The following is a 43179-nucleotide window of genomic DNA, read 5'->3' on the forward strand; positions in this document are numbered from 1 at the left end:
GGAGAAGTATCACCCGCAACGGGCCCTGGGGCTCGTGCAGCGCTACATGGAGAAGGATGGGGAGCGGGTTTCGCACTGGTTCGACATGAACGAAGGCTTCGGACTGGAATGCCTGGTGCTGGGCGAGGACGAGAACCGACGGGTCTACGTCGTCACCACCTCGCCGCCTGATGAGTACGCCTGGATTCACGACCGGTGGCCGATGATAGGACGGATTCCCACGCCTATCGTGGGATCAGCTCCCTGACATACGCCTGGCATGCCTTCAGCGCGATCAGCTCGATATTCGTCATAGACGGCGGGAATAGATTGCTATCCCTCGCTACGATAAAATAATATTCCGGAACTAGTTCCGACGAGCCTGGACGCAGATGAATTAATTACTTTTCAAGCACACCACGCACTGCGTCGTAAGAGTCAGTGCACGCGTTGCCAGCGATCGTTGCCCGATCAAGAGCCCCTGCAAGCTCGACGTTCTGTTGTATTGATTTATCAAGTATATCCTGAAGTACCTTAATTGCCTCATCTCCTTTTTTACTAGCTAAATCCTTTTGCCAGCCATCATACTTTCTCATCATTGCCGCACTGCACCCTTCAGCACAGATAGCACCAAGGTCTACCTGTCTGGCGACCTCTGGAAGGGGCGGAATGTATGGCTCTAAGGAAATTGCTGCTCCTAATCGATTTTGTGCTTCTGGCGTGAAAGGCACAGGTGAATATTTAGACACTACTGTCGTAGCCCAAACTTTCAGTGATGGATCAAGTTTGTCTCCTCCTTCCCTGAGCATATTCATCGCCATTGTAAGGTAATCTTTTTTTATGCCATCTTCTGCAATGCTTTGTTGCACCGTATATCCAACTAAGCCCAGCACAGCCGGGATAGCTATCGCGGACAAGATGGTCGCAATGGAGCGCGTTTTCTCAAGAACTGAATTTAAATCTGACACGGTATATCTCCTGAATAGTCAATCCTATTGACATGCTCTCGTTGCTGCTAGGAGCTCACGCTCATAACCTATCCTTTGTCGACGCTCAGCCAACAATGCCCGGATTTTGACTTCAAGAGGATCAGACTTCTGAATCCCTGAAGCAGCCCAAGCAGGGCTTACAACCTCTTCGGTTTTGCATGGAACCAGCATGGGAACTTCAACCCTAACTGTCCGCACCTCAGGCGGATTGCCGGCGCACCCGGCTAAAGCCAGCGTCATGGCCAGCAGTAACCTTTTCATAAGCCAAGCTCCTGATCAATTACTGTTTCGGCAGCAGAGCATTGATCGCCTCCGCTCCGCTCGCGCAGGATTCTGTTCGCCGCGGCGTAGTCTGGCCGGGCTTCATCCCGTGCTTTCTCTTGGGCCAAAGCGGCAGCTCGCTCTCGCAACTCACCAGCCTGGACCAGCTCCCCTAGCTTGCGGCCCTGCTCGGCAGCCAAGCCCTCGAGGTTATCCCGGGCACTAGTGACTTGGGCCAGGTCCCGGTTAGCCGCATCCAACAGAGGTCGATAATGACCGGCGACTAGCCAGCCACCAAACCCCGCCCCCACAGCAGTCAGTAGCAATGCCAGGACGCCAGCCACCTGCGCCTTGAGCGCTGCGGGGCTCACTCCAATACCTCCAGCGCTCGTGCGTACAGCTCCCGACGCTCCTCCGCGCCGTTCTGTCCGCCATTTATCCTGCGGGTGATTTTGTCGAAGGCGCCGGCGTCCGCCAGCGTGTTCAGGCCCTTGGTCGACCAGAACCACGCGGCAGACATCGCCGCATGCTGCGGCAACTCAAGAAGCTCAGGGTTGCCGATGAGGTCCAGGCCCAGCGCCTCGCCACAGGCCGCGTAGTTTGCACGACCGGTGATCTGGATCAGGCCCCGGCCACGGTACTTGAAGCCGTCCCCCTTTACGGTGTTGCCCAGGTCGGCGCGGCCTTCGTACCCGGCCTGCTGCGCCGTGGGGCCCCAGATCTCGCGCACCCAACGCAACTGGCCGGACTCGTGCCCGACCTGGGCAATGAATGCCGCCACGCGCGCTGTACCCACGATGCCGTAGCGGTTCATGGCCGTATTCAGTGCAGAAACAAAAACGCCAGCATTACGGCCGGCGCTCGGAAGGATCTGCAGCAACTGCTGCTCGGTGATCGGCATACTTTTCTCCAGACAAAAAAATCCCGCTCGATGGCGGGTTGCAGTGCGCAGCGCGGGTCAGATCGATTCGGCGGCGGCCAACATCGGCGCAGCGATGATTTCAGGGATGGGCGGCTCCGCCGGCCAGATTGGGGATTCAAACCATCCGGGTTGCGTGGTGACCTTGCCCAAGGCGTACTTGTAGACCTTCCAGGCTTTCAGCGGCGCGGCCAGGGCGGCCTGCTCAGCTTCGTCCTCGGGAGTCGCTTCACCGATGTCGATGCCAAAACCGATGGTGTCGACGCGATCTTGAATTCGTTCGATTTGGGCCAGGGCTTTTGCGTTCCTAGCTGATAGCTCGGTTTTCGCGGCAGACAGTTGTGCGGCCGCTGTCGCTGCATCCTTCATGGCCCTGGTGATCAGCTTGGTCCAGTCGATCACACCGGTCGCGATCGGAGCACTGGGATCGGGTTGCGGTGGGACGTATTCCGCTTGGTCCGGACCAGGGAAAACCACCACTCCATCGGGCACATCCAGCAGTGGCAAAGGAAAAGCCTGCGCCTGACTGTAATTTATAGGGTTGGGAAACAGCAGCGTTAGAATTAACTCACCGTTATTCCGCTCTATGTTGCCAGGAAACCAATGAGATTCGATTGCATTGAATGGCAGTGTGTCACCCTCATCAATTGGAGAAAAGTCAAAACGAACGTTGTTCAGAATCAACACATCACCCGTTTTTACAGCAACCAAATTATCGTCACGTCGCTGAGGACTCAGTATGATTTTCATCAAAACCACCTCCCGATTGCTATCCATTTTATGTTTCTGTCCGCGCTCGCCTGAGATGAGACGGACAAAAAATTGGATGTAAAAATGCTGCCGGTAGCGCTGTATGGAAGCACTCCGAAACACGTGGCGGTCGTAGCTTGAACGACAGGAGCTTCGGAGAACTGGGTAGGGAAGCTAATGTTTATATCTGCGCTTCTGAACCCCCCAAAGAACGCTGTAGAGATGGCAACAGCTGATATCGCCCTGTTGTACTGCCAACAGATCATCGTTCCATCGGCATACTTCACATACTCCCCATTCCCGTTGCTATTACGCTCGATTACCGCGCCGGTTGGAATGCCTCCGGACTGGGAAACCGGTCCAACCAAATTAACGGTGTCGTAGACTTTTCTCCAAGGCGCCCAGGTGCTGATGTCCGTCTTTAGCCGGAATCCCAGAGCCCCCTGAGCGCCCCAACCCAGAACAAGTTGAGACTCGACGATACTGGATCTACGTAGATGCATTCCCATGGGGTAGGTGCCCAGCAGCGGCTGGTTGTGTCCTGGCGGCGTGGCGATGGACGAAGTGAACATCTGATTGGCCGTGAAGAAGGTGTCCATGCTGGTGGCACCGTCGTAACTTGAGCCGGTGGAGCCGAGCCCAAAGTCTGCGACCTTCAACATCCTGCCCGCCGTGGTGTCGTAGGCATTGGCCGTTTTCACCAATCCCAGCGCTGTCTGTGCGTCCGCCTGGGTGGCGCCACCGGTGCCGCCCTTGGTCACTGGCAAAATGTCGTAATTGCCCGTGGTCCCCAGCGCGGCGAGCTTGGCGCCATAGGTGTTCACAATTGCACGCAGTGCGTCAGCAGAATCTTTTACATAGCCCTGCATCGGTGCCAGTGCGTAGGCGCCAGCGGCGGCGGTTGTGCCTTGGTACGCCGGATCGATCGACATAGCCGTATTGCTGGCCACGTTGGTGACTTCATACCACCGGCCATCCGGGCCGCGAAATGCATCACCGACCCGACAATTCACGATGAAGGCCGTGCCTGTACCTGTTACAGCGTTGGAATTCAGGGTGACGGAAACCGTCCCCGTTTTGTACCAGGGCATAGGAAGTTGTCCTTTAGAGTTTTGCGAATACTGCAGTAAGGAAGAAAGCGAATGGGTTGCCAGAGCCAACTGTCAGCGCGTATAGATTCCCGCCTGAGAAATCCCACCAACAATAAAGAGCCCGATTAAATGGTGCATCGTTTAACATCGGCATGCTGAATGTATTTATCAGCATGTACTCACCGGCTGGAAAATTGAAATTCACTCGATAATAGTTTCGGGGCTGGCCCTGGCCCGCGGTATCTGTTTTTACGTACGTCCAATTTTGGTATGATCGGGTGAACCTCGCATAGGGGGTATCGCTGTCGAATAACAGCTTTGAGTTACCATCCCATATGCGCATTCCGTAATCGGCAAGCGCCGTAGCAGCGAAGCCACAAGCAAAGTAAGCCCCGTTGGGCTGCAGTGTGTTTTCGTCATATGCACGGACGTAGAACCCGGTCCACGCCCCTGGCGACCCGATAACGCGCATCAGGCACAGGCCGGCAATGCCAGTGCTGCCAGCAGGCCTGATAAAAACAAGCGGTGGTTCCTGGCTCGTGATTGTTCGAGGAAAGGAAGTGACCGACCCAAGTCCAGATTCTTGCGTTGGCTGGTATGTTCCTTTTGCCAGAACAACAAGACGAGTGAACTCTGAATCAACCGTCACGACGTTGCTGTCGTTTGTGAACTCTAATCCAAATGCCATCAGGAGAACCTTATTACAATTAGGCGCATCGTTGAGCTGGTCGTGCTGCTGTATTGCTCCCTCCCTCGAATGTAGCTATAGACACGTACTGCACCGGCTACAACTTCGGTCTCCAGTTGCATATCGGTACTTACGTTATAGTTGCCAATCGGAACAACAAACGCCGCGCAGTTGCTTGTAGTTATCCCGGGGATGGATATGGTCTGGAAGTTAGCGGAGTTGGTTCCTGTAACAACTCCGCTATAGACAACCCGCATGGTGAACGACGACGGATCAAGGGTGACGTTGCCATTCTCATCTCGAATTTCCAGCCCATAACTCATGCTGCGAGATCTCCGAGCTGTACCCGCTTGACACCGTTCTGGTCGTAGACCTTGATGGCGCGGTTGGTCATGGTCAGGCGACCACCGCCCGGGGCCGGTCCGTTGAACTCAAGATTGCCGGCTTTATCCAGGCGCCAGCCCTGCGAGCCCGCGACGTAGTTGTCGGATTGAAGGGCTTGGCCGATCTTCAGCATCGTGATGCTGCCGTCCTGGATGAAGGCCGAGTTCATGAACACCTGTCCTCCCTGGACCGCGAACGGAACCGAGATTGCGCCGCCGGCAATGGTATTGACGATGGCGAAACGGTCGGCACTCACCAGGAACTGGCTTTGCAGGCCGGCGGCGGTGTTCTCGATGCCAAGGCCAATGCCTGCGGCAACGTACTGCCCGCTGGCAGTCAGCTGCATCTTCACAGACCACATCGTATTCAGCTTGCCGCTGGTATCCGCGTAGGCCGTGGCCGTCTGCTGAATGGCTGCGGTGTTCGAGCCGACCGTTGCAGTAAGCTGGTCGATCTTCGTCGAGGTCGCCGACTCGTTCGTGGCTACCACCTGCTCGAGCGTGGTCAGGTTCGCCGCGTTCTGGCCGATCTGGGCATCAAAGGTTGTCAGCCTGGTGGCCGTCGCCTCATTCTCAGAAGCCCGAACGCTGGTTTCCTGAGCGATTGCCGCAGTGCTGGTCCAGCCCTTGAGGGCATCGGCCAGCTCCCCTTCCCCGTTGTCATCGCGGTACGACGCCCGCAACGCTTCAAAGGCTGTGGCCTGGGCCGTGACAACACCGTCGATCTCGGTGATATCAGCGGTATTGGTTGCAACCTGCTGTGCCAGCCCGTTGGCCGTTTCTACCGACTGACCTACATCCAGCCAGTAGGTGGTGTTCGGCGGTGCCGTGTTGATCGGCACCGGCCCCAGCGCCTGGTACAAGCGCTGACCCTGGCGAACAATGTCGTTTTTCACATAGGTCTTGGCGGGATCGTAGAGCAGGATGTCATCGAGCGCATCGATCTGGGCCTGGAGGCCTGGGATCTTCTCGATTTCACCCCTCAGCTCTTCGCTGAGTTCGGTCTCGCCAATCTGCCCGGCGATCAGGTCGAGGATTGGTCCAGCCTCCGAACTGGCCTGGCCCAGCACACCGTTGCCGACTGGGTACCAAGGGCCAATGTTCCCGGTGCGATCCACAAGGCGCGCCCAGAAGAAGAACAACGCACCCGCCAGCAAGCTCTGCATGCTGTAGTCGCTCTGGGGATAAGCCAGATCTGCCAGCTTGGTGGCGTTCTCCAGGGCGTTGGTTGGGCCGTACCAGATCTCTGTCCGCTGGGTATCCTCGGCGCCAGCAGGGAAGCCCCACTTGAGGCCGATGCCGAACAGCAGCGAAGTTGCCGTCAGGTGGGTGACCGCCGGCGGCAGCCCGGTCTTCCCAGTCAGCACGACCTCGGCGCTGGTGCCCCAGATCGAAGCCACATCCATGGCATTGACCGAACTAACCCGGGCCAGATATCGCCCGCTGTAGATTCCCTCTACCTCTGCACCCAGGCTGCCCGTGCGAGGTAGGCGAATCCAATTCCCGCTGTCCTTGCGCCACTCGACGTTGTAGGCGATGGCGCCGGGCACCGCGTCCCAGGTGATGCGCATCGTGCTGACTGCAATCCCCTGCGACACTACGCTGCGAGACTCCAGCGTGATGTTGGACGGCGGGTTCATCACGCCCGGCGGGATAACGCTGGTCGGCTGCGGATCGATCCGAGCGCCGGTGTCAATGGCCGCGTATTTCTGGGGCTCATGCTGGGTCGCGGAAATTTTGAACTGATGCAGGCCCTGCGGCTCGATGGTCTGCACTCGATAGCGCATCACTGCAAGATCCGCGCTTTCGACCGACCAACTGCACTCCGGCTGCGGCAGTTCCGAGTAATCGGCCATGACGGTAACCAGGCGCCCTGATACAGATTTGACGATACGTCCTTCTGACTTGCCGCTGGGCAGGTTCAGAATCAGCCGGTCCTCCTCGTGAATTTCCGCATCAATGTCGAGTGTTATAACCCGCTTCGTTGCCGCCGCTATGCGCCCTCCGTTTGGCCGACCAGAAAACAACTCGTCGGCCACGCAGATGATCTGACCGGGCTCGACGTTCCGCCCTTCCATGCCGGTGGTGAAGCTGACAGACCACTCCTCATACTGTTCGGATTTCAGCGCCCAAATGCCGTGGCGGATCGCCTCGCCCTCAACGGTGCACCCGAAACGCGAGATATCCAGCATCCGGTGGCCAAGAGCACCGATCAGCTCATCGTTGGTTACAGGAGCGGGCTGGGTCTTGAATTCGTTCTCGGGATTGTCCCAGGCGACCTTCGCCCGGGTGTGACGATCAGGAAAGGCGGCCGCCACATATTCGAACTCACCGATGATGTTCGAGCGCGTGAAGACGTAGCCGTCCTCGTTACCCGGTATGTCGGCAACCATGGTTACCTGCGAACCGTTCCAGCAGCTGCTGCCCCGGAACACGCTGGCCAGGTCCGACAGGAGTGCATACCCCTCGACGGAGTCCTGGATGTAGACGTTGGTGGTCATTCGTGGCTGGAGCCCACCCTTCCCGTCGGGCACCATCACATCGCAATAGCGGCCGATCTCATAAAGCGTCCAGTGGTCGACCATATCTGCGGTGATACGGCGTCCCAGGCCGTAGCGCCGATGGAGCAGCAAGTCGCGCCACACCCACACCGGATTGTTGGAGTAGGCCAGCTTAAACGTGCCATTCCAGTCGCCGGCGTAGGTGCGCGTCTGGGGATCGTAATTGGTGGGAACTTGAACGATCCGACCGCGCATCAAGAAACTGGCTTTCGGCGTGTCCTGAAACTGCTTGGCGTCGAACCGCAAGCCGCCCAGCGCCAAGTTGGGATAGCGCAGCTTTTTGTCGATGACCTCGGTGAGGCCTTTGATCCTCATCAGATCCGCGTAGTTCGAGTCGTTGCGGTTCGGGGTAAGGCGACGAACGCGCACCAGGGCGCTGGAAAAACCCTCAGGGAGGTCAATCCGGTGGGTGCGCTCGTACTCGGTGGTCCCTTTGTCATCCAGCGTGGCGGACAGAACGGTTTGGTAACTGCCACCATCCACCGACAGATCGATTGCATAGTCGATCCGATAGCCGACTTGGTCCCCATTGGTCTTCAGTTGCCAAATTTGTGGCCAGGATAGGCGCACACGCACCGCCGACAACTGCTGGTCAGTGATGGCATGAGTCCAGGCGTTGTCAGATTTGAGCTCTACCGGCAACCCCTGAGAAGCTTCGTTTTCAATCGACGGGAAGCCCGGGATATGCTCCTGATCCACTGTTCCTGGGCGAAAATCCCAGACCGTGCCTGGAAAGTTTTCGCTGCCGTCAGGCGATAGGAGCGGCGTACCATTGAGTTTTACCGATCGCAAGCCGTCCACTGGACCGACAATGGGACCTTCGCTCAGGGCGTAGAGCAGCTTAACCGTGGCGATCGACAGCGCGGTGTCCGGAGCTTTATAGGGGGTGTGCGGTTTCTGTTCGCCACCCTTCGCGCCAGAAACGCGGGCAGCAGTAAGCCGGCGCCGACGCTTGGTAGCGGGCGCTGTTGCAAGACTGGGCATGGTTTTTCCTTACTGCTGGTCTTCCGAAAAAACGCCGGCGGAAATGAGTGCTCCGCCAATATCTCGCTCGCCGTAGAGCAATGGTTTGCATCGCCCCTGGGCCGTTGTGGTCACAGCACCACCGAATGCGTAAGAGGGTCGGTTGCCGTCGGACTCCTTGTCCAGAATGCCGAGCGGGGACGGCGACATACTCATCGCGATCCCGCCGATCATCAGGCCGGCGCCCGCCGCCGACAGGTAATACTGGCCAGTCACCGCACCCACCACGATCAGTGCCAGTCCCGCTATGGTCGCGAACAAACCACCGCCCTTGCTCCCGATGACGATAGGTGCGATGCGGATCGGCTCCACGGTGTCCTGGCGCATCTGGATCTCGCTTTCACTGAGGTTCCGTTTTCCGCGAAACACCGCATAGGTCAACCCGCGCTCCTCGGAAAATCTGAGGAAACGCTTGAACCCTGGCACCTTCACACACAGGGCGTGGACAGCCTCGGCACCAGACGCGACAGCCAGATGATGGATGCGGCCAAACCTGGCGCCCAACACGCCATAAAGCATCACCAGCACCACCAGGGGCTGGGGGCGAATTACTGTTCTCATGGCCATCAGTCGACCTCTGTTACTCGTTGATGCCGAAGAATCAGCACGGTGTAATCAGCCCACATGCCGCCGTATACATCGCGGGTGGATTTCTTGTTGTACCGGTGATGGAGGAAGGTACCCGGCGCCGGGTGCAGATCAGGGACGCTGGACAGCAGCCCGTCGCCGAGGTAGATACCGGCGTGGTTAGGGGCGGCGGCGTTAATCTGCATAACGATCATGTCGCCTTTCTTGGGCATGGACACCGGGTAGAACCCCGCCGCCTCGTAATATTGCTCGTACAGGCTTTCGCCAGAGTTCCACCAGCCGTCACGGCGCGGGTAGTTCGGCAGTTCAATGCCGTGCTCACGCTTGTAGTAATCGCGGCACAGCGCGTAGCAGTCCAGCAGGCCATGGCCGAAATCTCGGCCAATCAATGGCGCCTGGTAGCCGTCTGGCTTGAATTCGAAGTACTCCCCGGACGGCCAGCTCACAATGCCCCATGGTTTTTCATGGATTTCGCAGCTCACCCGGTCGGCCATGCTCGGTACCGGTGGGACGTCCGGGTGGCTGTGGATAATCATGACCACTTCACCACGATCTTCTGCGTCGCACTTGTCGCTGGGGTTGATGATGAAATGCTCGCTGGGAGTCTTCGCGTCGTTGCCGCACGGCACATACTTGAGCCGCCCCGCTTCGCGAATCACCACGCCACAGCTTTCCTTTGGATACTCCCGGGCGGCATGGGTCTGAATCTGTTTCAGCATCGTCTTGTTCATGGGTTTATCCAATCAGGGCAGCGCCAGGGGCGCCACCGAACGGCAGCGGATTGCCCTTGCCGAAACGTATCTCGCAGTCGCTTGGACGCCCACCGCAGCGATCCAGGGCCGGGTCATCCACGGGGTTGCCGTCGAGGTCAAACATCTTGACGCCGGTGTAATTGCAGTCGGGCCCACGGTATTCACCCCACAGGCACCATTCACACCGGTTCATGATCAGCCCGGCCGGCAACATCTGACCCTTCACCGCCGTCGGCGGCGCCAGCGAGAACACAACCTCTTCGCGGCCCAGGCTGGTCACCTGGTTGATGTAGGAGATATCGATCTTTTCCAGCGGGCTTGCCTCGGGATTGCCGCCCGGGAAGTTCGCTGCATCCAGGTACTTGGCGTAGGTCTGGCGGACCGTCAGCTTCACACCGCTTAACCCCTGGAAAATCCGACATAGAGCCGTGATGGTCCCATCGATGTTGCTGATTTTCAGCATCGGAGTGGAGCTGTTGCCCTCCACACTTCGGCCAAAGCCTCCGGTTTCGTATGGCCTTGGCGCGTAGACATCGCCCTTCCAGATGATGGGCGACGACTGCAAGTGAGCGTGGAACCGGAAAATGCCCATCCCGCGCGCCTCACCGTCCAGCTCTATCAATTGGATCAGCGCTCCGGGCTCGAGCTTCTGGTTGTCCAGTGTGATCATGGGTTGAATACCTGCTGAAAGGTGGTGCTGAGTGTGTATTTCTTGTTGCCGTGAGTCTGTAGTTGCCAGCCACCGGTGGTGATGTATGCGCCCTGCACCTCCAGAGGCGGCGTCCACAGGAAATGATTCGCCCCCTTGTGCCGGATGAAGAACTCCTTGATCGGCAGGATGTAGGCTTCGTTGCCGGTGAACGACACGGTGTAGGTGCCGGCGACGTTGTTGATGCCGACCGACAGGCGCTGGCTATAACCATTCCCGAATTTCGATTCCAGGATGGCGGCCTGGTCATCGCCAGACGAGCCGACCCGTGGCGACCAGGTGAATACCTCTGCCATCAGCCATATCTCCGATTATTGGGATCAAGAAGACCGTTCTGACCCTTTTCCTGAATGATCACCGCTCGGGCGATCTTCGGCATTTCCGAGCGCGCGGTAGCCAGCAGCGCCAGGCCCATCTGCTCGTAACCCTCCGGCGAATTGACGGTGCCACCAGAGCCGTCACCGCTGATGTGCAAATGGATCTCCGGCGCACCTGCTGCCCCGCTGGCGCTGATTGTTGGAGCAGTGAACGCCGGGCGAGCCCCGCTGGGCCAACAAAACCACCGCTGGCATAGCCTGGCTTGCCGGTCCGGTTTAGCCCAATCAGGTAGTCCTTCATACCTGGCTGATCCACGACTTCCTTGCGAATCACCACCTCGCCACCGTGCACCACACCTTTCGGCTCGAACTTACCGCCTGGGCCGGTGTAGCCGCCCCCGGAAAACCCGGCCAGGGCCATGCCGGCGACCATGCCGGCATTGGCGTACCCAGCAGCGAGCAATGCAGCGCCTACCGGGATGCCGCCGAGAATGGTCAGTTCGGCGGGCGCCTTGGCTGCCGCGATCTGCGCGTTCATGATGATCGAGGCGACAGCGAAGGCTTTCTGAGCGACAAACAGCGCCTTATAGGCGCCCGACTGCTCGCCGGCGATCTTCCCGACCATGTCTGCGGCTTGGCCCGATAGCTCACTGAAGGTGCCCATCACCGCGACTTTATAGGCGCCCTGGATATCCGACAGCCGTGCCTGGTTCGTCTGGTTGATTTCCACCACGCGATCCAGGTACTGCTGCTCGGCCGCCAGCTTCTGCTCGTTGGTGCTCTTCTGGTCTGCCAGGATCTGGTCGCGAAGGTCAGCCTGCATGGAGAGCTGCTTGTCGTGCCACTTCTTCAGCGCGGCTTCTGCCTCGGCGATCTTCACCAGTTCCCCAGATGGACCGCCCACCGAGGAGTCGATGCCGGAGAATTCCGGCGCCTCGGTGACCGTGGCCTTGGAGATTGCATCAGCGCCAGCACGATAGTCATCCGAGCTCAGCTTCCCGGCACGGTTGGCTGTCTCTAGGACCTTCATCCGCTCCCTGGTGGTTGCCAGCAGCGACTCTTCCTTGGTTTGCAGGCCAGCCATCAGCCCGTCGTAGGCCTTCCTGGCGTTGAGTGCGTCCAGCTCAATCGCCTTACCCTCAAGGCGTGTTTTGTTCACCTGGCTGAGTTTCGCCAGCTCGCCGTTGGCCAAGTCGTAGCGCAGACGCCCGAGTTCCGTCGTCTCATCAAAGAGCGCGACCTGCTGGGTCAGGTTGGATAAGGTTTGCTTATAGGCGTTGTTGAGCTGCTCGGCCTGGCGCTGGATGTCCTCAGCTGCCTTTTTTGCCTTCTGCTGTGCCTCTTCGGAAGCTTTTGCGGCCGCTTCAGACCCTTTGATCGCGCCCGCCAGGATACGCCAGCCTTCAGCAGTAGATGGGTCGACGCCTTCGCGCTCGATACGACGATTGACCTCACCGACCAAATCCCCACCATCGCGCACGGAGTTGAGCCGCTCGACGAGGGTTTTCGAATAGCTTGTCCAGCCATCAATGGTTTTCTGGTCCGGGCCTTTGATCGTTTTGAGCCCAGCGCCTGCCGCCCCAGCCGCAACAGCCACGTCCTGCAGACGAGCCTGGAGCATGCTGGCGACATCACCATAATCACCGGAAGCCTTGATCGCTTCGCCGTACGCAGCCGACGAGGCGTTGATGGCTTTCGTCATCTCCTCGTTCGGGCCGATCGCGGCAATCAGCTCCTGGCTTGCGGAGTCGATGCTCTGTCCGCTGGCGACACGGCGGTTAAAGTCAGTGACGGCCCGATCCCGCTGGAAGGGATTCGCCGTGAACGTGTCTCCCCACTTATCGTTCGCCTGGGCAGACGCGCGGATGTCCCGAAGCGCCTTTTGTGCAGCGACCTGGGCGTCGGCCTGCTGCTGGATAACTCCGTCGAGCTTATAGCGCGCCTGCTCTGCACCCAGTTTGGCGAACTCTTTGCGCAGCTCCTCGACTGGGCGCTTCAAGTCGACAGTCGCCTGGCGGGCCTTATCGCTATTGTCGCTGAACAGGAGGTAGCTGGCAGCAACCGCGCCAGCAGTTACCGCTAGCCCGACTGGCCCGCCCAGCACACCCAGAAGCGCCGACCCGGCGCGACCGGCCAACGATGTTGCAGCCGTTTGAGCAGCTTGTGCGGCGGTCTGCGCTGCTGTCGCCTGGGCGTCCGCAAGCCTAGCCAGGCGCAAGCGACTCAGCGCGGCAGCATGAGCATCGGTGAACCTCGTAGCAGCAACTTGTGACTCGGCGGCTGCAACTTCGGCAGCCGCACGGCGCACGGCCACTGTTGTAGCGTCAAGCTGCGCGGTGGTGCGTCCGATTTCGGCGGATCGCGCCTCTCTCAGTACGACTACCTGGTCCTTTAACCACTTGAGTGCATCGCCTCCCTTTAGGCCAGCATATGCTGCGCCTGCTGTAAGCGCAGAGGCGGCGAGCGCGTCCATGTTTTTCGCTACAAACTCGATTGCCCCTGAGAGCACTCCTGCACTGCCCGTCGCCGCATCAGCACCGCCGATCCAGGCCTGGAAAGCGTTTGTGAGCGAGGTCGTCGACCTGCTCACCGATGGCGGCATTGCGTTGAACTCCTTGTTCAACACACCCAGTTGGCTAATGAGTGCTGGGACAAGTTTGTCTATCGTAATAAGCCCGTCATCTGCCATGGCCTTGAGATCTTTGCGAGCAACACCCATTCCCGCAGCAAGGGCTCGCAGAACACGGTCACCGCTATCGGCGATGGAATTGAATTCCTCACCCCGGAGCACTCCTTGAGCAAGCGCTTGAGAGAACTGTGTGATGGCTGCGGAAGCGCCCTCCGAACTGGCACCGGATACCTGCAACCCGAGAGACAGGGCCTCTGTCACGCCAAGCACGTCAGATGTGGAATACCCAAACTCACGCATTGAGGAAGCGGAGCGGCTGAAAAGCCCAGCGTTATCGGAAAAGGAAGTCCCTGTCCGCTGACTCAGCTCGAACAACGACTTTTGACTGACCGCGAAATCCTCAGTGCTGGTGGTAGCTTGTTTGAGTCTGGCGTTGACTTGATTCCAGGCATCAGCCTGATGAATAACGTTGCCGACGGCCAAGGCCCCAGCCATAGCTGCCGCGTAGCTTCCCACCGTCGACGTTAGAGCTTGCATGGCGGAGCCCTGCGCCTTTACAGCGGCTTCCTGAGACCTCCAAGACGTGGTGGCATCGCGGTTGCCAGAAGTAATGGTGCGCAGGTAGTTCTGCCCCATTCGGCCAGCCCTGGCCATCTCTCGCTGATAGGCGCTTGTCTCCGCTGAAACACTGACAATGAGGGATCGAAGCGTTTGACCTGCCATGTGTTTCTCCGGGCATTAAAAAACCCGCCGGGGCGGGTTTTGGTTACTGCTGAATTGTTAGCTCAGGCGCTCGCCATATAGCGGATGACCGGTCGTAGGTCATCGTGGCTCTGTAATAGGCCCTGATCTTCGCACCGAATCCATTTTGCGAATCGACGTAGGCAGAGACGTAAAATGTGCATTGATGGTCCGGAACGGACACGACATCAGTACCGTTCAGATATGGAAACTCGGCTGACCCCGGCGACTTTAACTGCTGCTTGACGAAATTTTGGGACATCACGTAGGCCATTGTGGCGTCATCGCACTCCCTCTGCGCTCCCTCCACTTCCCTGGCGGGGTTGCCGGCCCATGATAGATAGGCCCACCACATGAAACCAATTACGACCGCGCCAATCCCGAGGGTCCAGCGAAGCAAACGCTCAGATCCGCGAGTTTTCGCGAACTCCCTGCACAGTCCAACAACGAACACGACGACCAACGCCGTCACAATCCATAAAATCAGTTTCACCGACCACCTCCTTTTTGATCGATGACTTTATCATTCGAAGCTGCCCCCCAGAGAGATGGATCTAACCTTCACCAGCCTTGACCATCAAGAAGGCCTTGAACATCTCAGCGCCCTCCTCGGCCTGGGTGATCTCATCGACGACCAGCGCCGGCTCATCCTTCCACTTCGGCAGTAGATCCACCGCCGATACCTTGGCTCCTTGGGCCTGGAACACGGACGCGGCGATAATTGAAGCCTGGATGTCGCCCCGAGTGTCACTGAGTGGTGACTCCTGATTGTATGCCATCCACAGGAACAGCTCTTCAGCACTCATGCTTTGCCGGAGATCCCGGAGGGTCATGCCCAGCCGGAGGGCCAGAGTCAGCATGAAAGCCAACTCCGGCTCCTCCTTTAGTCGTTTCCCGCTGCGTCCACCGGGTCATCCGCGCCAGCCCCAGCGGCAACGCCGCTCAACTCGAACACCTTCCCAACCAGACGGTCATGGACTGGGCTGAAGGCCTCGGCAACCGCCGGCACGTCATCGTCGGAAAACACGCGGGCGTTGCTCTCATCCAGCAGCGAGCGCACCAGGACGAATGCGTAGAGCGGCGAGGATCTGATCTCTACTCGGGACTCTGCCGTGACGCCCTCGTCGTCCTGATCTTCCGGAGACTGAGCGGGCAGACCCGCCTCCAGGCGGGCCTCTGCAACGGCCTGCGCGGCGCGACGGCGGTATTCCACCCAATCCCCCGCGCTCAACGCCCGAACGACAACCTGCGCGCCGTCCCATTCGTCAATGGTCAGTCGTTCGTGCTTGAAATTGCGCATGGGGTCCAGCGCCATGGCGCGCAGATCCGCGCCGGCGCCAATCTTTGTGCGGGCCATTACGGCACCACCGGAACGTCGAAGGACACGGCGCCGGTGATCCGGACGTTGAACGTACCGTTAACGGTGCCATTCGGCGCAGCATCCCAGGTGAACTGGGTGACCAGACCGAGGAAGCTCGAGGACGACCCGTCCTTGAACACCGTCTTGAAGGCTCGTGGCTCACCGTCATCACGAGCGGTGCGCAGAACGGTCTGGGCCTCGTCGTCAGCTTTCCAGTTTCCGGACATGCTGAAGGTGCCATTGTCCGCCAGGCCCACGGTAAACTCTTTGGCCTCGCTGGCCAGCACCGTTACCTCGATCTCATCCGACTGGCCGCCCTGGAACTGGGGCTGTTTGATCGTCACCGAGAGGTCCGCCCAGGTGTTGGCCGGGTCAGTTGGGTCCAGGGTGGTGAGTTTGGAAACGCTGAGAGCGGTGCCCTGCGTTTTGACGAACTTCGCTTTCGTTGGGGTTTGAACGGCCATGTGGCCTCCTATGGTTGCAGGGTGTATTCCCAGCTCACGCTGTGAAGTTTGGTGTCGCTTTCAAATGAGTCAGGCAGCCGGTCCGCAGCGCCAACCGTGAAGTCTTCACCGTCGGTGGTCATGACGGTGAACGCCTCGTCCGCCAGCGTCAGCGCCTGGAGAAAGCTCTCTCCCCACGCGTCGATCTGGATGGTCAGGTCACTGGAGCCATCCCATCCGGCAAGCGTGAAACCGGTGATGCTGCTGACGGTTTGGATGACCAGGCGGGGCTGTTCGGCGCCCTCAGGGGCAACGCCGAAGTACACGCGCCCGTCGACCAGAGGCGTCAGCCTGTCGATGAGAGATTTCTCGATCATGGGTTTTACCGGGTGATGGCGGCGTCGATGCCTTCGGCCAGCTTCTCCGCGACGGCCTTCTCGATCTGAGGCAAGCTGCCGTCCCAGGCCGGGCGGATGAACGGGTGGCCCCGCATCTGTGACGTGCCCAGCTCCAGAAATTTCCAGTAGAAAGGCGCGTCGTAGTCGGCGCTGGAGGATCGGCCTTTCTTACCTTGGCGCTTGAGAGCCTTGGACTGCTTGCCCGCGGGCTTTTTAACGCGGATCCCCGCCGTTGCACCGCCAGGGGTGTCGGATTGGTTGAGGCGCACAGCGATGATGTTCTTCTTCAGCTTGCCCGTGCGCACCGGAACCTTGCTCTTCGCTTCATCCCTGGCGATACGCGCCCCGGCAAGCACCGCGTCCCGAACGATCTTGTTGCCGACGGACTTCGCCAGCTTTTCGAAGTCTGACTCAAGCTCTCCAAACCCCAGCACAGTCAATGATCCGTTGCTCATTTGAGTTTCACCGTTTTGCACATGAGCTTCAGCATGTCCCGCTGGTTGGTTGGCAGCGGCGCAATGATTTCGTAGGCGATTCCGTCATGCACCAGGTGCTGTCCTGCAACCACATCCTTGCGGTAGCGAATGTTGATTTCAGCACTGACCGTGACCTGCATCTGTGATGCCGCCTCATACATTCGCCCGGAAGGAATGTTGATTTCCGCCCAGAGTTTGCCGAGGTCACTCCATACCTTGGTCGGCTGTCCCAGCGCGTCCTTGCCCTCGATATAGCCACGGCGCATGCAGCGATGACGCATAGGACCGGCTCTCATCAGTAGCGCTTCCTGTACATGAGCAGCCGCTCAACAGCCAGCGGCACAGTGGTTGAGATTGACCCCAGCGCCACGCCTTCGCGGTTGGCAAACCAGTGGCCCACCAGCAGCAGGATGGCCTGTTCAACATCCGGTGTAAGCCCCATTTGCTCGGGCTCCACCGGCATGCCTTCTACCAGTTCTCGGTCGCAGTGCATGGCCACGTGGGACTTGGCCGCCTCAATGTAGCCGCCGATGAGGGAGTCCTCTTCATCGTCGTCCACTCGAAGGTGCAGCTTCACCCGCGCCAGGTCGATCATTATTTATTCTCTTTCGGGGCCGTGGACTTGGATTGCTTGGGCGCGGACACCTTCGCCTTGCCGTCATCGCCCACTTCCTCGGCCAGACCCTTGCCGATCAGGGTGTGGGCATATTCCTCGTCGACACCTTCGAACACCTGGCCGGCCTTCACCGATGACGAGTCGGCGCCCAATAGAGCGGCGCTGCCTACAAAACCCCACAATGCTTTGATTTTCATGTTGCCTCCTGAAAAGAAAATGGCCGGCACACGGCCGGCCATTGCAAGGTGGTGGAATTACGCAGGTACAGCAAAGCGGCCTTTGACCAGGCCTTCACGGCGGCGGACGCCAAGGCCGAGACGCTCTTCCACCAGCAGCGCACGCTCGTTCTTGATGAACTGATCGTTGATCAGGCCCATCTTGAACAGGAACGACATGCGGTCGAACAGCACCGAAGAGCGTGCGAAGTTCGCCACCAGGAACTCGCCGCCCGTGTCGGCATCACCCTCGTCGACACTGTCGGAGGTGACTACCGGCCGCCCCCAGAGGACTGGGGTTACCAGGCCTTGCAGATTCGCAAACAGGTAGCGGTTTTCGCCATCCTTCTGCAGCTCGATGTTCATCCAGTCGAGCTCGGTCATCACAATGCCGTCAGCGGACAGCATCGACTGCTTACGCACCTGGTAGATCGCACGGCGCACGAGATCGATGGCGGTATCGCCTGCCTTCGTCAGTGTTGCGTCGTAAACGGTGGCCTGGGTCATCAGGCCGTTCAGGTTTTCGCCGGTACCGTCACCCTTCAGGATCTGGCGCTCTTCCTCGAGCTTGAGGTCGTAGCGCAGGAGCTCCTGCAGGTAGGCCATCAGTTGTGGTACGTCGTCCAGCGCCTCGTCAGTCACGGGCATCCAGACGGCGATCTTCTTGACCCGATCGGTTTGGGTCGTGAAGGTTACGTTGCTGGTCGGCTTCAAGCCACCTTCCGCCACTGGAGCCGCGCCGCGGGTGTGCAGGTTCTCTTTGAAAAAAGTGTACTGTTGGCCCGTTACCGGAACGGTAGTGAGCAGGTCGCGGATCCGCAGCTCTTGGCGGATACCTGGCTGGATGACCGGGTCATAGTTCGGCGCAACGATACCGGCGCTGGTGACCTTCATTTCCTTCATGCTGGCCATGTCGGACTTGGTCACTTCGATATCGGCCAGGGAAACGCTTTTCGCCTGCAGCGATTTGTAGGCATCGTCGTTTTTGACCAGGTCGATAAAGCTCTTGGCCTCGCCCGGCTGGCTGCGCAGCTTGATGCCCTTTTCTTCCAGCTTCTGGACCTGCTCAATGACGCGCTCGATCTCGCCTTTCTGGTTTTCGATCTGCGTTTTCATCTCGCTGGTGACGGTGTTGCCCTTCTGCAGCTCATCGGCGACAGCGTCGTACTTTTTCTGCAAACCAGCGAAACCTTCCTTCAGCTGGGTTTCGAGCGTGGATTTTACTTCTTGGATTGGATCGGTCATGGCGACACCTTAAAAAAATTGTCAAAAGTGGTGGAGAGTGATTTCAGCCCTTCCACGATCGCCGTGGCCTCGCTGCCGCCGTCACGGCGTAGCGCGGGATAGCCGAGTGAGGCGACTGCTGCCGCCTCTTTCTGAGAAAGCCCCATGCGCTCGCGCAGGGCGTTCTCGAAAAGTCGTATATCGGATTTAACTGTCAGGATCTGAGCCTCGGGGTTCATGCCGAAAGGCACAAACGACGCTTCCCACAGCTCAGCCTCCTTGATGATCCGGACCCGCCGGCCGGCGCGCTCCTCGAAGTCGGCCTTGATGGTGTTGAAACCGATCGACATGCTGTCGAGGATCTCGGCCTTCATTAATTCGTATGCGTCGCGGGCATAGCTCACCGCTAAATTCACACGCCCCTTCAAGAACAGCCCGTGGTCGTCTTGGGTGTAATCAGCAGAACCAACCAACCGGGTGAGGTCGTGGTATAGGGCGAGCTTCAATTTGCCACCCCGGGTTGCCTTCACTCGGGTGAACGCGCCAGGCAGAATTACGTCGTCGCCTAGGTCGACGTTGTTGAACACGGCGGCGTAGCCTTCGAAGTTACCGGCCTCGTCCACCGATTTGAGTTCAAACGGGACTTCAAGCTTTGACATTGGTCTGCATCTCCCACCGGGTGACCCGGTCGTATTCTTCGCCCGGCATCCGGGTTTCGTTTTCCTTCTCGCGGACCTCGTTGATCGTCAACCAACCAGAACCGCCCGAGCCTCCGAGCGCCGCCTGGTAGTAAGCCGCCCGGCCGGCGCTGTCGGCGCGCAGCAGCCCCTCCACGACGAACTCCACGAACTGGGGTTTGTCCCGGAAAAGCTTGTCGTTGATTTCGTCCTCGATCGCGTCGAGGTAGGGTTTAAGGCCGAACGTTACGTAGCCGCTGGTTTGCTGCTCCAGGTTCGATCCCATGATCGAGGTCTTGCCAGCGCGGTTGGCCAGGTACAGGGGCACGCCGTAACAACCGGCAATGGCCTCTTCCTGGAATTGCTGGGACTCTATGAACTGGCTGTCCTTCTGACTCAGCCCTGCGGGTACGATCTTCGGACCACCTTGCAAGATCCCCATCGAGCCGATGTCGTTGATGTCGCCTTTCCGCACATCAGGGAACTTCTCCATGATCTGCGCTTGCTGAACCTTCGTCAGGAACTGGTCGTAGATGACGTAGCCGCCGGTAAAGCCGCCCTTGCGCATGAACATCGCCGACCAGTTTTGTGCGGTCTTGGCGAGCCCCATCGTTTCCGCTTGATACTCAACAGGCGACAGCCCGTTAATGCCGTCCATGCTGAACAGTTTGAAGTGCAGCATGTTCTCCGGCGATACAGGGAAGCGCTTTCCTCCTACCGTGACCCAGTAGATCAAATCATCAGTGGTGTCGACTTGAACGTTGTCAGCGCTCACTGGGATGAAGCCGATCCAGTCCCCGTTATCGGCGCGCTCAATGATGCTGTACGCATTCCCTCGCAGCGCCATGTTCACCACGGCACACTTTAGGAAGTTGAGCTTGGTCATGTACGGGTTTGGCTTTCTCAGAATCCTGGCCTGACGTGACTTGGGGTCAGCCAAGATGCGGCCCGCAGCGGTGTCTTCGAATATCTTGAGCGGCAAACCTGCAGCCGACTCGCTCAGGATCTTCACGCACGCCCAGACGATCGGGATTGTTATCGCCGTCTGCGCAGTAATTTTCACACCGGACTTCGTACGCTTGCCGCCGGCAACCATGTCAACCTCAACATAGTTGCCGGTGGCCGGATCGGTGTAGCCGAACATGCGCCATGACAGCGGGTTATACCAACGAGATGCCATATTCAGCCTATGAGTTCGAGCCAATGAGTCCGAAAAACCCATCAGCCAAGTAATTGTCGAGGCCGCTCTGGGCCTGGGGGTTTAGCGAGAGCAGCGAGATCGCGTTGAAGGCAGCCATCAATGGGTCGATCTTCGCCAAGCCGGACGCCTGCTTGGTGATCAGGATCGCGTTACCGGCCGGCACAACCCGGGCATTGCCGCAGCACCATGCCATCATCGGCTGGCCGCCATGAACCAGACCACCTTCGGCAAGCTTCCGCTCGGTGGTCTTGATTGCTCCGTTCAGTTTCCAGCCCTGGCTGATGCCGATAATCTTCTCCTCGGGGATCCCGGCCTCGGCCAGGGCGTCGAGAATGGCGCCGATCCCTGAAGGGTCGAGCCCAACCTTATCCAGCAGGCCGGCCGCTTCGACTCTGGCCACCAGCTCGGCGACCTCCTGCACGTCGTCGCCGATGGTCTCTACCAAGGTCAAATCGCCATTGCCGGCAAAATCCCGAAAACGCGGCGCCTCGCTTTTGCGGCGCTCCAACACTGAAGGATGAGCCCAGGCGTGCGTCCACAAGAGCCACTGCCGTGTGAGCTTGTCGCGGCCAGCGACAGCAAATCCCAGCAAGTCGTCCAAGCCGCCGCCGTCTACACCGACATCAACAACCTCGCAGCGATCGAGCAGTTGTTCGAAAGTCAGCCCGTCTGATAGGGCCTGGGCTTCCCAAAACTCGGCACCTGCCCAGCGATCAGACTTGAGCGACAGCCCGATCTCGACGTTTAGGTGTTTCGCAAGGAAGCCGCGGAATGACTCCTCGCCGTCCAGCTGTGCCTGCGCGTAGCCGCGCTCGAGGAACGGCTCATCAACCGAAAGCCCCAAGTTCGGGTTGGTGACATAAGCATTCGCGAAGTCGCGGTGCGCGCCAGCGTCTAGCATCGCCTTAGGAAACTCGTACAGCACCGGCAGAAATGACCGATCTTCTATCTCACCGTCGCGGACTTTCCGGGCATAGAGCAGCTTCTGCCGGAAGATGCCCGCGGGCGGGTCGTCCGACTGAGTGGTGGCATAAATCACGAAGCCTTCAGGCCGAGAGGCCAGGCCGCCGGTCGCCTCTCTGAGCATGGCTTCGGCACCATTACGCTTGCCGAACACCCAAAGTTCATCAATGAAAATCCCGATGGCCTTTTTGCCTGACACGGTGTCATTGTCAGCCGCCACGACCTTCAGAGTGGCGCCGGTCTGGCGGTGGGTCACCGTACGGGTGTGGTTCTGTACCTGAATCAGCGCAGAAAGCTCAGGGTCTGCACCGATCATGTCCCTGATTGGCAGGTAGGAGTTGTCGGCAATTTCCTTGGTTGGGGCCAGAATTATGAATTCGCCCGACACCCTCCAATTGAGGATCAGCGCGGTCAGCATGATCCCGGCCGCGATAGTCGACTTGCCGTTTTTTTTGCTGATCAGCAGCATGAACTCGCTGATCAATCGACGCCCCTCGTCTGGGTCGTAGGCACCAAAGATAGCCGCCACAAAGTCGTTAACCCAGGCCCGAACGGTTTCGCACATCAGCGGGCTGCCCGCGGCATCGACCATCCGAAGCGAGCCGAACACCTCGAGAGCCTCGGCGGCCTGATCCACAAACAGGGGCCCCTGGGGGATCAGTGACTCACGCGCGACGATCCGGCGCTCCCAATCGGGGCAGGCAGTAGTCCATTCCATTATTTACCGCCTTTGACTGCTGTGAGTTTGGGCGGCTGACGGACACCGAAGCGGCCGGCCGCCGCCTTATCGGCTGCTTCCTTGGCGGCATCCTTCTTGCCGCCCTCGCCCTTGCGAGAATGAATGAAAGGCATCAACGCCTTTGCGGCATCCACTCTCAGCTTCGCCTCGCTACCTAAGTCATTCATGACCGCAAGAAGAAAGTCCTTCGGGTCGGAATGTCGAAGCGCCTGGGCCAAATCAAAGCCAGCCTCGACCGGGTCCGCAGGCTGCTCGTCCGGCTCTCCAGTCGCCGCAGCCTTCTGCACCGGAGCTTTAACAACTTTGTTAACGCCTGCTTGGGCAAGAGCCGCCACAACATTTGGGTGTTTTGCCAGCCTGGAACCGGCTACCGATGCGCTGGAAGCAGCGTAACCAGCGGCTATCGCTGCGTCTTTGTTCGACGCGCCACCCTGCACGGCAACGACAAAGGCGCGCTGTTTGGGTGTTAACGCCATTAACAAAAAACCTCAAAAGGGGAAAAAATCTGCGCGTGAGAGGGGGAGTGGTCTGGAACAAAATGCCTCCCCACATTTTGACCGCCCCCGGGGTCTCGGCGCGGGGAGTTGGCGTGCTGCAATGGGCGTGTGACGTGCTACAGATCGACTCAGGCGTCATTCCTCAGCCACGGCGCCACTGTCGCTGGATCGACCTTGCGGCTCGGTGGACCTGACCGTCCCTTCCTTGGCGAGAAGACATCGTCAAGTTTCCATCCCGCATCAAGCCTGTACTCAATGGCATTGCGTGACAGGTTGAGGTGTCGGCTCCACTCATTCAGGCACATCGTCTTGCCGTGGGCTGTGTAGCGCCTGCTCGACATCTGCTGATGCGTCTTCGTCATCTTGCGAAAGCCGCGCTTCTGATTGCATGCGGCACAGCTTGCGACCAGGTTTGTTGGACTGTTGTCGTCCTTCTGGTCGTTGAGGTGATCGACGTGCATGTCATCCCAGCACACGACAGCCGAGCACCAGTGGCATGCGAAAGGGCCAGCGCCGTGGTGCGCGTGGTAGACCGCTCGGTGCTCATAGACTCGGTTGCTGGTGCGTCGGAGTGCATGATTGGGGGCGTGTATCAGTTTGTACCCATGGCTATGAGTCAGGGCACCTGGCTTGACCACGTCCAGCTTATTGGTTGTTCCGTTGCGGCGGTGGCGCATGTAGTGCTTCTCGCACATCTGGGCGCCCTTACGGTTGGCCACGCTTGCGCAGCCAGGCACTCGGCAGATCGCCGGCTGGTTGGGTTGAGTGAGCATGGGGTTCCTCTAAGGACGATGGTTGCGCTGTTCTTCTTGTTGCTTGACGGACGAGTGGCAGTGAGTGCAGAGCGAGACCCACTGGCTTTTGTCCCAGAAGATATCCATGTCGCCGCGATGCGGAACGCGGTGGTCGACAACAGATGCTGCAGTGACCCTTCCCTCTCGCTGGCAGTACACGCAGAGCGGGTTGTCGTTGAGGTGGACCAGTCGGGCCTTCTGCCATTCGTAGTTGTAACCACGCTGACTTGATGTGGTCTTGCCTGTACGCCATGAGCCAGGCGCGGCAGTCGCGAGTCTGCTGCCCTGGGTGGTGACTCTGTTGCCCAAGGTCTGGATGCGGGCCATCACTCCTCCAGCGACAGCTTGATCGAGGCCAGGATCACACCGAGCGCGGCAGCTTTGGACGACCTGGCCAGTTCCACCACCAGGGCTTCAACCCGGGCAACTTCTGCCTGCTCGTCCACTGGCATCTCACTGACCATGCCTTTGATCTGGTAGTACTCGGCGCTCACTGCGCTCATTGGATTTTTACGCCTCGCTTGGGCAGTACTTGAAATAGTGGCGGGTTGCCGGTATTGGTTAAGCCTCGATAACAGCAAGGAGCGAACCATGTCCAATCCAAAGGCGACTATTACCATTCATACAACTGTGGGAGACCCAGAGGTGATCTATGGGGCTGAGTACAACCACAATCCTGGAGAGAGAACTTTCTCCCAGGGGGTGAATGACCCTGGCACCCTGATAACGCGGCACGGCTGGCTCGCAGTGAAGACCACGGCCTTCCCTGGATGGAATGCCGCATACAGCGTCGATGTTTCGGATGAGCAAACAGGGGAAGACCTTACATTCGAAATAACCCGCTCCTTCAGCTATCCGGTCGAGAAAGAAGAATGGTTGTGGTTCCCCGTTAAGTCTCCACATTAAAACGTTTGCCCGCGACACAATTTGCTGCTGCGTGAAACGTGTCGCGGATTACTGACTTACCCGGTCCACGGCTTCGATAGCCTTGTCCGCTGCCTGAGTGGCGGTTGTTGCTGCCTTGGTGGCCTTTTCGGCTGCCGTGCTGGTCTTGCGGGTCAGCTCATCCAGACGCTTGTCTCGCTCTACCATTGCAGTGGCATAGGCGCTGCGGATGTCTTCGACCTGCTTGGACTGGCTCTCAGCGAGCGACCAGTAGCAGGCTTGATACCCGAGCACCGCCCCACCACCAACCAGGACAATCGCAATCGCCCAGACCTCGGCCCGGCGCCACCAGCGGCGAGCGATAAATTCCATCGCGCATCTCTCCATCACACGACTCCTCCAAGCTTGGTGCGCAGGCGGTTGATTTCATCGCTCTGCAGAGTCACCCGTTCTGTAAGCTGGGCAACCTGACTGGTCAGCGCTTCGATCTTCCCTTCCATGCGGCCCACAGCGGCGGCCAGGTCGTTTCGCTCCTTCGCAAATTGATCGGCGCGGGCTTCGGCTTCCTTTCGGGCGGTGCGCTCGGAGTCGAGCAGCTCATTCAAACGGCGGACGGTGCCGATGTCGGCGTTATCCATTGCCCGGTCGGCAGCGTCCTTAGAAAGAAACTTGCGCAACCAAAGCAGACCGCCCAGCACGACAGTGGCACTACCGCCAAGCCAGGTGGCTGTGCCTGGGCCGAGGTCGGTAGGATCCATCGCTACTCCAAAATGAAAATGGCCTGAGTTGGCCTTGGCTAATTCCCGGAAACAAAAAAGCCCCAGTATCAACTGAGGCTATTGAAGTTTTTTTTCAGTTTTTTATTCAGCCGCCCTGCTGAGCGTCTACCTACTGATCGATCTCACGATGCCGAAGAAAAAGCCATCTACCGATGAGATTTTTCCTCGCCAAAGCGTGCCGTCTCCTGGGATTGGGACGTTCCCACCGTTGTAAACCTTTGCGTCCTTTAAATGCAGATATTGCGAGGGCACTGAACTGCCTCCTGGGGGCCGTCTGGCGGTCAACAACTGGGTCATGGTATCGACACCAGAGTTAACTCCGCCTTCAGCTGCGCCAGCAAACCCAGCGATTACCTGATCAAAATAGGTGTTTACTGAAATCAGAATACCGGTAACTAAACTTCCGCCAATTGTGAGGCTGATGGATGCTTCGATGCCGAAATCATTAGCAATGTGCACAATACTTTGAAGCGTGTCATCTATACCACGCCCCTCCCAGGATCCTTTTAGAATCACAAGGTCGCTCAGGTCTTCTCTTAACTCTTCAACAGCCTCTAAACCCTCGGCATTCTCACTCATCTTCATGGCTCCCAGCCTTTTATGTCGAGCGCCACCTATACTCCGAGAGTTTTAATTGCGCAACGAAAAAGCCCGACTCAATGGCCGGGTTTTTCTTTGCTTGGTTGTCATCCTGTGATGCACCAAACCGCAGGTTCGAAATCTACGCGGTCACTCGGCCACTGTCAAGCGGCTTGCTGGTGCAGCAGACCACACTCCTCCAGCAGCGCCTCAACCGTCAGGTGGGCAGCGGCAACCTGGTCATCCAGCCACCGCTTGGTGATCGACCGCCAGCGCCGCAAGGTCCTGTCGGGCGTGCCGTCAGCATCCCAGCTGTGCAGCACGTAGAACGAGGCGGGAAGCCCATTGCGCCGCTCAGGAACCATCCATGCCATCACGCACTTGGTCTTGAACAACTGGTGCGCCGGACTGACCACCCTCGGCGTGAGGTAGGCAGCCGCCGCCCTCACCTCGTTCTGATTGATCGAGTACTTGCCCACCAGGGCCTGCCACTGAATCTCTGGCAGCGCCCGCTTGAGGGTTGCCCGGGTCATCGAGTCCTGGGTCAGCCTTTCCTCCGGGGACAAGTCATCGCTCAGCGATTGCCCGGGAAGCTCATCATCGAAGCTCGCCTTGTAATGGCGCTGCCAGGACGCCTTCTTGGTGCCGTCGTGGATCTCGATAGACATCACTCGGCTGATGCAATGCGCAGCATCGCGGTAGACGGTCATCAGGCAGCCCTCCGGATGCGACGCGGCGGCGGGTTGTCATCCAGCCCCAGCAGGTTGCGCAGCAGCTTGTCGGCCGCTGGGTTCTTGCTGTTGTTCTCCTGCACCCAGCGCTTGCAGTAATCCCCGAACTCGATATCAGTCCGGAGCGAGTGCCAACTGGCGACCATGTCCAACAAATCCGACAATGCCGCCGGGCCGCCGATCTTTTCCTGGGCCAGGGCCGCACCGGCGATCTTCAAGAATTTGCGTTCGTGTTCCAGCAGGCTTTTGCGCGGCAGCGCCGCTCTGACGTTACTCATAGGGTGGCACTCCGAACTTGCAGATATTCGTTTGGTTTCATGTCGCTGCGGGCTTGGGATGAAATGGCATGACGCCAGGCGCGATACGCCTCCTCAGGCGATTCGCCTACCCCGGCCCATGGATGCTCCTTGGCGTAGCACCAGAAGGTGCCGCTGCGGCCGGTGATCCGTGCCTTCGGCAGTCGCCCGGTGAAACCAACCTTGCGGTGCCCAAGCCAATCGGCCACTGCCGGCCAGATAATCGCCTGCTCTGGCTTTGAGAAGTCCGTCTTGCCGTTGTTGTCGTGCACTTCGGCAAGGCCGTAGTCATCGTTCGCCACCCAGAGCCGGAAACCGCTGGGAACGTGCTGGATGTCGTACCCCTTCCGCGCCCACTTCCAATCATCCGGATACTCTCGAATCGACTCGGCGATGCGCTCAGCCTCGGGGTGCTTGGACGCCGGAACAAGGACGGCTCCTTTTGGCAAAACGCTGGACTTGCCGGCATCAAGGGAACCTTGCAAGGCGGCCAGGGCTTCCCCAGCAACGAAAGGCGCGGGGGCGGCGCTACGCCCCAGCAGCCGGGCCAGCAGATTAAAACTTCTCATGGGTTTTCCTCCCCTTGAATCGGTCGGCAAGGGGGCGGTTCATTTCCACCTCCTCGTTGCTCGGCTCGCGACCGGCGAAATTGACGAAGCGGGCGAACTTTCCTTGCTGCTGGACCATGCACGAGCCAACCGGCGCGTGCCTGCACTTAGGCATAAGCAGCTCAGTTGCACCGTTCTGCCCCTCCTCGCTGTCCATGTCGCGGTGAACCAAAATGATGCAGTGAGCGTCAGCCTCGATCTGCCCGGAATCCCGCAAGTCGGAGGCGATGGGCTTTTTGCCTGGACGTTTTGTCGAGTCTCGGTTCAGTTGCGCCAGCAGAATCACCGGCACATCAAGCTCCTTGGCAATGTTCACGATGCCAGTGGAAATCTTCCCCAGCTCGGCGGTGCGGTTGAATGCCTTCCCGTCCGACCCGATCAGCCCGATGTAGTCGATCACCACCACGTCAAGCCCGTGCTTGCTCTTGACCTGGCGGCAGATGCTGCGAATGCGCGGCACCGTCAGGCCCGACTTGTCACAGACGTAGAGCGGTTTATCCAAGATTTTTTGGACTGCCGAAGTCAGGCGCGGCCAGTCATCGTCCTGCAACTGCCCATTGTCCAGCACCTGCAGGTCGACACTTCCAAGGGACGCCAGTGCGCGGTTGCCAAGCTCCTCCTCGGGCATCTCCAGAGAGAACACCATGCCGACGCCGAGGCCGGTGCAGGCGATGTGTTGGGCGATCTGCAGGCCAAGCGTCGTTTTGCCGCTGCCCGGGAGGCCTGCAACGATGGTCACGGTCTTCTTGCGCAACCCGCGAATCAGCTTGTCCAGGTCTGCCAGGCCTGTAGAAAGTCCAGTCTTAAGCGTTTTGTTGAACTTGGAGTCGATGATGTCGACGTTTCTGGCCACCACCTCATCCATGCGCTTGTAATCCGGCTCGCCGGTGTCGAGATCGCGTAGGTCAGCCATGGCTTGCTGGGCACTGGCAATGATCTCTGCCACCGGCTTGTTTTCGCTGGCCGATTCGCGCACAGCATCAGCGGCCTCAACCAGCCGGCGCAGCACCGCCCGCTCAGCCACGGTTCTCGCGTATGCACGCCAGTTCGCTGTGCTTGGCGTGTTCTTCGCCAACTCACCCGCATAGGCAATGGTTGACCCGCCACTGGGTAGATATGGCTTGTAATCGTGAAGCGTGACCGGGTCCACAGGCGCCCCAGTCGCGTGCAGATCTACCATCACCTGGAACAGCGCTGCGTTTTCCGGATCATGGAAGTCAGCAACCGTGACGCTGGCGGTGATCGGATCGAACAGATCGCCATCCAACATCAGGGCACCGAGAAGAGCGTGTTCTGCCTCGTCGCTGTAAAGCTCGCGATAGTCGTTCATGCGCGCCCCCTTGCCGAGGCCCAGGTGAAGCCGACCAGGAGAGCACCGTTTTCCCGCAGCCGATCCAGGGCACGGGCGCCGATGTATTGCTCAAGACTTGGTGTGGCGTTCCCCGCTGCGTCCTGCTTCGATCTGGCAGGGAGGTTGGAGACCACCACCGTCGGACGCACCAGGTTATACCGGCGATCAAACACCTCATGCAGGACGCCCAGTTCGTACTGGGTGCCTGCCTGGGCGCCGACCTCGTCGATCACCAACAAGTCGAAACTCGCCAGTTCATTGATCACGTCGCCCTCGGTGTACCCGGCGTCCCTGACCATTGATCGCTTGAACACGCGGATGATCTCGGCGGCGGTAGTGATCACCGCCACGGCCAGGTGTTGGCGAATGACGTGCTGGACGATGCCGCTGGCCAAGTGAGTCTTGCCGTTGCCGACGTTGCCACATAGCAGCAGGTTTCGACCGGCCTGGAAGTGCTCCCCGAAGTTGTCGGCGTAGCCCTGGCATGTTTCCAGTGCCTGGTCCATAGCCGGCGTGGTGGCACGGTAGGTGGTGAGAGTGCTCTCGGCAAACCGAGGCGTGATGCCAGAGCCCACAAGCGCGCTGTTGACGCTTTCGGCCCGTAGGTTCGCCAGCGCCTGTGAATGCTCGTCGCTGCCCTGAGGCGCAACGCGCAGGCCGTGGTACTGGCATTGCTTGCAAGGGCGTACAGCCATCGAGCCGTCGAACTGCTCAACCTCCGAACGATCAACCTCGCCGTGGACGGGGCACTCACCGGTGAAGGTGCGCTGGTCAGGTTGGCGACGGAAATTAGAACGCTGGGCCATTGCCGCCTCCTTGGTACATGTCGTCGGTGTGTTCGGGCAGGTTCGTGTAGGCCTGCGCTTTACCGTTCTTGGCGCCAGCACCCGGCAGCACCGAGTCGGGATAAATGTCCGACCAGCTGCTGGTGGTGGACTTATCCAGGACGGCGTCGGGGTCTGGATGGTTGGCCAGCTTCTTGGCGATCAGCTCACAGGCTCTCAGGGTCAACGGTGCCCGCTTTGCCTTTCGCATTTCACAGAAGTCTGCCCAAGCATTGACGGATGCGTTGGCTGGTTTGGCTGTGAGGGGATCGAACTTTTGAGCCTTCCCCTTTCCGACCTTCTGAGGTGCCTTGGCGCCTTCTTTTTGGTTAAGGATGGTTAATGGGTGGTTAAGGGATGGATTGGGTGCACCCGGTGCACCCCGTTCGGTCGTGGCGTGCACCCCGTTCTGTTCTGGCGTGCACCCCGTTGCGTCTTCAGGTGCACCCCGTTCGGAGCGGGGTGCATCCTGTGCACCCCGTGAAAGGTCGAGGTCGTAGCAGACCGGAACACGATCCCGTTGCGTGATATAGGCGGCGGCAACCGCCTGATTTCCGCGCTTTATCAACCCAATCGACTCCAACTCACGGAGCCGATATTGAACGGTGCGGGGTGCCAGGCCGGTATCAAGCGCAAGGCTGGAAACGGCAGGGAATGCAGCACGACCGGACTGGTCGGCATAGTTGGCCAGGCACAACAGCACATGCCGTGTGTGCGAGTCAGTGACAACCTGCTGGGTAAGCGCCCAGGACATAGCTTGAACACTCATATGTCCAGCTCCCGCGTTACCCGGCGAACGAAGTCGTCATAGGCCTCGGCCATGGCAACGCCACGGTCCTCCAGCGCAGCTCGGGAAGCCTTCGCCATGCTGTAGATCTCCCACCGATCGCGCTCAGGCAGATGACGGCAGTTGGAATAGCTAGGCCAGGGGCCGGCGATCACTTCGGAGGTGTTGAACGTAACTACCGGAAGCTCGACTGCTGATTCGAAAGGACTGGTCATTGCAGCGTCTCCCCTGGCTTGCGGCACAACCCGGCGCCCATGGCTTCCACCGAGCCACCAGACAGGCGCAGCACCAGCAGGCGGAGCGCAGTAGTCGCATCAATGGAAAAAGTCCGCGCTTCGTCGAGCGCCAGCCCCGTCGGAGAGTGATCCATGACCAGGAGTCGAACGCGGTCGCTGTAGTTGAACGCCGCGCAAGCCAATTGCTGGTCGGTCAAGCCGTGGAATGCCTCGTCCGGCAGACACTCGGCCGGGTACATGAGGACCGGAATCTTGCACTCGGGGCGCGGCTCGCCCCCCAGCAGGTGGCGGGTCATTGCCTCCTGGTGATCCTCGGCAACTTGCCTCGCATCGTGACCGGTCTTGCGCCTGAACAGCACCTTGAGTGCGTAGTAGGCGCGATACAGGTCAATGTGCGTGTCATCCTCTTTCTCGATTGAGTACTCAGGCTCATCGATCACGTCCAAGGCGTCCTTGACGACCTCGAAGCACTTCAGCAGCAGGGCAGCATCTGGATATTTCTCGAAGTTGGCCTCATCGATGTGCTCCACGATCTGCGCCGGCTGGGGGAAATTCAGTACGTTTTTCATGCGGGATTCCTCTGGCACAGCTTGAAGCGGCCTTGCTGAATATCGGGATGGGTCGCGCGCTCGGGCGTGACGAAGGTGCACTCGGCGGCGAACCGATCAAAGCGGCGGGTGATGTCCGCCTTGGGCCAGATCGCGTATGGCTGGGCGCCGTCATCGGCGTGCTTGCTGCGCACCATGGCGAATGGCAAGGGCGCGCCCGGGATGTCGCGCATGACAGCATTGATGACCCATTGGGGAAGCCCCAAACGTAGGTTGATGCGCTCACGGATTGAGGTCATGGATTCGAAGCCGGCTGGTCTCGAGTCCAGGTAGCGTACCTGCTCAACGTTAGCCACCCGGGTTTCGATCCGCTCCAGCGCCACCTGCTGCTCGGCCTGCTGACGTTCGACGTTGATTACCGCTTGAGCCTGGGCCAGCAACTGCTCGCCAGGCGTCATAGGGCGCTGGTAGCTGCCGGTCTTGCGGATCGTTGGCAGCACGTCGTCGAACACCCAAGCCTCGAACTCCTGCGCGGCTGGCATGGCGCTGTTGACTATCAGGCGAAGAGTGTCACCCTCAGAAAGCACGCGAGCCTCCTGGGTGCGCCCAAGGCTGTCGAGGATGGGGTAGCGTTTCACGACCCCACGGCAATGGCGCCCCATGGCATCGCTCTGATTTGCATAACCAAGCAAGTCACACACGTCTTTGCCGACGAACCACGGCGTGCCGTCGTCTTCGGTTATGACCCGCACGTTGGTGCCCTTGAAATTGAACGGGGCAATGTTCATTGGCGACCCCTCCGATTTGGCGCAGGGAAAGCCTTTGTCTCGATAGCCGTAACGCTTCCGTCCGGCATTTCCAGAACCTGAATCTGCCTCTTTAACTTAAGGGCGGTATTCAGCGCTTGTTGAGTGATGCCTAGCTGATCAGCGGCAGCAGTTTGCCGACGTTCCGCAAACTCAGCTAGCGAAACGCTGGTGCCTATTCCGTGAGCGCCACGATCTGACATCCCTGCATTTTGCGGCGTGGATTCGCCGAGCTCCTTGAACTGGTCGATAGCGCTATAAACCCCGCCGAAGCCAGTGTCGTTGAAGTACTTCGCCACCTCAAACAAGGCGCCAATCCCTTTTCCGCCGTCGTGCAGGTGATCAAGGTGGATAGCCTTGATCAAGGCGTGCTGCCACTCGAGCACATCTTTGGCTGCAAGCAGCTGAAACTCCGCTTCTTGAGCAGCCTCTTGCATGGTTGGTAATGGCCCGTTCATTTGGCAGCTCCCTGGTGGGGGATGTTCTGCAGCTTGTATGCGGCGGCCGCCCCGGCGTCAGCCATCGACATGGACAGCAAAGCAAGGGAGTTGATGAGCCAGCCAGCACTCATCGCGAGTTCGTCGTGGAGCTCGTTGTGGTTGGCAGCATGAGCGATGAGTTCGCCGATGGCCGCGACGCCAGTCAACGTAGATATCTGGAAATTCTCGTTGGCGTTTTCTACCGCCTTCAGGCGCTCGACCTGGGCATGGGTCAGGTGCGCACCTTTTGTGGACTGGGAGGGAAACTCACGTTCCACGTCGACGAGCAAATCGTTCCAGCGGGGGCCGTTCATTGCTCACCTCCCACTTCCAGCGAAGCGTCCGCGCCCTTCTGAACCGACCAGACCAGCGCACTGACGGTTTCAGCCAGGAAACCCAGCGCTGCCATGCCGTCGCAATAAGTAATCTCGCCCATGTTCAGGCTGTCGTGCATATGACGGCAGATCTGTCCAAGCCCAGACGACAGGACTTTTGCGGTTTGGATTGCATCCTCTGCATTGAGACCGGCCGCAACGTTGAGCAACTGAATGCCGCGATTGTCAATTGGCGTATTACAAAAGCCGGTCAAGGCTGTCAGCAATGCTTGCGATGCAAGTGGGTTGGTGCTATTTTTTGGGTGCATGAAATCGTCCTCGAGACGAAGAAGTACCTAAGCGCTTGCGTCAACAAGTGCCGATTGAGAACCCGCTTGCAGGCGGGTTTTCTGCTTTCTGGGATTCAGAAAGTCAGAATTTGAAGCAGGCGCGCGGTCAGGGCGGTCCTGTGGTTTTTTGAATTGGTGCGCCTGCGTGTTTCATTCTTGATGTCCTTCTACTGGGGTTTTATCCAGTTCGCATAGGATACTTTAGGTATCCCTCAAAACCACAACCAGGCCTGCACATCGAACGAACACAACTCGTTAGCGTCCTGGGAATTTGCTGATTTCTTTTGCCGATGCCGTGCCGTCTGCCGCTAGCTCCACAAAAATGGTCCTACCTGCTGCGATCGCTTTCGACAAAGCAGGTCCGGTGCAATCCAGTTCTCTAGCCGCCTGCTTCCTACCGTTGCGCTCAATGAATTCTTCGAGTGGAATGCCGCTCAATACGGGAGTCATTGGGTGGCCTGCTGGATACTGGATGAATTAACAGCACCGTCAGAGGACTGACCTACAGAGGTGGATTGACGTATCGTTTGATTCAAGATTGCTGCATGGCGTGGGCTGGCCATCTTCGGGCGCTTAGGTTTCCCCCACTGGATATCAGGGCGAAGATCCACGCGACTGATCACGCCACCCGTTGCATCTTCGATTTGAATTGCTCTTTCAGCGGTGATTGCCCGGTCACCTGAAATCAGCCGAGAAAGATAGGACGCGGTGACGCCAAGCTGGATCGCGAAGAGCTTCTTGCCGCCTCGTGGCAGTTGCTCTACATAATTTGCCAGGTTCATCGTTATTTACCTAATGGTGCATTTGATGCCTAGCTTACCCAAGAAATGTACCATTACAAGGTAATTTCCCTTATGGGAAATAAAAGGTAAAGTTTGGTCATGGATATCAAAGATATACGACGATTCAGGCTGCGAAAGCTGTTACTGACCCGATTCCGTTCAAAACAGTCTGCGCTGGCTGATGCGATCGGCAGGTCACCGTCGTATGTCGCCCGGATTTTTTCGGACAAGCCTGAGCACTCCCGCAATATCGGCGAAGCCCTTGCGCGGGAGATTGAGAGCTTGTGCGGCCTTCCCGCCGGATTCTTGGATCAGCCGCTGTCGAACGTGGAAGAAGCTGGCTTTTATGACCCGCAGACGAATCCACCCGGCATTGATAGCTCGAAGCTGCCTCAAATGTTTTCCCACCAAGTCGCAATATTCAACGACAAGGTAGCCATCCCGCTGCTCAAGGTTTCTGCACCGGCGTCGGATGAAGCCCCACAGGAAATTGATAGCGCGGTTACGTCGATTACCCTCGATAAGAGTTGGATTCAGCGAACGCTCGGATTGAATGATGTTTCCCTGCTTAGGCTCGCAATGGGAATGGGTGACTCCATGGCCCCATCCATCAAAAATGGAGACCTGTTGATTGTGGATACGGCATCTACTTCAATCACATATGATGCCGTGTACATGCTCTATATCGGAGGTCAGCTCTCTGTAAAGCGGGTTCAGGCAGAGGTTGACGGTGTGCGAATCATCTCAGACAACCCCAAATTTAAAGAGGTCATGGTCCCCTCGGACATGGTTCACCATCTAAAAATCCTAGGTAGGGTGGCGTATGTTTGGAGCGGCTCTCAGCCCTAGGATCGTCTTAAAAAACAAAAACCCGCAGCAGGCGGGTTTTTTATTGCCAAAAATATTTACCTTTAAACATTGACCAAAATTTACCATTTGGTACTCTTAGCTCCATCGTACCTCGCATGGAGCTCTACCCGCATGAACGTAGCAACCACCCTTACCATCGGTAATTGGACTGGCTACCTTGGTCGCGGCCTGGCATTACGTGAGCTGGAATGCGTCCTAGGTGTTGCAGAGGGGAAAAGCAGCAAAGAGCTTGGTCGGGACCTTGGAATCGCTGCTGATAGCGTAAAAAAAAGGCTTGCTGCGGCGATGTTCAAACTTCAGGTCAACCGCCGAGGTGCTTTGGTTGCTGAAGCCTTCAAGCGCGGACTGATCTCGCCAGCAGCAGCACTAGCTTTGATTCTGGCAATGCACGCATCCATGGCGGAAGACCCAGTGCTTCGCGTTCGCCGAGGTTCTGGCGAGAGACGAGTTGAAACCCGAGTAGCCGTCCGCCGCATCGAGGTCGCCCTCACCGCTTAACCACCCCTGACTTTTGCGAAAGCCAACAACGCGGCCGGGATTCGCTCGGCCTGGAGAAAGTGATGAAACAGAAACGCTTATCGGCAATGCGCCTGTTTGAGGTGCTGATTTTCGTGTTCGTCTACGCCGCACTCACGGTCGCCTGGTTTGGCTTCGCGGCCCGGGAAATGATGAGCAGCGTCCATACCGGCACTGTTCTCGTTGGGTTTGCAGGCTCTGTCCTGTGGCTCATCTGCACAGCCTGCATCGTCGTTTACGTCATCAACAAATGGCATCCAACCAAGAGCACGGAGAAGCAATCATGAAGCGATACGACTCCCGCACCGCCGATAAATTCGTGGTGCGCCTACCGGACGACATGCGATCCGATGTTGAAGCGCTGGCGGCATTCGAAGACCGAAGCATGAACAGCGTGATTGTCCAGGCGATCCGAAACCACCTCGACTTCAATCGACGCCAAGAGCTGTTGCTGGACGCCCTGCGCGATGCCTCCATGAGCAAGCGACAGTCCGTAATCTGTGGGAGCGAACAAAGGCAAGAAGTTGCCGAAATCAAAGCCCAGCAAGGCTTTGCCTGTGGGAGCGAGCAGACATGACAGCTACATCGCCCGGCGGCAGCCAGATTCCTCTCGAGAACGAGTTCAGCCAGCTCGGCTCTCGCCTTGTTCGCTTCGGCCAGGCCATGCAAGAGCCCAGCACCACCGTCAGTGAGCTGATGCGTTTGGCCCAGGCCTGTGGGATCTACCTCAAGTTGCGCGTGGTAGCTGAGTCGGGGAGCGGCAATGAGTGACGAAAATGTCGCGACACAAAGCGCGAATAACGAAATTGTGTCGCGACACGAACGGAGGTAGGTATGTTTCTGACAGCAGAGGAAGTTGCCGACCTGACCGGCTACAAGAAGCCAGGGGCACAGATAAAGTGGCTGACCGCGGAGAGGTACGGTTTCGCGGTGGGCGGTGATGGGCACCCCAAGGTGCTGCGTCAGGTTGTCATTGGGCGGCTGGGTGGTATTCAATCAAGGAAGGGGCCGGAGCTTCGGCTGGGTTGAGGTGAAGATCGATGCGTCCGCGCAAGAAGGACCGGCATCTGCCGGCGTGCATGTATCAGAAGCATGGCGCTTACTACCTGGTCCGCAAGGGCAAGTGGAAGCGCCTGGGCACCGACTTCCAGGCATCCCTGGCGGAATACGCCAAGTTGCTGGACAAAGGCAGCCAGGGCGGAATGCCAAAGCTGATCGATGACGCGCTCGAGCACATGCGCACCAGGACCAAGCCACCACTCAAGCCGAACACGCTCAAGCAGTACGAGGCGGCGTGCGAACGGCTCAAGGAAAACTTCGCCGACTTCGAGCCTCGCGAGGTACTGCAGCGGCACGTCGTCGCGCTAAAGATGCACATGGCCGATACGCCGAATATGTCGAACCGGGTTATCTCAGTGCTTCGTTCGGTGTTCACCTACGCCCTGGAGAAACAGATCGTCGACTCGAACCCTTGCATCGGCGTCCGCCGGCACTTGGAGCATAAGCGCGACAGGTACATCACCCATGGCGAGTTTCAGGCCATCTGCGCCAACTCAAGCGACAACATGAGGGTGATATACGAGATGTGCTACCTGACTGGCCAACGCATTGGTGACGTTCTAGCGATCCGCTTGGCGGACATCAGTGCCGACGGGATCGCCTTCAAGCAGGAGAAGACCAGCGCCAGGCTGCTGGTGCAGATGACGCCTGACCTTGAGGATCTGATCGCCAGGGTCAAGGCGCTGCCCAGGAAGATCCGAGGGCTTACCCTCTTCTGCTCCCCGCGCGGCGGCAAGCCGGTGCACTACAGCTCAGTGAAGGACGCCTTCGCGATCAGTTGCAAGAAGGCCGGGGTCGAGGACGCGAGCCTGCACGACCTCCGGGCCAAGTCCCTTTCCGATACCGACGACCAAGGAAACAGCGCGCAAAAGCTTGGTGGTCACACCGACTCTAAGATGACGCAACGCTATTTGAGGCTACGCAAGATAAATATCGGCGTGCCGCCGTCCTTCCCAAAATCGAAAACTTAGTGTTTTAAGCACTTAGTCTGGCCATTTCTGCTACGACTTCTTGCCCTGCAGGATAGACAGTAGAGTGAGGGAGACGAAAGTTAGTAAAGTGATGCGCGGCACCGAGTGCATGTTCAGGATGAAATCGCGGATATTTACCGACCTTTTCGACCTGAGCTAAAAACTGCTCGGGACTCAGTTGCAAAAGAGGATTATTAATGATCTCATTTTGCCACACCGCACTTTCAGGAGATAAAGGCCAAGTCTCGCGAGCCACCATATCCATCCCATATCGCTTAAAGGATTCTAAAACAAAAGTAGCACAGGTAAATCCATCACCCGGTTCAATTGCAGTAAGCTTTCCATCTAAATCAAAGTACTGCTTGTCATCCCATGCGATAGAATAGGGGATCTGCCCCCCGGACATATCATAAAGACCAGCAAGAAAAGTAATTATGGCACTCTCAGTTTCAGGCTGAAGAGAAGGAATCAAGAGGTAATTATACCGAGACGTTAAAGGGCTTTTTACATAAACATTATTTGAGCAAAGATGAAAAATCCAATAATCGCCAAAAAAATCTCTTACAACAAAACCAGTATGCCTCTGACCTCCCTCATCAACAGGACCAGTAATAACCAAAGCTAAATTCACGTCATCAGGCAGATCCAGATCGTACCTTTTAAGCTCTATCTTCATGCGAATCCCTAGCATCCAAAACGAAACTTAACTACTGATCAAGACCTGCCAACAACTTTGGCGCTCGCTCGTTATCTTTAAGCTCTTCCTTAACAGCATTGAAAAAAACCATCCATGCCGGCAGCAGATGCTTCGCAGAGTAAGAAGCTCTTAGCAACGCGACCATAGACCAAGTAGTAAGCCTATGGGGAGAAGCTGAAGAAAGAAGAGAATTGATTGCCTCCAAGTTCATTTTAGAAAAATTACTTTCAACAAAATACACTGCGTAGACCGATGCAAGCCTTCCTTTTCCATGCTTTTCCCAATGGTAGATCAGGTCCCTAGCAGAAGAATAATCTGCTAATGTATCTTCGCAATTATCCCACCGCGTAAACATAGTGTTATTATTCGCAACCCGCACGCTTAACCTTTGAAGTTCTGTAACAGCATCCGCAAGCACACTAACATTAGAAATATAGTCGCAACCGCTAGCAGATGGAAAGATCACTTCAAGTTTTGTCAAGTAATCACTACGCGGGGCGCGCAACCACTCTCTAGTACTGGAATCACTAGAAGCCATATACATCTCTGAATAATCGCTAAACTTTATCATCAACCATCCCCTCCTTGAGAATTAATAAATAAGCCGCAACCATTTCACCGAATAGCTTTCTTAAATCGCCTTTCTGAATTGGCTCTACGTTACTTACTGAAGAACTCATATCCAACTCTAAGCGCAGAACCGTGTCAGCAACAGCAGTAGGAAAACCAGTTGGACCTATAGTGATCAATTGCCTTTCCAAAACCCCCATCTTAGCAATTCGATTATGAACAAGCGTTGCTACGGAATCAAATTTTACAGGACTATTCACTTGCACCATTAAGTCAGCGATCTCACAGCCATCTTTTACATTAACAAAATGCAAGTAATCGCTAATTAATTTATTGCCATCATGCACACTTCCGACTTTCTTGATAAACACCGCACCCGCTGCAACTCTGGCAATTTTAAACTCGATGTTGTCTAGCCAATTACCCAACACCAGAAGCCACTTAGAGCTAAGATCGTGCAATCCCTCGGCCTTTGGCACACCTGGCATATCGGAGAAAGGGAACGACAAGATCCAATCAACCCTATTAAATGACGACTTAAGCTCAAACTGGCCGCCTAAAAACTCTCCAGACTCTGAATACTCGCCTGTGCTTGGGCGATTAACAGACGCCTCAGGATCGAGTTTAGTTACAGACTTCCACCAATCCCGCCCTACAGCACTGATGGGCTCAAGACCGAAAACCGTCAGCCTTAGCGTCTCAACGTGCCACTCCCTGATTTCGGGCAAACTCATACAGAAGCTCCGTAAATGATGGCGTAAGCCAATACTGCCAAGCGATGAAAGGCGCGTGATGCATGGCGAAATAATTCGAATATAAGCCTCATTCGACGCATCTGTCACTGCGCTTGAGAGATTTTCATCTTCTAAGGACGTCCAGTGAAGGTGTCGACAGTGGCGCGTTCAAACAGAATATTAGACAATCCTTGCTCGTCTAATAGACACATTGTTGTAAGGCATTGAATGACCGACCTTTCCGCTCACACCCCGATGATGCAGCAATACTGGCGCCTGAAGAACCAGCACCCCGACCAGCTGATGTTCTACCGCATGGGCGACTTCTACGAAATCTTCTACGAGGATGCGAAGAAGGCCGCCAAGTTGTTGGACATCACCCTGACGGCGCGTGGGCAGTCGGCGGGCATGGCGATTCCGATGTGTGGGATTCCTTACCACGCGGCGGAAGGTTACCTGGCGAAGCTGGTCAAGCTCGGCGAATCCGTGGTGATCTGCGAGCAAGTCGGCGACCCGGCCACCAGCAAGGGCCCCGTGGAACGCCAAGTCGTGCGGATCATCACCCCGGGTACGGTCAGTGACGAGGCCTTGCTGGATGAACGCCGGGACAACCTGATCGCCGCGGTGCTGGGGGATGAACGCCTGTTCGGCCTGGCGGTGCTGGATATCACCAGCGGCAATTTCTCGGTGCTGGAAATCAAGGGCTGGGAAAACCTGCTGGCGGAGCTGGAGCGGGTCAACCCGGTGGAGCTGTTGATCCCGGATGACTGGCCCAAAGACCTGCCGGCAGAAAAACGCCGTGGCGTGCGGCGTCGGGCGCCGTGGGACTTCGAGCGCGATTCGGCGCTGAAAAGCCTCTGCCAACAGTTCTCCACCCAGGACCTCAAGGGCTTCGGCTGCGAGAACCTGACCCTGGCCATCGGCGCGGCCGGTTGCCTGCTGGCCTACGCCAAGGAAACCCAGCGCACCGCCCTGCCCCACTTGCGCAGCCTGCGTCACGAACGCCTGGATGACACCGTGGTGCTGGACGGCGCGAGCCGCCGTAACCTGGAACTGGACACCAACCTGGCCGGCGGGCGCGACAACACGTTGCAATCGGTGGTCGACCGCTGCCAGACCGCCATGGGCAGCCGCCTGCTGACGCGCTGGTTGAATCGGCCGCTGCGGGACCTGACCGTGCTGCTGGCGCGTCAATCCTCCATTACCTGCCTGCTGGATCGTTATCGCTTCGAGCAGTTGCAACCGCAGCTCAAGGAAATCGGTGACATCGAGCGCATCCTCGCCCGTATCGGCCTGCGCAACGCCCGTCCTCGTGACCTGGCGCGCCTGCGCGATGCCCTCGGCGCCTTGCCCGAGCTGCAAGTGGCGATGACCGACCTCGAAGCGCCGCACCTGCAACAACTGGCGCGCACCACCAGCACTTATCCGGAGCTGGCCGCGCTGCTGGAAAAGGCCATTATCGACAACCCACCGGCGGTGATCCGCGACGGCGGCGTGCTGAAAACCGGCTACGACGCTGAACTCGACGAGTTGCAAGCGCTGAGCGAAAACGCCGGTCAGTTCCTGATCGACCTCGAAGCCCGGGAAAAAGCCCGCACCGGCCTGGCCAACCTCAAGGTCGGCTACAACCGCATCCACGGCTACTTCATCGAGCTGCCCAGCAAGCAAGCCGAGCAAGCCCCGGCCGATTATGTTCGCCGCCAGACCCTCAAGGGCGCCGAGCGTTTCATCACCCCGGAACTCAAGGCGTTCGAAGACAAGGCGCTGTCGGCCAAGAGCCGTGCCCTGGCCCGGGAAAAGATGCTCTACGAAGCGCTGCTCGAAGACCTGATCAGCCAACTGCCACCGTTGCAGGACACCGCCGGAGCCCTGGCGGAACTGGACGTGCTGAGCAACCTGGCCGAACGCGCGCTGAACCTGGACCTGAATTGCCCGCGCTTCGTCAGCGAACCGTGCATGCGCATCAGCCAGGGCCGTCACCCGGTGGTCGAGCAGGTACTGACCACGCCGTTCGTGGCCAACGACCTGAGCCTGGACGACAACACCCGCATGCTGGTGATCACCGGTCCGAACATGGGCGGTAAATCCACCTACATGCGCCAGACCGCACTGATCGTGCTGTTGGCCCACATCGGCAGTTTCGTCCCGGCGGCCAGTTGCGAACTGTCCCTGGTGGACCGGATCTTCACCCGGATCGGCTCCAGCGATGACCTGGCCGGTGGGCGTTCGACCTTCATGGTGGAAATGAGCGAAACCGCGAACATCCTGCACAACGCCACCGAACGCAGCCTGGTGCTGATGGACGAAGTCGGACGCGGCACCAGTACGTTCGACGGCTTGTCCCTGGCCTGGGCGGCGGCCGAACGTCTCGCCCACCTGCGGGCCTACACGTTGTTTGCCACTCACTACTTCGAACTCACCGTATTGCCGGAAAGCCAGCCGCTGGTGGCCAACGTGCACCTCAACGCCACCGAGCACAACGAGCGTATCGTGTTCCTGCACCATGTGCTGCCCGGTCCAGCCAGCCAGAGCTACGGCCTGGCAGTGGCGCAATTGGCCGGCGTACCGAGCGAAGTGATCAGCCGTGCCCGCGAGCACCTGAGCCGCCTGGAAACCACCAGCCTGCCTCACGAAGTGCCACGCCCGACCAAGGGCAAACCGGCCGCACCGCAGCAAAGCGACCTGTTCGCCAGCCTGCCACATCCGGTGCTCGACGAGCTGGCCAAACTCGATCTGGACGACCTGACCCCACGCCGGGCGCTGGATTTACTCTATACATTGAAGACACGGATCTAACGCACAGGCTTTCAAGCTGTTAGAATCTCGCGCGGTTTGGGATGCTGCAGGCAATTAGCCTGGTCTGCAGACTATCGCTCCCGAACCTGGCGAGCCCACGTAAAGGGGGTTCCGCTGCCGCCGCCTGAGGAGAGAATTAGAAATGACCTTCGTCGTCACCGACAACTGCATCAAGTGCAAGTACACCGATTGTGTAGAAGTCTGTCCGGTGGACTGCTTCTACGAAGGCCCGAACTTCCTGGTCATTCACCCGGATGAGTGCATCGACTGCGCCCTGTGTGAGCCGGAATGCCCGGCGAACGCCATCTTTTCGGAAGACGAAGTGCCGGCCGGCATGGAGAACTTCATCGAGCTGAACGCCGAACTGGCGGACATCTGGCCGAACATCACCGAGAAGAAAGATGCTCTGCCGGACGCCGAAGAGTGGGATGGCAAGACTGGCAAGATCGCAGACCTGGAACGCTGATTACCCATCGTTCGCTGAAAAGGCCCCTTGCGGGCCTTTTTGCTTTTCCGGAATTCAAGAAATCGCAGTGTCTAGTCCTGAAATAGGTTTACACCTGTTTCACCCTAACGCCCGATGCACCGCATCGGGCGTTTTGTATTTCAAAGACAGGTGCGGACGCTC

The 43179-nt window shown here is 58.1% G+C and carries 61 protein-coding genes (1 of these 61 cut by a window edge); 11 read left to right on the plus strand and 50 right to left on the minus strand.

Annotated features, from left to right (window positions below; translation table 11 throughout):
• On the plus strand, positions 1-247 hold the 3' portion of the coding sequence (locus tag BT125_RS29545; protein ID WP_177344972.1) for a hypothetical protein. 227 nt of this gene lie to the left of the window's left edge; the window shows 247 of its 474 coding nt (coding positions 228-474); its start codon lies beyond the left edge, outside the window; its stop codon occupies positions 245-247.
• A gap of 133 nt (positions 248-380) precedes the next feature.
• On the opposite strand, the gene BT125_RS23020 is transcribed toward BT125_RS29545, so the two are convergent.
• The 30 genes from BT125_RS23020 to BT125_RS29490 all read right to left on the minus strand — a co-directional run bounded on the left by BT125_RS23020 (position 381) and on the right by BT125_RS29490 (position 24486).
• The gene (locus BT125_RS23020; RefSeq protein ID WP_072410681.1) at positions 381-947 is read right to left on the minus strand and encodes a DUF2514 family protein; all 567 of its coding nucleotides are present in this window, start codon (positions 945-947) and stop codon (positions 381-383) included.
• A 24-nt stretch (positions 948-971) separates the two neighbouring features.
• Positions 972-1229: a hypothetical protein gene (locus tag BT125_RS29750; protein WP_072410683.1), complete on the minus strand. Its 258-nt coding sequence runs from the start codon at positions 1227-1229 to the stop codon at positions 972-974.
• A gap of 367 nt (positions 1230-1596) precedes the next feature.
• The gene (locus tag BT125_RS23035) at positions 1597-2130 is read right to left on the minus strand and encodes a glycoside hydrolase family 19 protein (protein WP_072410688.1); all 534 of its coding nucleotides are present in this window, start codon (positions 2128-2130) and stop codon (positions 1597-1599) included.
• Positions 2131-2187: 57 nt separating this feature from the next.
• On the minus strand, positions 2188-2517 hold the full coding sequence (locus BT125_RS23040) for a phage tail protein (RefSeq protein ID WP_072410811.1): 330 nt from the start codon (positions 2515-2517) through the stop codon (positions 2188-2190).
• A gap of 380 nt (positions 2518-2897) precedes the next feature.
• Positions 2898-3989 (minus strand): hypothetical protein, encoded by a 1092-nt coding sequence (locus tag BT125_RS29760; protein WP_072410700.1) that lies wholly within the window; start codon positions 3987-3989, stop codon positions 2898-2900.
• Between the two features lie 13 nt (positions 3990-4002).
• Complete coding sequence (locus BT125_RS23050) at positions 4003-4677, minus strand: hypothetical protein (protein ID WP_072410702.1); 675 nt, start codon at positions 4675-4677, stop codon at positions 4003-4005.
• Positions 4677-5000: a hypothetical protein gene (locus tag BT125_RS23055; RefSeq protein ID WP_072410704.1), complete on the minus strand. Its 324-nt coding sequence runs from the start codon at positions 4998-5000 to the stop codon at positions 4677-4679. The genes BT125_RS23050 and BT125_RS23055 overlap by 1 nt, the downstream gene beginning before the upstream one ends.
• Complete coding sequence (locus tag BT125_RS23060; RefSeq protein WP_072410706.1) at positions 4997-8605, minus strand: TipJ family phage tail tip protein; 3609 nt, start codon at positions 8603-8605, stop codon at positions 4997-4999. Before BT125_RS23060 ends, BT125_RS23055 begins: the two co-directional genes overlap by 4 nt.
• 9 nt (positions 8606-8614) lie before the next feature.
• Positions 8615-9211 carry a tail assembly protein gene (locus tag BT125_RS23065; protein ID WP_256573819.1) on the minus strand — a complete coding sequence of 199 codons (597 nt, stop codon included), beginning with the start codon at positions 9209-9211 and terminating at the stop codon, positions 8615-8617.
• Positions 9211-9963: a C40 family peptidase gene (locus BT125_RS23070; protein WP_072410708.1), complete on the minus strand. Its 753-nt coding sequence runs from the start codon at positions 9961-9963 to the stop codon at positions 9211-9213. Before BT125_RS23070 ends, BT125_RS23065 begins: the two co-directional genes overlap by 1 nt.
• 4 nt (positions 9964-9967) lie before the next feature.
• Positions 9968-10654 (minus strand): phage minor tail protein L, encoded by a 687-nt coding sequence (locus tag BT125_RS23075; protein WP_072410710.1) that lies wholly within the window; start codon positions 10652-10654, stop codon positions 9968-9970.
• Positions 10651-10989, minus strand: a complete 339-nt coding sequence (locus BT125_RS23080; RefSeq protein ID WP_072410712.1) for a phage tail protein — start codon at positions 10987-10989, stop codon at positions 10651-10653. The genes BT125_RS23075 and BT125_RS23080 overlap by 4 nt, the downstream gene beginning before the upstream one ends.
• Positions 10990-11047: 58 nt before the next feature.
• Complete coding sequence (locus BT125_RS23085) at positions 11048-14362, minus strand: tape measure protein (RefSeq protein WP_072410714.1); 3315 nt, start codon at positions 14360-14362, stop codon at positions 11048-11050.
• A gap of 43 nt (positions 14363-14405) precedes the next feature.
• Positions 14406-14873, minus strand: a complete 468-nt coding sequence (locus tag BT125_RS23090) for a hypothetical protein (protein ID WP_072410716.1) — start codon at positions 14871-14873, stop codon at positions 14406-14408.
• A gap of 61 nt (positions 14874-14934) precedes the next feature.
• Positions 14935-15240, minus strand: a complete 306-nt coding sequence (locus BT125_RS23095) for a phage tail assembly protein T (protein WP_139271783.1) — start codon at positions 15238-15240, stop codon at positions 14935-14937.
• Positions 15241-15263: 23 nt separating this feature from the next.
• The gene (locus BT125_RS23100; RefSeq protein WP_072410718.1) at positions 15264-15737 is read right to left on the minus strand and encodes a phage tail assembly chaperone; all 474 of its coding nucleotides are present in this window, start codon (positions 15735-15737) and stop codon (positions 15264-15266) included.
• A complete protein-coding gene (locus BT125_RS23105; protein ID WP_072410720.1) occupies positions 15737-16204 on the minus strand; it encodes a phage tail tube protein in 468 nt (155 codons plus the stop codon). The genes BT125_RS23100 and BT125_RS23105 overlap by 1 nt, the downstream gene beginning before the upstream one ends.
• A gap of 8 nt (positions 16205-16212) precedes the next feature.
• Positions 16213-16560, minus strand: coding sequence for a tail completion protein gp17 (locus tag BT125_RS23110; protein WP_072410722.1), 348 nt, complete (start codon positions 16558-16560; stop codon positions 16213-16215).
• A gap of 5 nt (positions 16561-16565) precedes the next feature.
• A complete protein-coding gene (locus tag BT125_RS23115; RefSeq protein ID WP_072410724.1) occupies positions 16566-17036 on the minus strand; it encodes an HK97-gp10 family putative phage morphogenesis protein in 471 nt (156 codons plus the stop codon).
• Positions 17033-17338, minus strand: a complete 306-nt coding sequence (locus BT125_RS23120; protein ID WP_256573820.1) for a phage head closure protein — start codon at positions 17336-17338, stop codon at positions 17033-17035. Before BT125_RS23120 ends, BT125_RS23115 begins: the two co-directional genes overlap by 4 nt.
• Positions 17339-17352: 14 nt before the next feature.
• Positions 17353-17652 carry a head-tail connector protein gene (locus tag BT125_RS23125; protein ID WP_072410728.1) on the minus strand — a complete coding sequence of 100 codons (300 nt, stop codon included), beginning with the start codon at positions 17650-17652 and terminating at the stop codon, positions 17353-17355.
• Positions 17652-17870 carry a hypothetical protein gene (locus BT125_RS23130; RefSeq protein WP_072410730.1) on the minus strand — a complete coding sequence of 73 codons (219 nt, stop codon included), beginning with the start codon at positions 17868-17870 and terminating at the stop codon, positions 17652-17654. Before BT125_RS23130 ends, BT125_RS23125 begins: the two co-directional genes overlap by 1 nt.
• A 57-nt stretch (positions 17871-17927) precedes the next feature.
• Entirely contained in the window at positions 17928-19133 is a 1206-nt protein-coding gene (locus BT125_RS23135) for a phage major capsid protein (RefSeq protein WP_072410732.1), read from the minus strand.
• On the minus strand, positions 19130-19771 hold the full coding sequence (locus BT125_RS23140; protein ID WP_072410734.1) for an HK97 family phage prohead protease: 642 nt from the start codon (positions 19769-19771) through the stop codon (positions 19130-19132). The genes BT125_RS23135 and BT125_RS23140 overlap by 4 nt, the downstream gene beginning before the upstream one ends.
• Positions 19758-20969 (minus strand): phage portal protein, encoded by a 1212-nt coding sequence (locus tag BT125_RS23145; protein ID WP_072410736.1) that lies wholly within the window; start codon positions 20967-20969, stop codon positions 19758-19760. The genes BT125_RS23140 and BT125_RS23145 overlap by 14 nt, the downstream gene beginning before the upstream one ends.
• Before the next feature lie 7 nt (positions 20970-20976).
• Positions 20977-22671 (minus strand): terminase large subunit, encoded by a 1695-nt coding sequence (locus tag BT125_RS23150; protein WP_072410738.1) that lies wholly within the window; start codon positions 22669-22671, stop codon positions 20977-20979.
• Positions 22671-23168, minus strand: a complete 498-nt coding sequence (locus BT125_RS23155) for a terminase small subunit (protein WP_072410740.1) — start codon at positions 23166-23168, stop codon at positions 22671-22673. Before BT125_RS23155 ends, BT125_RS23150 begins: the two co-directional genes overlap by 1 nt.
• Before the next feature lie 149 nt (positions 23169-23317).
• Positions 23318-23962 (minus strand): HNH endonuclease, encoded by a 645-nt coding sequence (locus BT125_RS23160; RefSeq protein WP_072410743.1) that lies wholly within the window; start codon positions 23960-23962, stop codon positions 23318-23320.
• A 9-nt stretch (positions 23963-23971) separates the two neighbouring features.
• The gene (locus BT125_RS23165) at positions 23972-24310 is read right to left on the minus strand and encodes an HNH endonuclease (protein ID WP_072410745.1); all 339 of its coding nucleotides are present in this window, start codon (positions 24308-24310) and stop codon (positions 23972-23974) included.
• Positions 24310-24486 carry a hypothetical protein gene (locus BT125_RS29490; RefSeq protein WP_170866865.1) on the minus strand — a complete coding sequence of 59 codons (177 nt, stop codon included), beginning with the start codon at positions 24484-24486 and terminating at the stop codon, positions 24310-24312. Before BT125_RS29490 ends, BT125_RS23165 begins: the two co-directional genes overlap by 1 nt.
• An 88-nt stretch (positions 24487-24574) precedes the next feature.
• Here BT125_RS29490 and BT125_RS23170 point away from each other — a divergent pair, with 88 nt between their 5' ends.
• Complete coding sequence (locus tag BT125_RS23170; RefSeq protein WP_072410758.1) at positions 24575-24889, plus strand: hypothetical protein; 315 nt, start codon at positions 24575-24577, stop codon at positions 24887-24889.
• Positions 24890-24937: 48 nt separating this feature from the next.
• On the opposite strand, the gene BT125_RS23175 is transcribed toward BT125_RS23170, so the two are convergent.
• The 17 genes from BT125_RS23175 to BT125_RS23255 all read right to left on the minus strand — a co-directional run bounded on the left by BT125_RS23175 (position 24938) and on the right by BT125_RS23255 (position 34338).
• Positions 24938-25255 carry a hypothetical protein gene (locus BT125_RS23175; RefSeq protein WP_072410760.1) on the minus strand — a complete coding sequence of 106 codons (318 nt, stop codon included), beginning with the start codon at positions 25253-25255 and terminating at the stop codon, positions 24938-24940.
• Positions 25255-25626 (minus strand): chemotaxis protein, encoded by a 372-nt coding sequence (locus tag BT125_RS23180; protein ID WP_072410762.1) that lies wholly within the window; start codon positions 25624-25626, stop codon positions 25255-25257. The genes BT125_RS23175 and BT125_RS23180 overlap by 1 nt, the downstream gene beginning before the upstream one ends.
• 126 nt (positions 25627-25752) lie before the next feature.
• Positions 25753-26226 (minus strand): gas vesicle accessory protein GvpU, encoded by a 474-nt coding sequence (gene gvpU / locus BT125_RS23185; RefSeq protein ID WP_139271784.1) that lies wholly within the window; start codon positions 26224-26226, stop codon positions 25753-25755.
• A 164-nt stretch (positions 26227-26390) separates the two neighbouring features.
• Positions 26391-26936 (minus strand): hypothetical protein, encoded by a 546-nt coding sequence (locus BT125_RS23190; protein ID WP_072410766.1) that lies wholly within the window; start codon positions 26934-26936, stop codon positions 26391-26393.
• Positions 26936-27235 (minus strand): hypothetical protein, encoded by a 300-nt coding sequence (locus tag BT125_RS23195; protein ID WP_072410768.1) that lies wholly within the window; start codon positions 27233-27235, stop codon positions 26936-26938. The genes BT125_RS23190 and BT125_RS23195 overlap by 1 nt, the downstream gene beginning before the upstream one ends.
• Positions 27232-27822: a hypothetical protein gene (locus tag BT125_RS23200; RefSeq protein ID WP_072410770.1), complete on the minus strand. Its 591-nt coding sequence runs from the start codon at positions 27820-27822 to the stop codon at positions 27232-27234. Before BT125_RS23200 ends, BT125_RS23195 begins: the two co-directional genes overlap by 4 nt.
• Positions 27809-29191: a replicative DNA helicase gene (locus tag BT125_RS23205; protein WP_072410772.1), complete on the minus strand. Its 1383-nt coding sequence runs from the start codon at positions 29189-29191 to the stop codon at positions 27809-27811. Before BT125_RS23205 ends, BT125_RS23200 begins: the two co-directional genes overlap by 14 nt.
• Entirely contained in the window at positions 29188-30018 is an 831-nt protein-coding gene (locus BT125_RS23210) for an ATP-binding protein (RefSeq protein WP_072410774.1), read from the minus strand. Before BT125_RS23210 ends, BT125_RS23205 begins: the two co-directional genes overlap by 4 nt.
• Positions 30002-30805 carry a helix-turn-helix domain-containing protein gene (locus tag BT125_RS23215; protein WP_072410776.1) on the minus strand — a complete coding sequence of 268 codons (804 nt, stop codon included), beginning with the start codon at positions 30803-30805 and terminating at the stop codon, positions 30002-30004. Before BT125_RS23215 ends, BT125_RS23210 begins: the two co-directional genes overlap by 17 nt.
• The gene (locus tag BT125_RS23220; protein WP_072410778.1) at positions 30802-31038 is read right to left on the minus strand and encodes a hypothetical protein; all 237 of its coding nucleotides are present in this window, start codon (positions 31036-31038) and stop codon (positions 30802-30804) included. The genes BT125_RS23215 and BT125_RS23220 overlap by 4 nt, the downstream gene beginning before the upstream one ends.
• The gene (locus BT125_RS23225) at positions 31035-31628 is read right to left on the minus strand and encodes a hypothetical protein (RefSeq protein ID WP_072410780.1); all 594 of its coding nucleotides are present in this window, start codon (positions 31626-31628) and stop codon (positions 31035-31037) included. The genes BT125_RS23220 and BT125_RS23225 overlap by 4 nt, the downstream gene beginning before the upstream one ends.
• Entirely contained in the window at positions 31625-32395 is a 771-nt protein-coding gene (locus BT125_RS23230; protein ID WP_072410782.1) for a BRO-N domain-containing protein, read from the minus strand. Before BT125_RS23230 ends, BT125_RS23225 begins: the two co-directional genes overlap by 4 nt.
• Complete coding sequence (locus BT125_RS29765; protein ID WP_256573823.1) at positions 32392-32871, minus strand: Cro/CI family transcriptional regulator; 480 nt, start codon at positions 32869-32871, stop codon at positions 32392-32394. Before BT125_RS29765 ends, BT125_RS23230 begins: the two co-directional genes overlap by 4 nt.
• On the minus strand, positions 32868-33206 hold the full coding sequence (locus BT125_RS23240; RefSeq protein WP_072410783.1) for a hypothetical protein: 339 nt from the start codon (positions 33204-33206) through the stop codon (positions 32868-32870). The genes BT125_RS29765 and BT125_RS23240 overlap by 4 nt, the downstream gene beginning before the upstream one ends.
• Complete coding sequence (locus BT125_RS23245) at positions 33203-33535, minus strand: hypothetical protein (protein ID WP_072410785.1); 333 nt, start codon at positions 33533-33535, stop codon at positions 33203-33205. Before BT125_RS23245 ends, BT125_RS23240 begins: the two co-directional genes overlap by 4 nt.
• Before the next feature lie 276 nt (positions 33536-33811).
• Positions 33812-34006 (minus strand): Cro/CI family transcriptional regulator, encoded by a 195-nt coding sequence (locus tag BT125_RS23250; protein ID WP_072410787.1) that lies wholly within the window; start codon positions 34004-34006, stop codon positions 33812-33814.
• The gene (locus BT125_RS23255; RefSeq protein ID WP_072410789.1) at positions 34003-34338 is read right to left on the minus strand and encodes a transcriptional regulator; all 336 of its coding nucleotides are present in this window, start codon (positions 34336-34338) and stop codon (positions 34003-34005) included. Before BT125_RS23255 ends, BT125_RS23250 begins: the two co-directional genes overlap by 4 nt.
• A gap of 99 nt (positions 34339-34437) precedes the next feature.
• Here BT125_RS23255 and BT125_RS23260 point away from each other — a divergent pair, with 99 nt between their 5' ends.
• From BT125_RS23260 to BT125_RS23290, 7 genes are all read left to right on the plus strand, one after another.
• Positions 34438-35187 (plus strand): XRE family transcriptional regulator, encoded by a 750-nt coding sequence (locus BT125_RS23260; RefSeq protein ID WP_072410791.1) that lies wholly within the window; start codon positions 34438-34440, stop codon positions 35185-35187.
• A gap of 132 nt (positions 35188-35319) precedes the next feature.
• A complete protein-coding gene (locus BT125_RS23265) occupies positions 35320-35706 on the plus strand; it encodes a response regulator transcription factor (protein ID WP_072410793.1) in 387 nt (128 codons plus the stop codon).
• Between the two features lie 62 nt (positions 35707-35768).
• Complete coding sequence (locus BT125_RS23270; RefSeq protein ID WP_072410795.1) at positions 35769-36011, plus strand: hypothetical protein; 243 nt, start codon at positions 35769-35771, stop codon at positions 36009-36011.
• Positions 36008-36301, plus strand: a complete 294-nt coding sequence (locus BT125_RS29770; RefSeq protein WP_072410797.1) for a CopG family ribbon-helix-helix protein — start codon at positions 36008-36010, stop codon at positions 36299-36301. Before BT125_RS23270 ends, BT125_RS29770 begins: the two co-directional genes overlap by 4 nt.
• Positions 36298-36495, plus strand: a complete 198-nt coding sequence (locus tag BT125_RS23280; RefSeq protein WP_072410799.1) for a hypothetical protein — start codon at positions 36298-36300, stop codon at positions 36493-36495. Before BT125_RS29770 ends, BT125_RS23280 begins: the two co-directional genes overlap by 4 nt.
• A gap of 63 nt (positions 36496-36558) precedes the next feature.
• Complete coding sequence (locus BT125_RS23285; protein WP_010564156.1) at positions 36559-36753, plus strand: DUF4224 domain-containing protein; 195 nt, start codon at positions 36559-36561, stop codon at positions 36751-36753.
• A gap of 11 nt (positions 36754-36764) precedes the next feature.
• Positions 36765-37754 (plus strand): tyrosine-type recombinase/integrase, encoded by a 990-nt coding sequence (locus BT125_RS23290; RefSeq protein ID WP_072410801.1) that lies wholly within the window; start codon positions 36765-36767, stop codon positions 37752-37754.
• Positions 37755-37758: 4 nt separating this feature from the next.
• On the opposite strand, the gene BT125_RS29135 is transcribed toward BT125_RS23290, so the two are convergent.
• The 3 genes from BT125_RS29135 to BT125_RS23295 are packed head-to-tail and all read right to left on the minus strand — an operon-like array spanning position 37759 to position 39755.
• Positions 37759-38430 (minus strand): hypothetical protein, encoded by a 672-nt coding sequence (locus tag BT125_RS29135; RefSeq protein ID WP_139271785.1) that lies wholly within the window; start codon positions 38428-38430, stop codon positions 37759-37761.
• 31 nt (positions 38431-38461) lie between these two features.
• A complete protein-coding gene (locus tag BT125_RS29140) occupies positions 38462-39022 on the minus strand; it encodes a hypothetical protein (RefSeq protein WP_139271786.1) in 561 nt (186 codons plus the stop codon).
• Complete coding sequence (locus BT125_RS23295) at positions 39009-39755, minus strand: hypothetical protein (RefSeq protein WP_072410803.1); 747 nt, start codon at positions 39753-39755, stop codon at positions 39009-39011. The genes BT125_RS29140 and BT125_RS23295 overlap by 14 nt, the downstream gene beginning before the upstream one ends.
• Before the next feature lie 228 nt (positions 39756-39983).
• On the opposite strand from BT125_RS23295, the gene mutS reads away from it, so the two are divergent.
• Positions 39984-42551 carry a DNA mismatch repair protein MutS gene (gene mutS, locus BT125_RS23300; RefSeq protein ID WP_170866866.1) on the plus strand — a complete coding sequence of 856 codons (2568 nt, stop codon included), beginning with the start codon at positions 39984-39986 and terminating at the stop codon, positions 42549-42551.
• A 142-nt stretch (positions 42552-42693) separates the two neighbouring features.
• Complete coding sequence (gene fdxA, locus BT125_RS23305; RefSeq protein ID WP_030139464.1) at positions 42694-43017, plus strand: ferredoxin FdxA; 324 nt, start codon at positions 42694-42696, stop codon at positions 43015-43017.
• Positions 43018-43179: the final 162 nt, after the last annotated feature.

Source organism: Pseudomonas sp. NFACC04-2, from assembly GCF_900119265.1.
Classification (GTDB): Bacteria; Pseudomonadota; Gammaproteobacteria; order Pseudomonadales; family Pseudomonadaceae; genus Aquipseudomonas; species Aquipseudomonas fluorescens_AA.

Excerpts from the sequence above, each read along its gene's own strand:
- BT125_RS29750 (WP_072410683.1), bottom strand. The coding sequence starts at position 1,229 with ATGAAAAGGTTACTGCTGGCCATGACGCTGGCTTTAGCCGGGTGCGCC.
- BT125_RS23035 (WP_072410688.1), bottom strand. The coding sequence starts at position 2,130 with ATGCCGATCACCGAGCAGCAGTTGCTGCAGATCCTTCCGAGCGCCGGC.
- BT125_RS23040 (WP_072410811.1), bottom strand. The coding sequence starts at position 2,517 with ATGAAGGATGCAGCGACAGCGGCCGCACAACTGTCTGCCGCGAAAACC.
- BT125_RS29760 (WP_072410700.1), bottom strand. The coding sequence starts at position 3,989 with ATGCCCTGGTACAAAACGGGGACGGTTTCCGTCACCCTGAATTCCAAC.
- BT125_RS23050 (WP_072410702.1), bottom strand. The coding sequence starts at position 4,677 with ATGGCATTTGGATTAGAGTTCACAAACGACAGCAACGTCGTGACGGTT.
- BT125_RS23055 (WP_072410704.1), bottom strand. The coding sequence starts at position 5,000 with ATGAGTTATGGGCTGGAAATTCGAGATGAGAATGGCAACGTCACCCTT.
- BT125_RS23060 (WP_072410706.1), bottom strand. The coding sequence starts at position 8,605 with ATGCCCAGTCTTGCAACAGCGCCCGCTACCAAGCGTCGGCGCCGGCTT.
- BT125_RS23065 (WP_256573819.1), bottom strand. The coding sequence starts at position 9,211 with ATGGCCATGAGAACAGTAATTCGCCCCCAGCCCCTGGTGGTGCTGGTG.
- BT125_RS23070 (WP_072410708.1), bottom strand. The coding sequence starts at position 9,963 with ATGAACAAGACGATGCTGAAACAGATTCAGACCCATGCCGCCCGGGAG.
- BT125_RS23075 (WP_072410710.1), bottom strand. The coding sequence starts at position 10,654 with ATGATCACACTGGACAACCAGAAGCTCGAGCCCGGAGCGCTGATCCAA.
- BT125_RS23080 (WP_072410712.1), bottom strand. The coding sequence starts at position 10,989 with ATGGCAGAGGTATTCACCTGGTCGCCACGGGTCGGCTCGTCTGGCGAT.
- BT125_RS23085 (WP_072410714.1), bottom strand. The coding sequence starts at position 14,362 with ATGGCAGGTCAAACGCTTCGATCCCTCATTGTCAGTGTTTCAGCGGAG.
- BT125_RS23095 (WP_139271783.1), bottom strand. The coding sequence starts at position 15,240 with ATGCTGACTCTGGCCCTCCGGCTGGGCATGACCCTCCGGGATCTCCGG.
- BT125_RS23100 (WP_072410718.1), bottom strand. The coding sequence starts at position 15,737 with ATGGCCCGCACAAAGATTGGCGCCGGCGCGGATCTGCGCGCCATGGCG.
- BT125_RS23105 (WP_072410720.1), bottom strand. The coding sequence starts at position 16,204 with ATGGCCGTTCAAACCCCAACGAAAGCGAAGTTCGTCAAAACGCAGGGC.
- BT125_RS23110 (WP_072410722.1), bottom strand. The coding sequence starts at position 16,560 with ATGATCGAGAAATCTCTCATCGACAGGCTGACGCCTCTGGTCGACGGG.
- BT125_RS23115 (WP_072410724.1), bottom strand. The coding sequence starts at position 17,036 with ATGAGCAACGGATCATTGACTGTGCTGGGGTTTGGAGAGCTTGAGTCA.
- BT125_RS23120 (WP_256573820.1), bottom strand. The coding sequence starts at position 17,338 with ATGCGTCATCGCTGCATGCGCCGTGGCTATATCGAGGGCAAGGACGCG.
- BT125_RS23125 (WP_072410728.1), bottom strand. The coding sequence starts at position 17,652 with ATGATCGACCTGGCGCGGGTGAAGCTGCACCTTCGAGTGGACGACGAT.
- BT125_RS23130 (WP_072410730.1), bottom strand. The coding sequence starts at position 17,870 with ATGAAAATCAAAGCATTGTGGGGTTTTGTAGGCAGCGCCGCTCTATTG.
- BT125_RS23135 (WP_072410732.1), bottom strand. The coding sequence starts at position 19,133 with ATGACCGATCCAATCCAAGAAGTAAAATCCACGCTCGAAACCCAGCTG.
- BT125_RS23140 (WP_072410734.1), bottom strand. The coding sequence starts at position 19,771 with ATGTCAAAGCTTGAAGTCCCGTTTGAACTCAAATCGGTGGACGAGGCC.
- BT125_RS23145 (WP_072410736.1), bottom strand. The coding sequence starts at position 20,969 with ATGGCATCTCGTTGGTATAACCCGCTGTCATGGCGCATGTTCGGCTAC.
- BT125_RS23150 (WP_072410738.1), bottom strand. The coding sequence starts at position 22,671 with ATGGAATGGACTACTGCCTGCCCCGATTGGGAGCGCCGGATCGTCGCG.
- BT125_RS23155 (WP_072410740.1), bottom strand. The coding sequence starts at position 23,168 with ATGGCGTTAACACCCAAACAGCGCGCCTTTGTCGTTGCCGTGCAGGGT.
- BT125_RS23160 (WP_072410743.1), bottom strand. The coding sequence starts at position 23,962 with ATGCTCACTCAACCCAACCAGCCGGCGATCTGCCGAGTGCCTGGCTGC.
- BT125_RS23165 (WP_072410745.1), bottom strand. The coding sequence starts at position 24,310 with ATGGCCCGCATCCAGACCTTGGGCAACAGAGTCACCACCCAGGGCAGC.
- BT125_RS29490 (WP_170866865.1), bottom strand. The coding sequence starts at position 24,486 with ATGAGCGCAGTGAGCGCCGAGTACTACCAGATCAAAGGCATGGTCAGT.
- BT125_RS23170 (WP_072410758.1), top strand. The coding sequence starts at position 24,575 with ATGTCCAATCCAAAGGCGACTATTACCATTCATACAACTGTGGGAGAC.
- BT125_RS23175 (WP_072410760.1), bottom strand. The coding sequence starts at position 25,255 with ATGGAGAGATGCGCGATGGAATTTATCGCTCGCCGCTGGTGGCGCCGG.
- BT125_RS23180 (WP_072410762.1), bottom strand. The coding sequence starts at position 25,626 with ATGGATCCTACCGACCTCGGCCCAGGCACAGCCACCTGGCTTGGCGGT.
- gvpU (WP_139271784.1), bottom strand. The coding sequence starts at position 26,226 with ATGAGTGAGAATGCCGAGGGTTTAGAGGCTGTTGAAGAGTTAAGAGAA.
- BT125_RS23190 (WP_072410766.1), bottom strand. The coding sequence starts at position 26,936 with ATGACCGTCTACCGCGATGCTGCGCATTGCATCAGCCGAGTGATGTCT.
- BT125_RS23195 (WP_072410768.1), bottom strand. The coding sequence starts at position 27,235 with ATGAGTAACGTCAGAGCGGCGCTGCCGCGCAAAAGCCTGCTGGAACAC.
- BT125_RS23200 (WP_072410770.1), bottom strand. The coding sequence starts at position 27,822 with ATGAGAAGTTTTAATCTGCTGGCCCGGCTGCTGGGGCGTAGCGCCGCC.
- BT125_RS23205 (WP_072410772.1), bottom strand. The coding sequence starts at position 29,191 with ATGAACGACTATCGCGAGCTTTACAGCGACGAGGCAGAACACGCTCTT.
- BT125_RS23210 (WP_072410774.1), bottom strand. The coding sequence starts at position 30,018 with ATGGCCCAGCGTTCTAATTTCCGTCGCCAACCTGACCAGCGCACCTTC.
- BT125_RS23215 (WP_072410776.1), bottom strand. The coding sequence starts at position 30,805 with ATGAGTGTTCAAGCTATGTCCTGGGCGCTTACCCAGCAGGTTGTCACT.
- BT125_RS23220 (WP_072410778.1), bottom strand. The coding sequence starts at position 31,038 with ATGACCAGTCCTTTCGAATCAGCAGTCGAGCTTCCGGTAGTTACGTTC.
- BT125_RS23225 (WP_072410780.1), bottom strand. The coding sequence starts at position 31,628 with ATGAAAAACGTACTGAATTTCCCCCAGCCGGCGCAGATCGTGGAGCAC.
- BT125_RS23230 (WP_072410782.1), bottom strand. The coding sequence starts at position 32,395 with ATGAACATTGCCCCGTTCAATTTCAAGGGCACCAACGTGCGGGTCATA.
- BT125_RS29765 (WP_256573823.1), bottom strand. The coding sequence starts at position 32,871 with ATGAACGGGCCATTACCAACCATGCAAGAGGCTGCTCAAGAAGCGGAG.
- BT125_RS23240 (WP_072410783.1), bottom strand. The coding sequence starts at position 33,206 with ATGAACGGCCCCCGCTGGAACGATTTGCTCGTCGACGTGGAACGTGAG.
- BT125_RS23245 (WP_072410785.1), bottom strand. The coding sequence starts at position 33,535 with ATGCACCCAAAAAATAGCACCAACCCACTTGCATCGCAAGCATTGCTG.
- BT125_RS23250 (WP_072410787.1), bottom strand. The coding sequence starts at position 34,006 with ATGACTCCCGTATTGAGCGGCATTCCACTCGAAGAATTCATTGAGCGC.
- BT125_RS23255 (WP_072410789.1), bottom strand. The coding sequence starts at position 34,338 with ATGAACCTGGCAAATTATGTAGAGCAACTGCCACGAGGCGGCAAGAAG.
- BT125_RS23260 (WP_072410791.1), top strand. The coding sequence starts at position 34,438 with ATGGATATCAAAGATATACGACGATTCAGGCTGCGAAAGCTGTTACTG.
- BT125_RS23265 (WP_072410793.1), top strand. The coding sequence starts at position 35,320 with ATGAACGTAGCAACCACCCTTACCATCGGTAATTGGACTGGCTACCTT.
- BT125_RS23270 (WP_072410795.1), top strand. The coding sequence starts at position 35,769 with ATGAAACAGAAACGCTTATCGGCAATGCGCCTGTTTGAGGTGCTGATT.
- BT125_RS29770 (WP_072410797.1), top strand. The coding sequence starts at position 36,008 with ATGAAGCGATACGACTCCCGCACCGCCGATAAATTCGTGGTGCGCCTA.
- BT125_RS23280 (WP_072410799.1), top strand. The coding sequence starts at position 36,298 with ATGACAGCTACATCGCCCGGCGGCAGCCAGATTCCTCTCGAGAACGAG.
- BT125_RS23285 (WP_010564156.1), top strand. The coding sequence starts at position 36,559 with ATGTTTCTGACAGCAGAGGAAGTTGCCGACCTGACCGGCTACAAGAAG.
- BT125_RS23290 (WP_072410801.1), top strand. The coding sequence starts at position 36,765 with ATGCGTCCGCGCAAGAAGGACCGGCATCTGCCGGCGTGCATGTATCAG.
- BT125_RS29135 (WP_139271785.1), bottom strand. The coding sequence starts at position 38,430 with ATGAAGATAGAGCTTAAAAGGTACGATCTGGATCTGCCTGATGACGTG.
- BT125_RS29140 (WP_139271786.1), bottom strand. The coding sequence starts at position 39,022 with ATGATAAAGTTTAGCGATTATTCAGAGATGTATATGGCTTCTAGTGAT.
- BT125_RS23295 (WP_072410803.1), bottom strand. The coding sequence starts at position 39,755 with ATGAGTTTGCCCGAAATCAGGGAGTGGCACGTTGAGACGCTAAGGCTG.
- mutS (WP_170866866.1), top strand. The coding sequence starts at position 39,984 with ATGACCGACCTTTCCGCTCACACCCCGATGATGCAGCAATACTGGCGC.
- fdxA (WP_030139464.1), top strand. The coding sequence starts at position 42,694 with ATGACCTTCGTCGTCACCGACAACTGCATCAAGTGCAAGTACACCGAT.